The organism is Corallococcus terminator (assembly GCF_049194865.1).
GTDB lineage: Bacteria > Myxococcota > Myxococcia > Myxococcales > Myxococcaceae > Myxococcus > Myxococcus terminator_A.
Window position 1 is genome coordinate 1 of sequence record NZ_JBLZWL010000046.1, and the last position, 55,793, is coordinate 55,793.

42 protein-coding genes are annotated in these 55,793 nt (G+C 69.9%); 25 read left to right on the forward strand and 17 right to left on the reverse strand.

The window, feature by feature from the left end; genetic code table 11:
* Nucleotides 1–613 precede the first annotated feature (613 nt).
* From ACN469_RS16005 to ACN469_RS16015, 3 genes are read left to right on the forward strand one after another with little or no spacing between them, the layout of a single operon-like run.
* A complete protein-coding gene (locus ACN469_RS16005) occupies nucleotides 614–1,813 on the forward strand; it encodes an HlyD family secretion protein (protein ID WP_498768797.1) in 1,200 nt (399 codons plus the stop codon).
* A 4-nt stretch (nucleotides 1,814–1,817) separates the two neighbouring features.
* On the forward strand, nucleotides 1,818–4,517 hold the full coding sequence (locus ACN469_RS16010; protein WP_498768799.1) for an ATP-binding cassette domain-containing protein: 2,700 nt from the start codon (nucleotides 1,818–1,820) through the stop codon (nucleotides 4,515–4,517).
* A 17-nt stretch (nucleotides 4,518–4,534) separates the two neighbouring features.
* Nucleotides 4,535–6,703, forward strand: a complete 2,169-nt coding sequence (locus ACN469_RS16015) for an ATP-binding cassette domain-containing protein (protein ID WP_498768801.1) — start codon at nucleotides 4,535–4,537, stop codon at nucleotides 6,701–6,703.
* Between the two features lie 738 nt (nucleotides 6,704–7,441).
* Here ACN469_RS16015 and ACN469_RS16020 read toward each other — a convergent pair.
* Together ACN469_RS16020 and ACN469_RS16025 are read right to left on the reverse strand one after the other, a co-directional pair.
* Entirely contained in the window at nucleotides 7,442–9,241 is a 1,800-nt protein-coding gene (locus ACN469_RS16020; RefSeq protein WP_498768803.1) for a hypothetical protein, read from the reverse strand.
* A 206-nt stretch (nucleotides 9,242–9,447) separates the two neighbouring features.
* Nucleotides 9,448–10,971 carry a cytochrome-c peroxidase gene (locus ACN469_RS16025; protein ID WP_498768805.1) on the reverse strand — a complete coding sequence of 508 codons (1,524 nt, stop codon included), beginning with the start codon at nucleotides 10,969–10,971 and terminating at the stop codon, nucleotides 9,448–9,450.
* 727 nt (nucleotides 10,972–11,698) lie between these two features.
* Between ACN469_RS16025 and ACN469_RS16030 the strand changes: the two genes are divergently transcribed.
* Together ACN469_RS16030 and ACN469_RS16035 are read left to right on the forward strand one after the other, a co-directional pair.
* Nucleotides 11,699–12,526, forward strand: coding sequence for a hypothetical protein (locus ACN469_RS16030; RefSeq protein WP_498768806.1), 828 nt, complete (start codon nucleotides 11,699–11,701; stop codon nucleotides 12,524–12,526).
* Nucleotides 12,527–12,620: 94 nt separating this feature from the next.
* Nucleotides 12,621–14,018, forward strand: coding sequence for a di-heme oxidoreductase family protein (locus ACN469_RS16035; protein ID WP_498768808.1), 1,398 nt, complete (start codon nucleotides 12,621–12,623; stop codon nucleotides 14,016–14,018).
* 23 nt (nucleotides 14,019–14,041) lie between these two features.
* On the opposite strand, the gene ACN469_RS16040 is transcribed toward ACN469_RS16035, so the two are convergent.
* The gene (locus ACN469_RS16040) at nucleotides 14,042–14,548 is read right to left on the reverse strand and encodes a hypothetical protein (protein WP_498768810.1); all 507 of its coding nucleotides are present in this window, start codon (nucleotides 14,546–14,548) and stop codon (nucleotides 14,042–14,044) included.
* Nucleotides 14,549–14,551: 3 nt separating this feature from the next.
* Nucleotides 14,552–15,172, reverse strand: a complete 621-nt coding sequence (locus ACN469_RS16045; RefSeq protein WP_498768812.1) for a hypothetical protein — start codon at nucleotides 15,170–15,172, stop codon at nucleotides 14,552–14,554.
* A 200-nt stretch (nucleotides 15,173–15,372) separates the two neighbouring features.
* Between ACN469_RS16045 and ACN469_RS16050 the strand changes: the two genes are divergently transcribed.
* Nucleotides 15,373–16,140 carry an RNase H family protein gene (locus ACN469_RS16050; RefSeq protein ID WP_498768813.1) on the forward strand — a complete coding sequence of 256 codons (768 nt, stop codon included), beginning with the start codon at nucleotides 15,373–15,375 and terminating at the stop codon, nucleotides 16,138–16,140.
* On the opposite strand, the gene ACN469_RS16055 is transcribed toward ACN469_RS16050, so the two are convergent.
* Nucleotides 16,125–17,105: a class I SAM-dependent methyltransferase gene (locus tag ACN469_RS16055; protein WP_498768815.1), complete on the reverse strand. Its 981-nt coding sequence runs from the start codon at nucleotides 17,103–17,105 to the stop codon at nucleotides 16,125–16,127. The genes ACN469_RS16050 and ACN469_RS16055 overlap by 16 nt on opposite strands.
* 219 nt (nucleotides 17,106–17,324) lie before the next feature.
* Here ACN469_RS16055 and ACN469_RS16060 point away from each other — a divergent pair, with 219 nt between their 5' ends.
* Nucleotides 17,325–18,194 (forward strand): hypothetical protein, encoded by an 870-nt coding sequence (locus ACN469_RS16060; RefSeq protein WP_498768816.1) that lies wholly within the window; start codon nucleotides 17,325–17,327, stop codon nucleotides 18,192–18,194.
* A gap of 41 nt (nucleotides 18,195–18,235) precedes the next feature.
* Here ACN469_RS16060 and ACN469_RS16065 read toward each other — a convergent pair whose 3' ends face one another.
* The gene (locus ACN469_RS16065; RefSeq protein WP_498768818.1) at nucleotides 18,236–19,132 is read right to left on the reverse strand and encodes a DMT family transporter; all 897 of its coding nucleotides are present in this window, start codon (nucleotides 19,130–19,132) and stop codon (nucleotides 18,236–18,238) included.
* Between the two features lie 126 nt (nucleotides 19,133–19,258).
* On the opposite strand from ACN469_RS16065, the gene ACN469_RS16070 reads away from it, so the two are divergent.
* The 5 genes from ACN469_RS16070 to ACN469_RS16090 all read left to right on the forward strand — a co-directional run bounded on the left by ACN469_RS16070 (nucleotide 19,259) and on the right by ACN469_RS16090 (nucleotide 23,790).
* A complete protein-coding gene (locus ACN469_RS16070; protein WP_498768820.1) occupies nucleotides 19,259–20,182 on the forward strand; it encodes a LysR substrate-binding domain-containing protein in 924 nt (307 codons plus the stop codon).
* Between the two features lie 10 nt (nucleotides 20,183–20,192).
* On the forward strand, nucleotides 20,193–21,725 hold the full coding sequence (gene amaB / locus ACN469_RS16075; RefSeq protein WP_498768822.1) for an L-piperidine-6-carboxylate dehydrogenase: 1,533 nt from the start codon (nucleotides 20,193–20,195) through the stop codon (nucleotides 21,723–21,725).
* Nucleotides 21,726–21,786: 61 nt separating this feature from the next.
* Complete coding sequence (locus ACN469_RS16080; protein ID WP_498768824.1) at nucleotides 21,787–22,401, forward strand: PH domain-containing protein; 615 nt, start codon at nucleotides 21,787–21,789, stop codon at nucleotides 22,399–22,401.
* A 286-nt stretch (nucleotides 22,402–22,687) separates the two neighbouring features.
* The gene (locus ACN469_RS16085) at nucleotides 22,688–22,906 is read left to right on the forward strand and encodes a hypothetical protein (RefSeq protein ID WP_141644684.1); all 219 of its coding nucleotides are present in this window, start codon (nucleotides 22,688–22,690) and stop codon (nucleotides 22,904–22,906) included.
* Nucleotides 22,903–23,790, forward strand: a complete 888-nt coding sequence (locus ACN469_RS16090; protein WP_498768826.1) for a hypothetical protein — start codon at nucleotides 22,903–22,905, stop codon at nucleotides 23,788–23,790. The genes ACN469_RS16085 and ACN469_RS16090 overlap by 4 nt, the downstream gene beginning before the upstream one ends.
* Before the next feature lie 48 nt (nucleotides 23,791–23,838).
* Here the strand turns inward: ACN469_RS16090 and ACN469_RS16095 are convergent, their stop codons facing one another.
* The 4 genes from ACN469_RS16095 to ACN469_RS16110 all read right to left on the reverse strand — a co-directional run bounded on the left by ACN469_RS16095 (nucleotide 23,839) and on the right by ACN469_RS16110 (nucleotide 28,535).
* The gene (locus ACN469_RS16095) at nucleotides 23,839–25,269 is read right to left on the reverse strand and encodes a glycoside hydrolase family 43 protein (RefSeq protein ID WP_498768828.1); all 1,431 of its coding nucleotides are present in this window, start codon (nucleotides 25,267–25,269) and stop codon (nucleotides 23,839–23,841) included.
* A gap of 98 nt (nucleotides 25,270–25,367) precedes the next feature.
* Nucleotides 25,368–25,637, reverse strand: a complete 270-nt coding sequence (locus ACN469_RS16100) for a DUF2277 domain-containing protein (RefSeq protein WP_498768830.1) — start codon at nucleotides 25,635–25,637, stop codon at nucleotides 25,368–25,370.
* A gap of 129 nt (nucleotides 25,638–25,766) precedes the next feature.
* Nucleotides 25,767–27,038 carry an RNA polymerase sigma factor gene (locus ACN469_RS16105; RefSeq protein ID WP_498768832.1) on the reverse strand — a complete coding sequence of 424 codons (1,272 nt, stop codon included), beginning with the start codon at nucleotides 27,036–27,038 and terminating at the stop codon, nucleotides 25,767–25,769.
* 162 nt (nucleotides 27,039–27,200) lie between these two features.
* Nucleotides 27,201–28,535 carry a replication-associated recombination protein A gene (locus tag ACN469_RS16110; RefSeq protein WP_498768834.1) on the reverse strand — a complete coding sequence of 445 codons (1,335 nt, stop codon included), beginning with the start codon at nucleotides 28,533–28,535 and terminating at the stop codon, nucleotides 27,201–27,203.
* Between the two features lie 266 nt (nucleotides 28,536–28,801).
* On the opposite strand from ACN469_RS16110, the gene ACN469_RS16115 reads away from it, so the two are divergent.
* A complete protein-coding gene (locus tag ACN469_RS16115) occupies nucleotides 28,802–29,158 on the forward strand; it encodes a YciI family protein (protein ID WP_498768836.1) in 357 nt (118 codons plus the stop codon).
* A 157-nt stretch (nucleotides 29,159–29,315) separates the two neighbouring features.
* Here ACN469_RS16115 and ACN469_RS16120 read toward each other — a convergent pair whose 3' ends face one another.
* Together ACN469_RS16120 and ACN469_RS16125 are read right to left on the reverse strand one after the other, a co-directional pair.
* Complete coding sequence (locus ACN469_RS16120; RefSeq protein WP_498768838.1) at nucleotides 29,316–30,074, reverse strand: DUF5953 family protein; 759 nt, start codon at nucleotides 30,072–30,074, stop codon at nucleotides 29,316–29,318.
* Nucleotides 30,071–30,784: a DUF6310 domain-containing protein gene (locus tag ACN469_RS16125; protein WP_498768839.1), complete on the reverse strand. Its 714-nt coding sequence runs from the start codon at nucleotides 30,782–30,784 to the stop codon at nucleotides 30,071–30,073. The genes ACN469_RS16120 and ACN469_RS16125 overlap by 4 nt, the downstream gene beginning before the upstream one ends.
* A 142-nt stretch (nucleotides 30,785–30,926) precedes the next feature.
* Here ACN469_RS16125 and poxB point away from each other — a divergent pair, with 142 nt between their 5' ends.
* On the forward strand, nucleotides 30,927–32,654 hold the full coding sequence (gene poxB, locus ACN469_RS16130) for a ubiquinone-dependent pyruvate dehydrogenase (RefSeq protein WP_498768841.1): 1,728 nt from the start codon (nucleotides 30,927–30,929) through the stop codon (nucleotides 32,652–32,654).
* 5 nt (nucleotides 32,655–32,659) lie between these two features.
* Here poxB and ACN469_RS16135 read toward each other — a convergent pair whose 3' ends face one another.
* A complete protein-coding gene (locus tag ACN469_RS16135) occupies nucleotides 32,660–33,121 on the reverse strand; it encodes a 2,4'-dihydroxyacetophenone dioxygenase family protein (RefSeq protein WP_498768843.1) in 462 nt (153 codons plus the stop codon).
* Nucleotides 33,122–33,230: 109 nt separating this feature from the next.
* Here ACN469_RS16135 and pdxR point away from each other — a divergent pair, with 109 nt between their 5' ends.
* Nucleotides 33,231–34,658: a MocR-like pyridoxine biosynthesis transcription factor PdxR gene (gene pdxR / locus ACN469_RS16140; RefSeq protein WP_498768845.1), complete on the forward strand. Its 1,428-nt coding sequence runs from the start codon at nucleotides 33,231–33,233 to the stop codon at nucleotides 34,656–34,658.
* 25 nt (nucleotides 34,659–34,683) lie between these two features.
* On the opposite strand, the gene ACN469_RS16145 is transcribed toward pdxR, so the two are convergent.
* Complete coding sequence (locus ACN469_RS16145) at nucleotides 34,684–35,067, reverse strand: VOC family protein (RefSeq protein ID WP_498768847.1); 384 nt, start codon at nucleotides 35,065–35,067, stop codon at nucleotides 34,684–34,686.
* Between the two features lie 125 nt (nucleotides 35,068–35,192).
* Between ACN469_RS16145 and ACN469_RS16150 the strand changes: the two genes are divergently transcribed.
* From ACN469_RS16150 to ACN469_RS16165, 4 genes are all read left to right on the forward strand, one after another.
* A complete protein-coding gene (locus tag ACN469_RS16150; protein WP_498768849.1) occupies nucleotides 35,193–35,792 on the forward strand; it encodes a DUF998 domain-containing protein in 600 nt (199 codons plus the stop codon).
* A 184-nt stretch (nucleotides 35,793–35,976) separates the two neighbouring features.
* Entirely contained in the window at nucleotides 35,977–37,320 is a 1,344-nt protein-coding gene (locus ACN469_RS16155) for a hydroxymethylglutaryl-CoA reductase, degradative (protein WP_498768851.1), read from the forward strand.
* Entirely contained in the window at nucleotides 37,317–39,599 is a 2,283-nt protein-coding gene (locus ACN469_RS16160) for an MMPL family transporter (RefSeq protein WP_498768853.1), read from the forward strand. Before ACN469_RS16155 ends, ACN469_RS16160 begins: the two co-directional genes overlap by 4 nt.
* Complete coding sequence (locus ACN469_RS16165) at nucleotides 39,596–40,795, forward strand: glycosyltransferase family 2 protein (RefSeq protein WP_498768855.1); 1,200 nt, start codon at nucleotides 39,596–39,598, stop codon at nucleotides 40,793–40,795. The genes ACN469_RS16160 and ACN469_RS16165 overlap by 4 nt, the downstream gene beginning before the upstream one ends.
* On the opposite strand, the gene ACN469_RS16170 is transcribed toward ACN469_RS16165, so the two are convergent.
* Complete coding sequence (locus tag ACN469_RS16170) at nucleotides 40,738–42,144, reverse strand: FAD-dependent monooxygenase (RefSeq protein ID WP_498768857.1); 1,407 nt, start codon at nucleotides 42,142–42,144, stop codon at nucleotides 40,738–40,740. The genes ACN469_RS16165 and ACN469_RS16170 overlap by 58 nt on opposite strands.
* 62 nt (nucleotides 42,145–42,206) lie before the next feature.
* On the opposite strand from ACN469_RS16170, the gene ACN469_RS16175 reads away from it, so the two are divergent.
* On the forward strand, nucleotides 42,207–43,253 hold the full coding sequence (locus ACN469_RS16175) for a phytoene/squalene synthase family protein (protein ID WP_498768859.1): 1,047 nt from the start codon (nucleotides 42,207–42,209) through the stop codon (nucleotides 43,251–43,253).
* The gene (locus ACN469_RS16180; RefSeq protein WP_498768861.1) at nucleotides 43,253–45,163 is read left to right on the forward strand and encodes a 2,3-oxidosqualene cyclase; all 1,911 of its coding nucleotides are present in this window, start codon (nucleotides 43,253–43,255) and stop codon (nucleotides 45,161–45,163) included. The genes ACN469_RS16175 and ACN469_RS16180 overlap by 1 nt, the downstream gene beginning before the upstream one ends.
* 1 nt (nucleotide 45,164) lies before the next feature.
* Here the strand turns inward: ACN469_RS16180 and ACN469_RS16185 are convergent, their stop codons facing one another.
* On the reverse strand, nucleotides 45,165–47,234 hold the full coding sequence (locus tag ACN469_RS16185; RefSeq protein ID WP_498768863.1) for a lipoxygenase family protein: 2,070 nt from the start codon (nucleotides 47,232–47,234) through the stop codon (nucleotides 45,165–45,167).
* Nucleotides 47,235–47,448: 214 nt separating this feature from the next.
* Here ACN469_RS16185 and ACN469_RS16190 point away from each other — a divergent pair, with 214 nt between their 5' ends.
* The 4 genes from ACN469_RS16190 to mxcH all read left to right on the forward strand — a co-directional run bounded on the left by ACN469_RS16190 (nucleotide 47,449) and on the right by mxcH (nucleotide 54,451).
* A complete protein-coding gene (locus ACN469_RS16190) occupies nucleotides 47,449–49,476 on the forward strand; it encodes a lipoxygenase family protein (RefSeq protein ID WP_498768865.1) in 2,028 nt (675 codons plus the stop codon).
* Nucleotides 49,477–49,496: 20 nt separating this feature from the next.
* The gene (locus ACN469_RS16195; protein ID WP_498768867.1) at nucleotides 49,497–50,933 is read left to right on the forward strand and encodes a cytochrome P450; all 1,437 of its coding nucleotides are present in this window, start codon (nucleotides 49,497–49,499) and stop codon (nucleotides 50,931–50,933) included.
* Complete coding sequence (locus tag ACN469_RS16200) at nucleotides 50,930–51,775, forward strand: fatty acid desaturase family protein (RefSeq protein WP_498768869.1); 846 nt, start codon at nucleotides 50,930–50,932, stop codon at nucleotides 51,773–51,775. Before ACN469_RS16195 ends, ACN469_RS16200 begins: the two co-directional genes overlap by 4 nt.
* Nucleotides 51,776–51,943: 168 nt before the next feature.
* Nucleotides 51,944–54,451: a TonB-dependent siderophore myxochelin receptor MxcH gene (gene mxcH / locus ACN469_RS16205; protein WP_498768870.1), complete on the forward strand. Its 2,508-nt coding sequence runs from the start codon at nucleotides 51,944–51,946 to the stop codon at nucleotides 54,449–54,451.
* A 58-nt stretch (nucleotides 54,452–54,509) separates the two neighbouring features.
* On the opposite strand, the gene ACN469_RS16210 is transcribed toward mxcH, so the two are convergent.
* Nucleotides 54,510–55,733, reverse strand: coding sequence for a DUF4374 domain-containing protein (locus ACN469_RS16210; protein WP_498768872.1), 1,224 nt, complete (start codon nucleotides 55,731–55,733; stop codon nucleotides 54,510–54,512).
* Between the last annotated feature and the right edge of the window lie 60 nt (nucleotides 55,734–55,793).

The window sequence follows — 55,793 nt, forward strand, 5'->3', positions numbered from 1 at the left end:
GGGAGCGACCCCATACACACCTGGAGTAGAATCATTAAAAATCGATGAAAATTGGGAGTCAAGCCTTCGACAGAAAAACCCGTCATTCCCTTTAGATCCGCATACTTGTAGATTTCGACTAAATTATCGAAACACGAGAATGACCCAGGGTCCTGAAATCCCCCAGGTCGGGTGTTCTCGTGGAGCCCGGGGCGCGTGTCGCGGCGTGAGACACACGCGGGGCGCCTCACGGTTCCGCCTACGTGGAGACCGCATCACGCCGCGCGTCGCAAGACCTTTAAAACATGTTTTCACGCACAGGATTGCCCGCTCCACGGAATCGGAATCGCCCGGACAACCCTTGACCGGCTGGCGGGGCGCGTGGCCACACCGACGGCTCCAGGTCCGCGTGGGCTGTCCATTCGCGGCGTGGAGAAACTGAATCACTCACCAGGAGCAAGACGTCGCGGCTCGAGTCCCGGGTTCGCGGTGGCCCTCAACGGCGAGGGGGCCTCGGCGTCAGCCCGCCGGGCGATGATGGGGGCCAGGCTCCGGTCGATGCTCCGGAGTCCTTCGGGGAGTCGGTCGGTCAACGGTGATGAGGTAGGCTTCGTCCATGCGAGTTGGTGAAGGAATGTTCCCGCGCACCATGCGCGCGCTGGTGCGGGGACGAGGGCGCTCGGCGCTCTGGTTGTTGCCGGTGGGGTTGTTCGCCGTCTGGGGCGGCTGGTTCGTCCGGGCGCGCATCACGGTCTACGAGCCCAGCGTGCAGGCGCGGCTGGAGGTGCACCGGGAGGTCTACGCCGTCGACGCTCCCGTGGACGGGCGGCTGGTGAAGACGCGGGTGGAGCTGCACCGGCAGGTCCGCGCGGGCGAGGTGCTCTTCGAGCTGGCGCATGAGCAGGAGGCGCGCCTGCTCGCGGAAGCCGAGGCCCTGCTCCAGGGCGTGGGGCCGCAGCTGGTGGCGGCGCGCGCGGAGCTGGACGCCGAGCAGAGCGCGCTGCAGGCCCAGCAGGAGCGCGGCGCGGCGGGCGTGGACGAGGCGCGCGCCCGGCTCGCGGAGGCGGAGGCGCTGGCGCGGCGGGCCCAGGAGGAGAAGACGAGCACCGAGCAGCTCTTCTCGCGGCAGCTGGTGAGCGAGTCGGAGTGGAGCCGGGTGCGCACGGAGCTGGAGCGGGCGCAGGCGGTGGAGCAGGCCACGCGGGCGGGGCTGACGCGCGTGAAGATGGACGGCACCATGCAGACCACCGAGCGGCGCATCCGCGTCGCGGCGCTGCGGCGGCAGATCGCCGAGCTGGAGTCGGGGGAGAACGTGGCGCGCGCCTCCGTGGAGCGGCTGCGCGATGAGCTGGAGCGCCGGGTGGTGAAGGCGCCCGCGGACGGCATCCTCGGGGAGACCAGCTCGGTGCGCGTGGGCACGCAGGTGAGGGCCGGGGACCGCATCGCCACCGTCGTCGCGGGCGGGGACGTGCGCGTCGTCGCGCAGCTGTCCCCCGCCACGGCGCTGGGCCGGGTGCGCGCCGGTCAGCGCGCGCGGATGAAGCTGGAGGGCTTCTCCTGGACGGAGTTCGGCATGGTGCAGGCCACGGTGGTGGCGGTGGCGAGCGAGGCCCGGGACGGGATGGTGCGCGTGGAGCTGTCCGTGGACGAGATGCCGGTGGGAATCCCCCTGGAGCATGGGCTGCCGGGCACGGTGGACGTCGCCGTGGAGGAGGCCACGCCGCTGCGGCTGGTGCTGCGGGCGCTGGGTCGAGGCCTGGAGGCGCCCGCGCGTTCGCGCCCGCTGCCGCCGCGCTCGCCCCGGGAGCTGGAGATGTCGAGGGGTGGGGGCTGAAGCCATGGCGAGCACACGCAAGCTGCTCATCCCCGAGGTCATCCAGACCTCCGCCATGGACTGCGGTCCGGCGGCCCTCAAGGCGCTGTTCGACGGCTTCGGCATGTCGGTCAGCTACGGCCGTCTGCGCGAGGCCTGCCAGACGGACATCGACGGGACGTCCATCGACGTGCTGGAGGAGCTGGCCGGCAAGCTGGGCCTGGACGCGACGCAGGTCGTCCTCCCCCGGGACCAGGTGCTGATGCCGGAGACGAAGGCCCTGCCCGCGCTCGCGGTGGTGCGCCTGGCGGACAGCAACCTGCACTTCATCGTCATCTGGCGGCGGTGGGGCAACCTGGTGCAGATCATGGACCCCGCGCTGGGACGGCGCTGGGTGTCCGTGGACGAGCTGATGGACCGGCTCTACGTCCACGCCCTGCCCGTCCCGGCCGAGGGCTTCCGGGAGTGGGCTGGCACGGACGAGTTCCTCGCGGGCATGCGCCTGCGGCTGGAGGCGCTCTCCGACAAGGCGCTCGCGGAGCGGCTGCTCGCGGAGGCCCTGGCGGACGCGACGTGGAAGGGCGTGGCCTGCCTGGACGCGGCGACGCGGATGGTGCAGACGCTGGTGGAGGGAGGCGGTGTCCAGCGGGGCGAGGCCTCCGCCCGCTTCCTGGAGCAGCTGCTGCGCGAGGTGCGCGTCGCGCTCGAGGAGGGGCGCGCGGAGACGGTCATCCCCAACTCCTACTGGACGGCGCTGGGGCCCGCCGACGCGGAGGAGGTCACCCTGCGCGGCGTGGTGGGAATCCTGGCCCGGGGCAAGAAGACGGAGCGCGCCGAGGACGAGCCGCCCCTGTCCGCGGAGCTCCAGGCGGCCCTGAGCGAGCCCCCCACCCGGCCGCTGCGGGAGCTGGTGGCGCTGATGCGCAAGGACGGCGTGCTGGCGCCCTCCGTGCTCGCGGCCATCGCCCTGACGGCCGCCGTGGGCGGGTTCCTGGAGGCGCTCCTCCTGCGCGGCATCATCGACGCGGGGCGCTACCTCACCACCCAGGAGCAGCGGCTGGCGGGCATCGTGACGCTGCTGATGCTGATGGGGATGCTCTTCTTCCTGGAGCTGCCCCTGTCGCTGGGGACGCTGCGGCTGGGCCGGCGGCTGGAGCTGCGCCTGCGGCTGGCGTTCCTCGACAAGATTCCCCGCCTGGGAGACCGCTACTTCAAGAGCCGGCTGGTCTCCGACATGGCGCAGCGCTGCCACGGCATCCACCAGGTGCGCAGCGTGCCGACCATGGCCGTGGGCGTGCTGCGTGCCACCTCGGAGCTGCTCGTCACCCTGGCCGGCCTGACGTGGCTGGCCCCCGGCAGCGCCCCGCTCATCATCATCGGCGGAGGGCTGGCGCTCGCCGTCCCGCTGATTGCCCAGCGCTCGCTGCTGGAAGCGGACCGGCGGATGCGCGACTTCGACGGCGTGCTGTCGCGCTTCTATCTGGACGCCATGCGCGGGGCGGTGGCCCTGAGGGCCCACCGCGCGGAGCTGACGCTGCGCCGGGCACATGAGGAGCCGCTGCACGAGTTCGTCCGCGCCGCGCGCACGCTGCTCGGCCGGGGCATCCTCACCGACACCATCGCCACCATGGTCGCCACGGGCGGCTCGGTGGCCATCGTCCTGCACGCCGTGTCCCAGGGCATCCAGCCCGGCGCGGTGCTGCTGCTCGTCTACTGGGCGCTCGCCGTGGCCACCCTGGGCAAGCAGCTCGCGGACGCGCTGCGCCAGTACCCCGCCGCGTCGTCGCTCACCGCGCGCCTCATGGAGCCCTTGCTGACGCCCGACGAGGTGGGCGCGGGGCTGGAGACGGCCGCGGACGTGGACGCCCGGGCCGCGACGGGGGGCGTGGGCTTCAAGCTCCAGCAGGTGGAGGTCAAGGCCGCGGGCTTCACGGTGCTGCAGGGAATCGACATGACGGTGAAGCCCGGGGAGCACGTGGCCATCGTCGGCCCCTCGGGCGCCGGCAAGTCGTCGCTGGTGGGCATCCTCCTGGGCTGGCACCGGCCGTCATCGGGGCGGGTGGAGGTGGACGGGGCGCCCCTGGAGGGCCAGGTGCTGGCGCGGCTGCGGCGGCAGACGGCCTGGGTGGAGCCCGAAGTCACGCTGTGGAACAAGTCGCTGGTGGACAACCTGGCGTACGGCGTGGAGACGGCGGATGTGCTGCCCCGCGTGGGACAGGCCCTGCGCTCCGCGGACCTCATCGAGTTCCTCGACAAGCTCCCCCACGGCCTGCAGACGAAGCTGGGCGAGGGCGGCAGCCTGCTGTCCGGAGGCCAGGGGCAGCGGGTGCGCCTGGGCCGGGCGCTTTTGCGTCCCGGGGTGCGGCTGGCCATCTTCGACGAGCCGTTCCGGGGCCTGGAGCGGGACCGTCGCGCGGCGCTGCTGGAGCGCTCCCGCGCGGAGCTGTCCGGCGCCACGCTCTTGTGCATCATGCATGACATCGCGGAGACGCTGACGTTCGACCGGGTGCTCGTCATCAAGGGCGGGCAGCTCGTGGAGGACGACCACCCGAAGCGGCTCGCCCAGCGCGAGGACTCCGTGTACCGCGCGCTGCTCGACGAGGAGGAGCAGATGCGCCGGGACCTGACCAGCCATGGCGGCTGGCGGCGGATGGTGCTGGACCACGGGCTGCTCAACGAAGAGCCCACCGAGGACGCGAAGGCGTCGCGCAAGGGGGCGGCGTGAGCGGCGTGGTGAAGGGGATGACCGAACGGAAGGCCGGGCCGCTGACGGGCGTGGCCTGGCCGATGAAGCGTGGCGCCGACGCGCTGGAGGCCCTGGCGCGCCGGGTGGGCCTGCCGCTGCCTCGCGCCTCGGTGCGGTTGATGGGCGCGGCGCCGGAGGACCCGAACCGGCTGGGCGAGTGGCTGGACGCGGCGGCCCAGGCCCAGGGGCTGGAGCTGGACCTGCACTACACGCGCCACGGCGAGGTGGAGAAGGCCATCCAGGGCGCCTCCCCCGCGCTGCTGGACGTCGTCACCGAAGAGGGCATCCACGTCGTCGCGCTCCTGCGCGTGTCCGCCTCCGGCGAGACGGCGCGCGTGCTCGCGCCCGACGAGACGGTCCGCGAGGTGCCCGTGAGCGAGCTGGCCGCCGCCGTGCAGGCGCTCGTCGAGGGCACGCAGGTGAACACCGTGGACAAGGTGCTCGCGGGGACAGGGCTGCGCGAGCCGCACCGGACGCTCGCCCGCCGCGCGCTGCTGGGCGCGCAGCTGGCCAACACGCACCTGGTCGCCGCGCGCACGTTGCGCCTGCCGCCCGGCGCGCGGCTCCTCCACCACCTGAAGGCGCTGTCGGCCCCGCCCCGGGTGATGCTCCTGCTGGTGCTGGCGGTGCTCATCCAGGTCTGCGTGCTCGCGAGCTGGTGGCTGATTGGCCAGGGCGCCTTCGAGGGGCAGCTGGACCAGGGCTGGCTGTGGGCCTGGGCGCTGATGGGCCTGACGGCGGTGCCGCTGCAAGCCGCGCTGGCGTGGACGCAGGGCACCCTGGCGCTGGACCTGTCCGCGCTGCTGCGCAGGCGGCTGCTGGCCGGAGCGCTCTCGCTGCCGGTGGACGAGGCGCGCCGAGGCGGCATCGGCGAGTACGTGGGGAGGACCTTCGAGAGCGCCGGCATGGAGCAGATGGTGCTGGCCGGCAGCTTCACCAGCATCCTCGCGGTGGTGGACCTGACGCTGGCGGCCAGCGTGACGCTGTCGGGCCCGGCGGGCTGGCTGGGGCTGGTGGCGCTGCTGGCCTTCTGCGCGCTCCTGGGCGTGCTCATCGCCCGGCAGACGGCGCTGTTCCGGGGCTGGACGGAGGCGCGCGTGGTGATGACGCACGCGCTCATCGAGCGGATGCTCGGCCACCGCACCCGTCTGGCGCAGGAGCAGCCGGCGCGCTGGCACGAGGAGGAGGACCAGGAGGTGGCGCGCTACTCGGACGCCTCCGAGGCCTGGGATGCGGGCACCGCGCGCATCGTCACGCTCGCGCGCAGGGGCGTGTTGCCGGTGGCCATCATCGCCACGCTGCCGAACGTGCTGGCCGGGGCCTCCACGGCGAGCATCGCGGTGGGCGTGGGCGCCGCGCTGCTGGGCGGCCGCGCGGTGATGTCCATGGCCATGGGCTCGCTGGCGCTCATCGGCTCGCGCGTGCTGTTCGCCGGCGTGCGCCCCATGCTGGACGCGGCCCGGCTCTCTGGCGCCGTGGGCTCGACGAAGGACGGCGAGGAAGGCGTGCCCCAGGTGGCGCCGATTGCCTCCACCGAGGCCCCGCCGAAGAGCCAGGCCCTGCTCGAGGTGCGCGACGTGTACTTCAAGCACCCGACCTCGCCGCGCGCGGTGCTGGAAGGGGCCTCGCTGTCCATCCGCCCCGGAGAGCGCGTGCTGCTGGAAGGGCCCTCCGGCTCCGGCAAGTCCACGCTCGCCTCCATCCTCACGGGCCTGCGGCGCCAGGGCTCCGGCGTGGTGCTGCTGCGCGGCCTGGACATGTCCACGTGGACGTCGGACGGCTGGGGCGCGCAAATCGCGGGCGCGCCCCAGTTCCACGAGAACCACGTGGTCTCCGGCACGCTGGCCATGAACCTGCTCCTGGGCCGCTCCTGGCCCCACACGCAGGACGACGTGAAGCTGGCGCGGGAGCTGTGCGAGGAGCTGGGCTTGGGCGAGCTGCTGCAGCGGATGCCCGCCGGAATCCTGCAGATGGTGGGCGAGCGCGGCTGGCAGCTCTCACACGGGGAGCAGAGCCGCATCTTCGTCGCGCGCGCCCTGCTTCAGCGCGTCCAGGTCGTCGTGCTCGACGAGGCGTTCGGCGCGTTGGACCCGGTGACGATGCGCAAGGTGATGAACTGCGTCAACGCGCGGGCGCCCACGCTCATCGTCATCGCCCACCCCTGACGGGGGGCTTCGCCCGTGGGGCCCTCGGGTCCCCGGGCGGGCGCTGCCGCCGCGGCGCGCTCCACCGTCGGAAACGACAACGGTCGCCAGCAGGCGGAAGCTCCGCCCACTGACGACCGAAGGACAAGCAATCAACCGTGAATCACAGCTCGGCGTAGTCGATGCTGATGCCACCGGGACCGCAACCGCGAGGACCGCCACGAACCTTGGTCTTGATCTTCATGTGTTTGCTCCGGGTGTGAGTCGTGTTGATGAGTCGGGGAGGAACTACTCCAGCACTTCGTAGCTGACACCACCGGGGCCACATCCGCGAGGACCACCACGAACCTTGGTCTTGATCTTCATGTGCTTGCTCCTGGTGAGGTGTTTGGATTTTTCAGCTACGAGACTGCTCAGACGGCGATGACGCCGCCGCCGCAGCCACGGGGACCGCCACGAACCTTGGTCTTGATCTGCATGTGCTTGCTCCTGGTCAGAGGTTCCGACTTCAGACTACGGGCACGACTCAGACGGCCTTGACGACGGCGCCACCGCAACCACGGGGACCGCCACGAACCTTGGTCTTGATCTGCATGTGCTCGCTCCTGGTTTTCGGGACAGCGACACCTAACGCGACAGTCACGACAACCGACGCATCGGCGCTCACCGATATAAGTCGGTGAAACAAGTCAGTCAAGCTACCCGGACCTGAAACATGAATGAATGTTCCCAGGTCCGGGAGTGAAACGTTGCGTCATTTCAGGCGGCGGCGGCGCGGGGCGTTACAGACGTGATTTTGACGGCCGCCACATTGCTTTCGAGGCCCACCCCCAGCTCCTCGCGAAAGACATCCAACAGGTAGGGCAGCACGCCAATCGTGGCGAAGCGCAACCGGTGGTGGATGGAGAGGTCCATGTTGGTGAAGTGCCGGTCCGGGTGCTGTCGCTGGAGCAGCGCATTCACCTCGCGCTGGACGTTCTCCAACGTGCCCACCGCGGAGCGCTCGATGGTGAGGTAGTCGGCCAGCGCGTCCGCCACGGCGTCGATGAGCTCGGGGCGCGAGCCCTCCGGCACCGGCGCGCGCTCGCGGAACAGCGTGCGCAGCGCCTCCGCCGTCTGGGCGTGCATCGCGTCCTTCGGCGGGGAGAAGACGTCGCTGATGTTCTGGAGCGCGTCCTCGGTGAAGCCACGCAGGCCGCGCTGGGCGCGGTCATACATCTCCACATAGCGGGCCTTGGCCCACTCACGCTGCACCAGCGTGTTCTGCCGGGTAGGAAGGATGACCTTCCAGTCCTTCTCGATGCGCTGCCGCAGCCGTCCCCAGCCGCTGTCCTCGGGCCCTTCGGCCTGCAACACCGCGTCACGGATGCGCTCGTAGGTGGCGCACATGTGGGCCCACAGGGTGAACTGGAGCGAGTAGAGCTGCAGGCCGCGCAGGCCGTAGTCGATGGCGGTGGGAATCTCCGCCAGCCACGACGGCTCCGGCAGCGGCTCGCCCGCCATGGGCTTGCCATCCAGCATCGTCTCGAAGAACTCGTCGACCATGTGCGGCGGGCCCGCGCAGACGCCACGCGTGGACAGGAAGTGGTTGTCGCGCTCCGTCAGGTGCAGCAGCGACGCCGGGCTGATGGGCGTCTCGTACGGCATGGGCTGCTCGGGCAGGAACATCAGGTAGATGCTCACCATGCGCACGCCGTCGGTGACGCGGAACACCGAGGACAGCACCGGGTCCAACGTCCCGTTGGGGATGGGGTCCTTGGCGCGCAGCAGCATCGACGACGGCAGCGCCAGCACCGCGCAGCTGAACGCGTGCAAATCACCGATGCGCCACTGGCCGTCCGGCAGCAGCGGATAGCGCTTCAGGAACGCGTCGCGCAGGATGAGCATCGCCTGGAGCGTGGGCTTCCAGTGCTTGGACATGGACTTCAGCGCCGTCACGTTCATCAGCGCGTCGTCCTTGAAGCGGCTGCCCGGGTACGGGCACATGCGCCACTCCGTCTCCATCCGCATGCGCATGGAGTCCGGGAAGACGTTGTTCTCGCCGATGTGCCGCCCCTCGGCATCCAGCGCCGCGTGCGCCGCGCGGTGCACGGGCAGCATCGCCTCCAGGAAGGCGAACTCCATGGGCCGGCCCACCAGCTGCTGCAGCACCCCTTCCGTGTCGGGGTTCCACCACATGGGCTCCGTGGGCGCGGGCCTCCGGGCCTCCGACGCCATCACCATCTTGTGGTAGTCCGTCTCGGGCGACAGCTTCGGCGCCTCGCGCGTCAGGATGTTCTCCGCGAGCAGCTGCTCGAGCAGCTCCTTGATGCGCTCCCAGGGATACGGCTCGCCGTTGCTCCAGCGCGTGGCCATCGCCGCCATGAACTGGTCCTGCTTGAGCAGGTTCTCACCGAAGGAGTGCAGGTCCGCCTCCTCGATGGAGATCTCCTTGAGCCCGTAATAGATGCGCAGCTCGTTCGTGCCCTCGGGCGTCTGGACGTACTCACTCATGAAGCGGCGCCGCATGGGCAGGTACAGCGTCTCATGCGGATCGATGGGCACGGCTTCCTCACTCATGCGACAACTCCTGGGAGAAACCTGTTGTTCAGACCTGACACCAAGGTCAGGAACTCTTCCACGGGGCCCCCAGAGCATCAAGCGAGCCCCGGGAGCCGAGACTTCCGTCCATTCTCGCGCGAGCCCTGACATCCCGCGCAAAGGGAAAAGCCACCCGGGGGCTTGATGTGCCCCACGGGTGGCTCTGATTCAGCACGAGCGTGCGACTAGCGGCAGACGCCCCGGCCGCCGCGGCCCGTGGCGGGCAGCGTCTCGCGGTTGGGGAACGGCAGCTCCGGGTGGTCGAACGGCGCGCGGTACGTGTAGACGCGGCAGTCGGTGAGCGCGTTGGAGAGGAAGTCCACCAGCGCGGAGCGGTCGCTCGCGCTGAAGACGCGCTCCTTGATGTCGAGCGACTTCTCCGGGTTGTTGAAGTCACCACCGCGCGCGTAGAAGTCCACCACGTCGTCGAGCGTGGGGTAGCCGCCGTTGTGGAAGTACGGCGCCGTCAGGCCCACGTTGCGCAGGGTGGGCGTCTTGAACGCGCCCATGTCGAACGGGGAGAGGCTGATGGAGTTGGGCACGCCGCCGAAGATGCCCAGGTCGCCGCGCGCCAGGTCGTCGTCGGTGGGGCGCACGCCGATGTTGTGGAAGCCCGTGTCGCCACCGTCCCGGTTGAGCGGGCCGGCGATTTCGTACCAGCTCATGGTCGCGTCGGACAGCATGGCGCCGGTGTGGCAGTTGACGCACTCGCCCTTGCCCACGAACACGTTGAGGCCCTTGAGCTGCTTGTTCGTCAGCGCACCCAGGTTGCCCTGCAGGAAGCTGTCGAAGGGCGTCTGGTCCGGGATGAGCGTGGCCTGGTAGGCCTGGAGCGCCTCGCCCCAGATGAGCGAGAAGACGTTGACGGAGATGTTGGCCAGCGCGTCACCGAAGGCGTCGCGGATGAGCCGGTCATACGTGCACGGCGCGCCGTTGCAGAGGAGACCCGGGCCGTTGGGGTTGGCCAGCTGCCCCAGCACGCTGTCCGTGGTGGAGACGCGCTGGTGCTGCATCGGCTGGCGCACGGCCAGCTTGGCGCCCAGGCTCTCGGGGCCGAGCAGCTGGCGACCGGAGCACGACTGCTCGGAGAAGTTCGTCACGGGGCCGGTGGCCTGGGACGCGAGCGACGCGTTCTCCATGCGCACCAGGAAGCCCTGGGTGTTGTTGTCGGTGAAGCCCCAGATGTTCACACCGTTGAAGAAGTGGTTGGCCTCGCCGCCCCAGAACTGGTTGCGGTAGAAGCCGGAACCCAGGACGGACGGGCTGTGGCGCGGGCCCACCAGCCGGTGCTCGTTGAACGGAGCCGCGGGCAGCACCAGACAGGAGTCCGCCGCGACGGTGGGGTCCGGGTCCAACTCCAGGAACAACGCGCGCAGCGGGCCCTGCGAGCCGATGCGGTCGTCGCTCGTAATCTTGGCCAGGGCGAACGTCTCACCGGGGCCGGAGATGCTGTCGAAGACGTTGTCGAAGCCCGGGTGCACGGTGTTGACGCGGCGGTCGTCCGCGCCGCCCGCGAAGTGACAGCTCGCGCACGCCGTCTGGCCGTCGCCGCTCGTCTGGATATCCCAGAAGAAGACCTTGCCCAGACGGATGGCCGCGGCCTTGTTGATGATGCGGCTGCCCACCACCTGCGGCACCGGCTCATACGACAGCGGTCGCAAGGAGGACGCCGCCACGCGGTCCAGCAGCGCCTGCGCGTCGACACCCACCTCTTCCGTCTCCGCGGGAGTGGGCTTGAGAGGCTCGGCCTGTCCCGCTGGCTCACATGCCGAGAGGGATACCGCGAGAACAGACGAGAAAAGGCCGCGATTGAGCAGACGGACACCGCGGGACAACGACGAACGAGCCATGGGAATGCCCCCTTCTCAGAGCGTCAGGACCTGTATGAGGTTGGCGGAATCACCAGTGTCTCCAGTCTGACAGACAGTTTTATACCGGTTCCGCATTATTCCTGTCCAGGCGGCCTCGACCCAGGGGGCACCTTCCAGTCTCAGCGTAAAAGCGGCGTTCTTCCTCCTTCGCTCGTAGAACTGACCTGACAGGGAGGGCGCACTAAGCCAGATGGCGCAACCTGTCCAAATTCGCGGTTTTCGCCATCTTGACAATGATTCTTGGAATCGAAATCAGCCAATACCCAGACAGCTTCGAGCACATACAACACGCACTGAACGTGTCAATGTCACGCTCGGTCAACCCGCTGTAGCATGAAGCGATACATTCAACTCCGGGCTGTGACGGCACACGCTACAGAGGGGGAGCTCGCGGGGACTCAAATCCTGGCTGATACAGAGGAGGTGAAACATGCGGGCGGGCTTTGGCCTGCGGGGTGCAAGGGGATGGCTCGCCGCCGGAAGGAAAGCATTCGGGCTGGGCCGGCACCGGATGCAGTGGTCTTCGGCGGAGCAGATCCTCCCCATTCAAGAGGTAGGTAAATCCATGCGGTTGAAGATGATGGGCCGTTTTTTCGCGGCGGCGCTTCTGAGCGTGATGTCGGGTTGTCAGGGCGAGGAGCCCACGACGACGGACGGTGACGTGGCCACTCAGGAGGCCGGTGCTGAGACGAAGTGCACGCAGCGCTTCGATGGCATCAACAGCTGCGCGCTGGGCAATGCGCAGCTGTCGGCGACGGAGAAGGGCCTGGCGGTGACGGGCCTGCGCAGCGCGAAGACGGACGGCGTCGCCAGCAGCTTCGCCCGGGCGGCGAGCTGGTCGCAGGCGTCGGAGATCAAGTTCGGCAGCACCTCGGGCGTGCTGCAGCTGGACGCGCGCTCGGGCGACCAGGTGGTCAGCACCCTGCGCGTGACGCCGGGTCGTGAGGCGAACAGCGCGTTCATCACCCCGACGTTCAGCGGCGCGCCGGGCGGCTCCAACTACCGGATGAACGTGTACCGCGAGGGCGTGCTCCAGGGCTCGTCCACCAACACGGCCAACCGGATGATCGTCTTCAACAACTGGCGGGACTTCATCCGCTGGCTGGTGGCGTACGCGGACTTCTTCGAGCTGGACATCATCTGGAACAAGACCGGCGAGAAGCCCACCGCTCCGGAAAACGTGGGCGCGTGCGGCTGGCGCCTGCGCACCGACGGCTCCACCTTCTCGGTGACGCTGGATGACGGCAAGGTCCTCACCGGTGACTCCGTGGAGTTCATCGAGCAGATCGAGGACGGCCACTACCCGTACAACGGCTTCACGGGCATCGACGTGAAGGCGACCGCGCAGGGCATCAACATCCTGAGCGAGTCCACCAAGGCGGCGGCGAAGTAGCCGTCCCGCCCGTGCCTCGCGCACGGGCACCCCACCGGGCGGGAGTCGTGCTTTCCCGCCCGGTGTTGTTTCCCGCCTCCCTGGAGACACCTCGATGAGCCGGCGGCTGTACCTGTTGGGCATCCCCCTTGGAGCCCTGCTGCTCACCGCGGTGTGGGCGCAGACGGGGCGTCGTCCCCTGCCCCCGCCCCTGGTGCTGGGACAGCTCGACCTCGCCCTGGAGCCGGACGAGGAGCTGCCCGGTGGCGCCGCCACGGTGACGGACACGGGGCGCAATGCCTTCGGCCGCTCGCCGCCGAACATGGACCGCTCGCGGTGGCCGGAGTTCCACCTGGGCAAGCGCGTCTTCGACCGCGACTGGAGTGACCCTGGCCATGGCCCCGGACTGGGCCCGCTCTTCAGCTCCAACTCCTGCATGGGCTGCCACGTGAAGGACGGGCGCGGGCGCCCTCCCCTCGCGCCCACCGAGCCCCTGGTGTCGATGGCCTTCCAGCTCGGCTCCCGCGCGGGTCCCGGACCGCATCCGGTGTATGGCGAGCAGCTCGACCTCCACCAGCTCGGCCAGCCCCAAGGCGAGGGAACCGTCGAGGTGAGCCACGAGGAGCTGAGCGGCACGTTCTCCACCGGAGAGACCTACGAGCTCTTGCGCCCCCGCTACCGCTTCAAGGACCTGACGCGCGGTCCGCTGGAGGACGGCACGCCCTTCTCCCCCCGCGTGGCTCCAGCCAACTTCGGACTGGGGCTGTTGGAGGCCATCCCCGAGCAGGCCCTGCTGGCGCTGACGGACCCCGAGGACCGGGACGGCGACGGCATCTCCGGGCGCTCCAACCAGGTGGAGGACGTGAAGGAGCGTCGCTCCCGGATGGGCCGCTTCGGGTGGAAGGCCAACCAGCCCACGCTGCTCCAGCAGGTGACGCACGCGCTGGTGGCGGACATGGGGCTGACGAACGAGGTGTATCCCCACGCCCAGGAGCCCGAGGGCGCCCCGGTGGCCGCCGCCGCGCCCGACGTGAAGGACTATGATTTGGAGCGGCTCGTCTTCTACACGCGGCTGTTGGCCGTGCCGAAGCGACGGGACTGGGACTCGCCCGGTGTGCTGCGTGGCAAGGCGGTGTTCCGCGCCATCGGCTGCGGCTCCTGCCACGTGGACCGCCCCTTCGAGACAGAGGAGGTCCCCGGCTTCCCGGAGCTGTCGCGCCAGCGCATCTTCCCGTACTCGGACCTGCTGCTGCACGACATGGGCGAGGGCCTGGCGGACGGACGCCCTGACGGGCTGGCCACCGGCCAGGAGTGGCGCACCCCGCCCCTGTGGGGCATCGGCCTGACGCAAACGGTGAGCGGCCACACGCGCTTCCTGCACGACGGCCGCGCCCGGAACCTGGAGGAGGCCGTGTTGTGGCACGGCGGAGAGGCCGCGCCCGCGCAGGAGCGCTACACGCGGCTGCTCCTGGAGGACCGCGAGGCCCTGCTGGCGTTCCTCGGCTCGCTCTGATGCGCGGTTGAGGCCCGGGACGCTCAGCGCGTCTGATTCACGCGCCGCAGCCCCAGCCACAGGGAGACCGACAGGGCGGGCAGCGCGAGCAGGTCCGTGACATCCATCGTGTGAGCCACCGGCGCCACGCCCGGAATCACCCGCCCCGACAGCCCCGCCCACGCCGCGCGCACCGGCCACTGCAACGTGCCGAGCCCCCAGCGCCAGCAGTCCCCGGCGGGCTCGAACACCTTGATGGCGGTGAAGACCAGCGCCGTCAGCACCAGGCACGTGGTCAGCACCGCGCGAGACGGCTGGAAGGCCCGGGCACCGCGCGCGACGGACTGCTCCCAGAGCCCCTGGAGCAGGAGCGGGAACATGGCCAGCCCCGCGACGTCCGACAGCTTCCCCGTCCACCACGACGGCCAGCGGGCCTTCAACACGTGGTCATTGAGCACCAGCACCAGCACCGCTCCGAACACGAGCGGATGCAGCAGCGTGTCGCCCGGCACGGGCCGCGCCGGAGCGGAGGTGGAGACGGAGGCGCGCACGCCTCAGCGAGTCCCCACGAGGACCTCGAGCCCATCCGGCGCCGAGTCCTCCGAGTCGTCGATGCTCACCTCGGCCACCATGCGCCACTCCACGTCCACGGTGCCCCGGATGTCCTTCTCGGCCGCGCCCTGGAGCGTCAGCTCGAGCGTCGCGTCCCATTCACACGCCTGCTCCAACTGGCAGACGTCCCCATCCGACAGGGCCTCGAAGCTCACCGCACCCGCCTCTCCAGCGGTCAGCGGCGCGGAGGAGGCCACGTTGAAGGCGCGCGGACCGAAAACGAGCTTCGCCTCGATGACGGGCTGCTCCGTGGCGCCCGCCTCGTCCGGCGTCCACTTCGCGACGAGCGGCGCGCGCATCGTCACCCAGACCGTCTGCGTGGAGCCCCTCGGGACATGCACCTTCACCGGGAGGACCGCGCGGGCGGTGGGGGACGCATCCGACAGTTGAAGCGTGCCCGGCGGGGACTCGACGACAACGGGGGACGGGCCCGACATGGACGTGGCCACCGAGGCGACGCTCGCCACCAGCAGGGCGAAGCGCGCGGCCCACGCACGCGCACGCGAGGGGTGCGGCCAGGAGGAGCGCGGAGGACGTGGGGAGGCAGGATGCTCGGTCTGCATGGCGATGGCGGGCTTTCCCTCGGACACCCCGACCCATGGGCCCGAGCGGGGAGGGCCGAGAGCAAGCCACGTACCAGGGTGATGTACCAGAGCGGGAGTCCTTGGCTGGGCGTGGAATCACGACTTTCGTGTCAGCCCGAGGACGCCGGCGGCGCGAGTCCTCCTGGCAGGGCGAAGCCGGGGCCGCCTAGGGTGGCGGCATGAAGAGCCACGCCACGTTCGTCTTCGCCGACGGAGCCTGCTCCGGCAACCCGGGCCCGGGAGGCTGGGGCACCCTCATCGCCACGCCCGACGGGCAGGTGACGGAGCTGGGCGGCCACGAGCCGGAGACGACCAACAACCGGATGGAGCTGACGGCCGTGGGCAAGGCGCTGCGCCACCTGGAGGCGACGCCGGGGCCGCTGCACATCCACACGGACTCCACCTACGTGATTCAGGGCGCCACCCGCTGGGCGTTCGGCTGGAGCAAGCGAGGGTGGAAGACGGCCGACGGCAAGGAGGTGGCCAACACAATCTACTGGAAGCGGCTGATGGCGCTGCTGGCCCAGCGCAAGCAGACCCACTCGGGCGAGGCCGCCGCCGTGGAGTGGCACTACGTCCGCGGGCACGTGGGCGTGCCGGGCAACGAGCGGGTGGACGCCATCGCCGTCTCCTTCTCTCGCGGCAAGGGCATGCGGCTCTACACCGGCTCGCTCGTCGGCTACGACGTGGACGTGTACGACGTGCCCGAGGACACGTCCCTGCCGCCGGAGAAGCCCCGGGAGGAGCAGGGCAAGAAGGCCAAGGCGCACTCGTACCTGAGCCAGGTGGGCCGCAGCGTGAAGCGCCACTCGACGTGGGCCGCGTGCGAGCGACGGGTGAAGGGCGTGTCCGATGCCCGCTTCAAGAAGACGAAGAGCGAAGAGGACGAGGCGCAGGTGCTGGCGGACTGGGGCGTCAAGCCCGAGGACGTTCAGGCCGAGGACTGACCCGGGCCGCGCACCGCCGTGAGCAGCAAGTCGTACTTGCCGCCGACGAACGTGCGGAAGCCGTGCTGGTGCAGGTAGCGGCGATAGAACGAGAGGTCCTTCACCAACAGGGAGAGGTCGGGCTCGCGCAGGTTGCGCACGCGGGCGCCGTAGACGACCTCCCCGTCGCGGAAGCGGGAGTTGGGGAAGCCGAGCACCAGCGTCGCCTCGGGCTCCAGGTGCTCCTGCACCAGCGTGCGCAGGAGCGCGTGGTCATCCACGCCAGGGCTCTGCAGCGTGCCCACGGAGACCACCAGGTGGAAGCGGCCCAGTCCCTCTGGAAGCGCGTTGAGGTCGGCGACGAGGAAGGAGTGACGCGCGTCGGGGAAGCGGGCCCGCGCTTCAGAGAGCGCGCTGGCGCTGTGGTCCACGCCGACGAAGGTGACCTCCGGCGCGCCCTCCACCCAGGCGAAGGCCGCGAGTTCGTCTCCGCGATTGACGCCCAGGTCCAGCACCCGTGCGCCCTCGGGCAGGCGGACCCGGCCCAGCGCCTCCAGCCAGGGCAACAGGAAGCCCGCGTCCTCCAGCTTGCGCACGCGCGCGAAGGCGGAGTCCGCGCCGTAGCGCTCCTGGGGTGACGCCGCCTCGGAGTCGGAAGACGCGCCGCCCGCGTGCCAGGGCGCCTCGGCGCCCAGGGGCTCGAAGGTGAGCGAGACATGGGTGTCGTCAACGCCGCGTGGCGTGAGCAGGCGACACGCCAGGCCCTCCGCCAGGTCACACCAACTCCTCAGCGGACGGTGCACCAGTCCCTGTCCCGGCCCCACGCGCTCCCCCGGGTAACAGCCCCGGCCCAGGTCCGGGTCCGGCACTTCGATTCGCACCCTGCCCTCTCCCACGAGCGTCGCCTTCAGGTGGCGCAGGATGAGGACGAGCGGCTCGTCATGGAAGCGGCGCGGAGGGACGGGGACTTCGGTGGGGCGGGCCATCGCGCCGCGAGACTACCCCCCTTCGCGGGAAGCGCCAGGACCCGCGCAATGACAGAGCGACTCCCATCCCCGCCGCAATCCCATACACCGGCCCCTGTCGAACTCGGGGTCCGTGAAACACGGCGCGGCGTGTCCACTGTCTGACTTCTCCACATGACGCACGCGCTCGACGAAGCGCGCATTGACGACGGTGCGGTCTTTCCACTATTCCAGATTTACATGCGAAAACTGATTTTCACGAGTCTCGGCCTCCTCCTGTGGACGACCACCGCCTGCGGAGGCGCCAGCGAGGGCGCTGAGGACGCGCTGTCGACGCGGGAGCAGGCGGCCTTCGCCGGGGTGAATGGCGGCTACTGCCTGGTGAGCGGCTACAACTGCAAGCTGCAGGTGAACGGGGGCAACCGCGTTCCCACCAACGACCCGGCGGACGACAACTGGGGCCTCTCGACGGGGGTCGCCATCCGGGATGGCAACGGCACCGTGGTGGGGACGAACACGCGCACCAGCGCCGCCTTCAACTACGGTCAGACGCGCACGTTCGCCGGGGAGCTGCACGCCTTCGCGGTGTCGACGTCCAACTCGAGCGCGGGGTGGCTGCCCATCTCCAGCATCCTGGGCCGCACGTCCTTCGAGCAGAAGGTCGGCCACGTCTCGGCCCTGGGCGCGGCGCTGGACAAGCTGGGCTGCTACGCCGTGCGCAACTCACATGACCCGGTGCTGGAGCTCAAGAAGGTCGTCTATGACAGCGACGCGACGCACGAGCGCGCTGGAGACTACCTGCCGCTGGTGCGCGCCAACGGCGTGCGCTCGGTCAATCTGGCCTTCAACGTCCCGGGCATGGCGCTGGGCGGACCGGCGGTGGACCACTTCCCCGCGGGCACGAAGTTCCAGCGCCTGGACGTGCCCACGGAGCATGGCGTCCCCTCCATCGACATCCCCCTCTGGGTCCAGGACAGCGCGGGCCGCTACCGCCAGCAGTCAGGGGAGATGAAGTTCCTGTATGGCTATGTCATCGCGGCCACCACCGGAACCAAGCGCAACGGATGGATGGCCTACGACGCGCTCCAGGTCAGCTCCGGCTGTCCTTGAGCCACTCCGAGCCGAGCCGAGCCGGCCGGCGGCGGCCTTCGTCAAGAAGGCTTCCGCTGGCTCAGCGCGACGCTGCCCAGGATGAGCGCCCCCGCGGCGGCCATGGGGAGCGTCACCGGCTCGTCCAGCAGCAGCCACGCCCAGGCCACGCCGAACAGCGGCAGCAGGTACGTCACGGTGACGGCGCGAGGCGCGCCGAGGCGCTGGATGAGCCGGTAGTACAGCGCATACCCCGCCCCGGTGCAGAGCACGCCGAGCGTCACCGCCGACAGCCAGGACACGCCTCGGATGGGCTGGGAAGGCCAGGTGGCTACGGCGAACGGCAACGTCAGCAGCGCCGCGAAGCCCAGCGTGGCCGCGGCGACAGCGCCCGCCGGCAGGCCCGTGAGGTGCCGCCGCACCAGGTTCGCCGAGACGCCGTACAGGAAGGCCGCGGACACGCCCGCCGCCACCGCGAGGCCGGGGCTGGCTCCAGCAATCTTGCCGCTGGCCAGCACCACCACGCCCGCGAAGCCGATGACGAGCGCCACCGCCCGCCGCCCGCCGATGCGCTCGCCGTAGAAGAGGAAGGCCACCAGCGCGGTGAAGAGCACCGTCATGCTGTTGGCGATGGCGCTGATGCCCGCGGGCGCGCGCTGGGCGGCCCAGGCGAAGAGCGCGAAGGGCGCCGCCGCGTTGAGCGCGCCCACCAGCGCCAGCTTCGGCCAGAGCGAGGGGCGGAAGGCCGCTCGGTGGCGCAGCAGGAACGGCATCAGCACGAGCGACCCCAGCACCAGCCGCACCGAGACGAGCGGCAGGGCCCCGAAGTCCGGCGCGGCGATGCGCATGAACATGAAGGAGGAGCCCCAGATGGCCCCCAGCAACCCCAGCTCCAGCGGGGTGAGCCAGGCGCCGGACAGGGCGGGAACGACGGGACGGACAAGAGCAGGAGAGTTCATGGGACGGTCCACCAGGGTGACGCAAGGCACGAATCTGACGCCGGTCTGCCCTCTTTCTGCTCCCCGCTCCCTCCTGCCACAACCTCATGGTTTTGAGGGCAGCCACAAGTGTGATTTGAGGCTCGCATGCCCCTACCCTCGGCCTGGCTCCCGGCCCTGGCGGCCTTCGAGGCGGCCGCGCGCCACCAGAACTTCGCCCATGCCGCGGAGGAACTGCACCTGACGGCCAGCGCGGTCAGCCACCATGTGCGCAAGCTGGAGGGCCTGCTCGGCGTCACCCTCTTCGACCGGCACGCGCGCGGCGTGTCCCTGACCATCGAGGGACGCCAGCTCGCCGACGCCGCGGGGAGCGCGCTGGCGGACATCGACGACGTGGTGCGGGACTTGGGAGACACCCGGGAGGAGCGCCACCGCGTGCGCCTCACCACCATGCACTCGCTGGCCCACACCTGGCTGCTGCCGCGCCTGCCGGACTTCACCTCGACCCACCCGCACGTGCGCATCCGCGTCGACACGGAGATGGCGCTGACGCGCTTCGACGAGGGAGGGCCTGATCTGGGCATCCGCTATGGCCTGGGCCACTGGCCGGGGATGACCGCCCATCACCTGATGCCGGACGCCATGTTCCCGGTGGCCGCCCCGGACCTGCCCGGCGTCGAGCAGGTGTCGACTCCGGCGGACATCCAGAAGCTGCCGCTCGTGGGGGACCTGGCGCGGCAGTCGTGGCAGGACTGGTTCCGCGCCGCGGGAGTGCACGGCGCGCGGCTCGACGTCCGCCACTCGTTCAGCGACACCACCAACGCGCTGCTCGCCTCCGCGCGCGGACTGGGCGCGGCGCTCGCGCGCGACAAGGTCTCCGAGCCCTTCCTCGCCAACGGCAGCCTCGTCCGGCTGCCGGGTCCCCCGCTGCCCACGCGCTACTCCTACTTCGTCGTCTACCCGTCCCACCGGCGGCTCCGGGCGGCGGCGCGGACCTTCGTCGACTGGGTGCTCACGCAGCCGGAGCGCCCACCCGCGCCACGGGTCGCCAGGAAGCCACCGACGTTGTAGGAAGTCGGCCATGCTCCACCCCACCCTCGACGCGCTCGGCCTGACCGAGCACAACCCTGGCAGCTATCTCGGTCACGGCGAGTGGGCCGGCTCCGCCTCCGAGCCCGCCCTGGAGGTCTTCAATCCCTCCAATGGCCAGCGCCTGGCGACCGTGTCGTCCGCGAGCGCGGAGGACCAGGAGAAGCTGATGCACGCCGCCGCCCAGGCCTTCGTGGCGTGGCGCGCGCTGCCCGCTCCCCGACGGGGCGAGGCCATCCGCCTGTGTGGCGAGGCCTTGCGCAAGCACAAGGACGCGCTCGGCTCGCTCGTCGCGCTGGAGATGGGCAAGGTGAAGGCCGAGGGCGACGGCGAGGTGCAGGAGATGATCGACATCGCCGACTTCGCCGTGGGCCAGTCGCGCATGCTCTATGGCCTGACGATGCACTCCGAGCGCCCGGGGCACCGGATGTACGAGCAATGGCATCCACTGGGCCTGGTGGGCATCATCAGCGCCTTCAACTTCCCCGTGGCCGTCTGGTCCTGGAACGCCTTCATCGCCGCGGTGTGCGGTGACGTGTCCATCTGGAAGCCCTCGCCCAAGACGCCGCTGACGGCCATCGCCTCCACGCGCATCTGCAACGCCGCGCTGAAGGCCGGCGGCTTCCCGGAGGTCTTCTTCCTGCTCAACGCGGCGGGCACCGCGCGCGCCGAGCGACTGGTGGAGGACCCGCGCGTGGCGCTGGTGAGCTTCACCGGCTCGTCCGCCGTCGGGCGTCAGGTGGGCGTGCGCGTGGCCCAGCGACTGGGGCGGAGCCTGCTGGAATTGGGCGGCAACAACGCCATCATCGTGGACGCCACCGCTGACCTGAAGCTGGCGATTCCCGCCATCGTCTTCGGCGCGGTGGGCACCGCGGGCCAGCGCTGCACGACGACGCGCCGGCTCTTCGTCCACGAGTCCCTCTTCGACGACGTGCTGGGGAGACTCGCCGCCGCGTATGCCCAGGTGGAGACGCGCATCGGCGACCCGCTGGAGCCGGGCACCTTGATGGGCCCGCTCATCGACCGGGCCGCCGTGCAGCGCTTCGAGGCGACAGTGGCGCAGGCGCGCGCGGCGGGGGCCCGCATCGTCAGCGGAGGCAAGGCGCTGGAGCGCCCCGGCCACTTCGTGCAGCCCACGCTCATCACCGGAGTGAAGCCCACGGATGCGTGGGTCCAGACGGAGACCTTCGCGCCCATCCTCTACGTCATGTCGTACCGGACGCTGGACGAGGCCATCACCTTCCAGAACGGCGTGCCCCAGGGCCTGTCGTCGTCCGTGTTCACCCGGGACCTCCAGAGCGCGGAGAGGTTCCTGTCCGCCTCCGGCTCCGACTGCGGCATCGCCAACGTCAACATCGGGACCTCCGGCGCGGAGATTGGCGGCGCCTTCGGGGGCGAAAAGGACACCGGCGGCGGCCGCGAGTCCGGCTCCGACGCGTGGAAGGCATACATGCGGCGGCAGACCAACACGCTGAACTACTCCGACGCGCTGCCCCTGGCGCAGGGCATTCGCTTCGACCTGTGACGGGGCTGTCCCCTATGCTCGCCGCCCAACTCGCCGCACACCTCACCCAGGGAGATTCGACATGTTCGGGAAGCTCGCCGCAGACGCGCTCGGCCTCAGTGACATCGGTTCCGTCATCGCCGCCACGGATTACGACAAGGTGGACTCCGACGACTATGTGATGCACGAGGACCAGGAGAAGATCTTCTTCATCATCAAGTCCAAGTCCGACGAGTACTGTTTCACCAACAAGGCGCTCGTCCACCTCGACGGCACCAGCGCCGCGAGCAAGAAGCGCATGCTGCGCCGCTTCACGTACAGCTCCAACCCCATCTCCAACGTCATGCTGGAGACCGCGGGTACCATCGACATGGACGTCGAAATCAAGTTCCGCCTGGGCGCGCGCGACTTCTCCATCGACGTGCACAAGAAGCACCTGGAGCAGGTGAAGGACCTCTACAAGGCCCTGTTCCGCATCTCCGAGCTGATGCACGAGAACGAGCTGGCGCTCAGCCACGCGAAGACGAGCCTGGAGGTCGCCTCCACCACGCTCGGCCGCGGACAGGCCGGCCCCGCGCCCATCGTCGAGTCCTTCAAGGAACTCAACCAGGCCGCCTTCGCCTGGCTCGCCGGCGCGCAGCAGAAGTACTGGGTGAAGGACTTCGGCTTCGTCTTCGAGCGCTACATCAAGGCCTGAGCCGTCCGTCCGTCCGTCCGTCCGTCCCACATTGGCCGCCGGATGCCTGCTTGGACATCCGGCGGCCGGGCGCAGCACGCGGCGTCCTCACCCGCTACACCTGTTGTCACTCTCAAGACAGGTGCTCTCTGTAATCCAGGTACAACAGGACTCAATCGACGAGAGGCTCGGACGGGCCTCTCGAATGTCTCCGGGATTCGCTCTACCCTGGAAGTCCTCACCAGGAGCGTTCGCGATTCTCACCTCGTCCTCCCAGACCGCCCCCGCTGGCTGGCACGACATTCTCGTGCGGCACCTCGAACCCCTGCTCGGAGGCTTCACCGCCAAGATGGCCATCCACACGGCGGCGCTGCGCGCCCTGAAGCGACCGCCGGAGCAGGTCACCCTCCAGGAACTCCCGCAGCTGCTCGAAGGCCTCAAGCCGATGCTCAACACGTTCATTGGCGCGCTGCACGCCAAGGTCATCCTCGCGGAGATCGCCACCTCGCTGGAGAAGGCGCGATGAGCCCCGCTACCGCCTCCGGGCGTTCCGCCTCCGTCGCGCCGTGGTTCGGCGCCGTCATCGCGCTTCAGCTGGCCCACCTCATCGCCGTCGCGACGGCGGCGCCCGAGCGGCTGGGGCTGGTGCATGACGTCGCGGGCTGGGTGAGCGGTCTGCTCGCCGTCGCCGGCACGTTCGCCGCGGCGAGCGCGTTCGTCTCCGGCGACTACCTGCGCAAGGTGTGGGGCGGGCTCGCGGCGGGGGCCGCCCTGTCCCTGGTCAGCGCGGCGCTGCGCAGCTACTGGCTGCACACGGTGCCGGACGTCCCCTTCACGGCCTCGCCGCTCTTGCCCTACCGCATGGTCGCCGTGGTGCTGGCCAACAACGCCACCATCTACGCGCTCATCCTCCTGGCGATGACCTACCGGCAGTCCGGCCTCCAGCCTCCGTCCAGCCCTCGCACGAAGGCGCTGTGGGCGGTGACGACCCTCGCGGCGCTGGCGGTGGGCATCCCCTCGCTCCTCACGGAGGTGCGCAACTTCGTCTCCGGCGCCATCTCCGCGCCCTCGGCGGTCATCAGCACGGTGTCGACGCTGGCGGACATGACGACCATCTTCCTGGTCGCCCCCATCCTGAGCGTGGCGTACATGCTGCGCGGCGGGAAGCTGGCCTGGGTGTGGTGGGCCATGGGCCTGTCCGGAGCCACGTGGCTGCTCTACGACGCGCGCGTGTGGCTGGCCCCGCTGCTGCCCGGTGATGGGGCGTACGCCGCGGAGCTGCTGCGCACGCTGCGGACGTCAGGGCTCGTGCTGCTCGGCCTCGCGGGCTGGCTGCAGCGCTCCGCCCTGGGGCCCCAGAAGGCCGAAGCCCCCGAGGCCGCGCTCAACACCTCCGCCGGAATGTCCTGACGCCCGAAGGGGGCACGGTGCACCGTGCCCCCTCAGGCAGTCCCGAGGTTACGGCCGGGGACGCGAGCCCGCCGAGGGAGCCTCTGGCACCGCGGGCCAGCCGTTGGGCCAGGTGATGGCGTCCACGAGCATGACCCGCGCGGTGTGAGCGCTGTTCCACGCGTGATAGACCATGACCGTTTCGCCGCCCGGTCCGTTCACCACGGAGTTGTGGCCCGGCCCCACCCAGCCGCCTCCCGTCACGAGGATGGGCGCGCCCGCCTTGGTGTATGGCCCCAACGGGCTGGTGGCCCGGGCGACGCCCACGGCGTAGGTGCTGTTGTAGTACGCGTTACCACTGTAAAAGAGATAGTAATAACCGCCGCGCGCGACGACCCAGGGCGCCTCCACCACGCCGCCTTCCCAGGCGAGGTTGTTGGTCATGAGCGTGCGCCGCGTGCCCACCAGGGACAGGCCGTCCGCGGAGAGCGCCTGACCGTAGAGGGGCGTGGGCTGGCCCACCGCGTTCCCATCCGCCTTCCACACCAGGTACCCCGTCCCGGCGGTGTCCTTGAAGAACGTGGCGTCAATCATGCCCATGCCCGTGTCGTGGATGAGGGGCCTGCCCAAATCCGTGAAGGGGCCCAGCGCGCTGTTGGACGTGGCGGCGCCGATGGACAGCTTCCCGTCCGTGTGGCGCGCCGTGTAGTAGGCGATGAAGCGGCTGCCCACGCGGTGGATTTCCGGTGCCCAGAAGTCACCGGTCGCCCACGACGGCCGAGTCCCCGAGGGGAAGATGGAGCCCGCGCCCGTCCACGTCACCAGGTCGGTGGAGACGCGCAGTGGGAAGGCGCTCGCCGCGCCGCCGGACGTGCACGCGGCCACGTAGCGGGTGCCGTCGTGGATGACACCCGGGTCCGCGCAGTCCGCGGCGACGACGGGGTTCTGGTACAGGCCGCCGCAGCCCGTGTAGCGGAAGGACATGCCGCACGCGTTCGCGCCGGAGAAGTAGGGCCCCCAGCCATTCGACAGCACGGCATGGGAGTTGGGAGACGCGTTCACACAGGCCCTGTCCCAGAAGACGCGCCCGCCGACGTCGTCGTACTGCGCGGGGTGGTTCGCCGGGTGCAGCCAGGCGGCGGCGTAGGTGACCCGCGTGGCGCAGGCCCCCGCGCCGGGACAGTCGGTGTCGAGCGCCATCACACAGGCGTTGTTGCCCGTGAAGTAGGGCTTCCAGCCGTTGGAGAGCACGGCGTAGGAGTTGGTGCCCTCGTTGACGCAGACGCCATCCCACGTCACCAGGTCCGCGGCGATGTCATAGCCGGGGTGGCCCGCGGAATGAATCCACCGGTCTCCGTAGGTGATTCGAGTGCTGCAGGCGAGCGCCCCGGTGGCGCTCTCGGGTGCGCTGACCTCGGGCGCCTCCGGACTCTCACTTCCACAACCCACTGCGAGCAGCGAGGCGACAGCAACCACGGACCACCACGAGGACCGCTTCATCGGACGACCTCAGGACGCAAGGGCCAGCCTCGGCTCCATGCGCCGTGTGCACTGCGTGGGAAAAGTCGGGCAGGGCTCGCGCGGGGCGGAGCGGGACTTCAGCCGGCGTCGGCCTTCTTGTAGCGCAGCTTCTTCAGGGCCTCGAACCGCACCCTGTCTCGCGGGGGCGTCGTCGCCACCAGCCCCTCCAGCATCTGCTTCGAGCTGCGGAAGATGTCCTCGACGGCGACCTCGAACGCGTCGGCGTTCTGCTTCGACGGCTTGCGCGTCCCGGCGATCTTCCGGACGAACTGCAAGGCCGCCGCGCGAATGTCGTCATCCGTGGCGGGAGGCGAGAAGTTGAACAGGGGCTTGATGTTCCGGCACATGCGCGCAGGGTAGTCCAACTCCCCCGGCGGCCACCCTCGGAGCGACGCCGCCCGGGACGACCGGCCGCTTGCGCACGCTTCGGCTCCAGGTGACGCGGAAGATTTCCGCGAGAGTACGCGTCCGCGCGCTCACGCCTCCTTGCGAGCGCAGGCGGCGGCGCGTTCGAGGAGCAGGGCCTGTTCGCGCACGTTGCGCGTGAGTGTGGCCGCCCGCTCGAACTCCTTCCGGGCTTCATCGAAGCGGCCCAGCTTGCGCAGCAGGTCTCCGCGCACGCTGGGCAGCAGGTGGTAGTGGGCGAGCGAGGGTTCCGAGGTCAGCGTGTCCACCACCGCCAGTCCGGCGGCGGGGCCATATGCCATCGACAGCGCCACCGCGCGGTTCAGCTCCACGACGGGCGACGGGGTGAGCCGCCCGAGCACCGAATACAGCGACGCGATGCGCGCCCAGTCCGTGTCCTCCGGCTGGCGCGCTCGGGCATGACACGCGGCGAGCGCGGCCTGGAGCGCATAGGGCCCCTGGGCCCCGCCCAGCTTCTCCGCGCGCTCCAGCGCCGCGAGCCCGCGACGGATGAGGAGCTGGTCCCAGAGCGCGCGGTTCTGCTCGAGCAGCAGCACAGGCTGCCCCTTGGGTCCCACGCGGGCACGCGCGCGCGACGCCTGGATTTCCATCAGCGCGACGAGCCCGTGGACCTCCGGCTCCTGCGACGCCAGCTCCGCGAGGATGCGCCCCAGCCGCAGCGCGTCCGCGCACAGCTCCGGCCGCATCCAGTCGTCTCCCGCCGTCGCGGAGTAGCCCTCGTTGAAGATGAGGTAGATGACCTCCAGCACCGACGACAGGCGGACCGCGAGCTGCTCGCCCCGGGGCAACTCGAAGGGGACTTTTTCCTCGGAGAGCGTGCGCTTCGCCCGGACGATGCGCTGGGCGACGGTGGTGGACGGCACCAGGAAGGCGCGCGCGATCTCCTCCGTCGTCAGGCCCCCGAGCAGCCGTAAGGTGAGCGCGACGCGGGCCTCCGTGGAGAGGATGGGGTGGCAGGCGATGAACATCAGGCGCAGCAGGTCATCGCCCACGTCGTTGTCGAGCGCCGCGTCCAGGTCCGGCGTGCCGTACGCCTGGTCCGACTCCAGCTCGTGGCCCAGCTCCTCGTGCTTGCGCTCGACGCGCTTGCCCCGGCGCAGCTCGTCGATGGCGCGCCGCTTGGCGGTGGCCATCAACCACGCACCCGGGTTGTCCGGGATGCCCGCCGTCGGCCAGCGCTCCAGCGCGGCGACCAGCGCGTCCTGCGCGAGCTCCTCGGCGAGTCCGACGTCACGCACCATGCGCGCCAGACCCGCGATGAGCCGAGCGGACTCAATCCTCCAGACCGCTTCGATGGCGCGATGTTTGTCGGAGACCGTCACGCGGCGGACTAGAACATCCTCGTCCAGCGATGCAAGGACGGCCCGCGCCCGCACGAAGAGAACGCTCGTGGGGCCGACAGGTGCTCAACGGCCACAGTGTGCCGTGGGTTGCGAGGGGTGCCCACACGGGCTGGCCTCCCGTTGACTTCCGCAACCCCGCGACTACTCGCCCCGGCTGGCCTTGTCCTCGCGCCACCAGTGGCTCATGCGCTCGTGGATCTCCGCCTCGTAGCCTTCCTTGCTCGGGCGGTAGAAGACGGAGCGCTCCAGTGGCGGGGGCAGGTACGTCTGCCCCGGCGCATAGTGGTCCTTGAAGTCCCACGGCGGGGTGTAACCCTTGCCGTGCCCCAGCTCCTTCATCAGGTCCGTGGGCGCGTTGCGCAGCGGCAGCGGCGGCGCCACGTTGGGGTGCTCCTCCAGCGCGGCGAGCGCGGCGTTCATCGCGGCATAGGCGCGGTTGCTCTTTCGCGCCGTGGCCAGCGTGACGACGGCATGCGCGACGAACAGCCGGCCCTCGGGCATGCCCGTGGAGTGGAAGCCCTCCTCGCACGCGCGGACGATGGTGATGGCCTCCGGCATCGCCATGCCCACGTCCTCCACGGCGATGACCTTGAGCCGGCGCCACAGCGACACGACATCCCCCGTCTGCAGCAGCTTCGCCGCCCAGAAGATGGCGCCCTGCGCGTTGGAGCCCCGGCAGGACTTCTGGAGCGCGCTCAGCAAGTCGTAGTGCTGGTCTCCGTCCTTATCGTGCCGCGACAGCCCGGTGCCCACCGCCTCGCGCGCCGTATCCACGGTGATTTCGCCGCCGTCCGCTGTCAGCCCCGCGGCCATCTCCAGCGCGCCCAGCGCCTTGCGCACATCCCCTGCCCCGCCCCTCGCCAACAGCGCGAGCGCGTCCTCTCCCACGGTCAGCTTGCGATTGCCCAGCCCGCGCTTCTCGTCGGTGAGCGCCCGCTGAACCGCGCCCTGGATGTCCGCGAGCGTCAGCTCCTGGAGCTGGAAGACGCGACACCGGCTGACGAGCGCGGGGCGAACCTCGAAGCTGACGTTCTCCGTCGTCGCGCCCAAGAGGACGAACAGGCCGCTCTCCACGTGCGGCAGCGCCTGCTCCTGGACGTTCTTCGCCCAGCGGTGGATTTCGTCCACGAAGAGCACCGTGCGGCGCGAGTACTGGTTGCGCGCGCGCTCGGCCTCGGCCACGACTTCGCGAATGCGGGGGATGCCGTCCGACACGGCCGACAGGATGACCAGCTCCGCGTCGACGCTGGAGGCCAGCATGCGCGCCAGCGTCGTCTTGCCCACGCCGGGCGGTCCCCAGAAGAGCGAGGAGACAATCTGCTTGCGCTCCATCAACCGCCGCAGCGGTCCTCCGGGGCCCAGCAGGTGGGACTGGCCGATGAACTCATCGGGAGTCCGTGGCCGCATCCGCTCCGCGAGGGGAGCGAAGCGATTCACATCGACGGAGGCGGAGAAGAGGTCGGGGCCAGCACTCATCGCACTGGAAGCTCCCCTCTCCGACGCGCGCGGTCAACCACGGAGGCACACCCTCGGTGTCGCGCGGTCCTCTCTCACCCATGGTGCGGCGGCGGTCCACACCCGTCGGATACCGGACAGGGATAAGCGGGCCGGTCCACCCGAATGAAAAACGCACCGTGCGACTGGCGGCGAAGCGATGGAGAGCGAGCAACACGCACGCGGTGGCTCGACGGGATGTCACGGGGCTGGCGTAGAGTCGCGGCTCTCAAAAAGGAGGGAGCGCGATGTCATTCATGCTGCTGATGATGGAGGCCCCGGGGAAGCGCCAGGCCCGGCCAGTCGAAGAGGGCCAGGCCGCCTACGCTCGGATGATGGCCTTCCAGGAGAAGCTCCGGGTCAATGGCGTGCTCGTCACCGGCGAGGCGCTCAAGTCCGACGACAACGCGGTACGCATCGAGAACTACGGCGGCAAGCGCACGGTGAGCGACGGTCCGTTCACCGAGTCGAAGGAGATCATCGGCGGCTTCTTCCTCCTCAACTGCAAGACGCGCGATGAGGCCCTGGAATATGCCCACGCGTGTCCCGCCAGCGAGTGGGGCATCGTCGAGCTGCGCGAAATCGCGAGCAGCTGTTACGAGTGAGCCGTACCGTCGGCCCACGCTGTTCCCCGGTGTGCCGCCCCGCTCCACGCTGGAGGGGCACACTGGGGCACCTGGTGGCCCGGCGCTGACTCGCGGAGCTACCGTTGCCAGTCAGGCCTCGTCGTCGAGGAGGAGCGCGTCTCCAACTCCATCCCACTCAGCCCGGGGGGACGCGCCCGCCAATCTCCGGGAAGCGCTCATACGCGCGCAAGAGCGCCTCGAGGTGCGCGGGATTGTCGAGATCGAGCGGAGTCTCCGTGAGCCGAACGACCCACCCGCCCGTCGCAGTGCGCCGCGCCCGAGAGAGCAAGTCCGCATCGCGGGCAGGGTCCGGGAACCCGAGGGTCTGTGCAGCGGCTTCCGACCAGTAGTTCAGCCACCCGAGGTGATGGGGAATCGCTGGCGAGGAAATGTGCTGGGGAAGGTTGAGCGCCGGTAGCCCCCGAGGCGGGACATGCGGCTGCTCCATCGAGTGGCGAATTTGTTTCGCCATCTCCGGTGCCACGCCGTCCGGCAACACGCGCCCCCAGAACGCACGTGCGCCTTCAGCCACGCCCTCCAGCACATCCGCCGCCGCCGTGATGCTGGCCGCATCCAGCGGCAGCTCCGCGTGGACTTCAAATTGTGACTGGCCGCCCGCGCTGAGTCCCGCGGGTCTTCCCCACCCTGTAACCGTCACGGGGTACCTCTCGTCACCGTTACACAGCAGAGGGAATTTCCCGCGCGCGCTCGCTTCGGCGAGCCACCCATCGCGCTGCGGCAATGCCACGGGCCGCCCCGCCTTTGATAGCTCCCACTCCAAGCGCACACCGGGGAGCGCCCGTTCGAGTCCGTGGACGACCGCGAGCGTGCGACCGTCATTGCCCACGAGCGCAGGCGCATAGACGATGAGGATCAGGGTTCGCGGCTTGGTCATCGCTTGCACCCCGTGACAACAATGTTGAAGGTGAAATCCCGTTCGAGCAGCGCGTCTTTGTGCTCTTGGGTGCTCACCCCAACGACGAAGCCATATCCACATGCCGTCGCGATGTCTCGCTCTTCCTGCAACAACGGCACTTGCTCCAGGATCGTCATCCGCCGGATGAAAGAGTTGTACGTGTCAAATTGATGGGTCTTGATTTCCCACAGCACACGCATGCCGACTTGCAGCGCATCAAAGCGCTTGCCGCCAACGAGCACGTCATTGCCGGGGTAGCGATTCGGCGGAAACCTGTCAGCGCACTTGTTATGCGGGGCATCCTCGCCCGCGTGCGGCACCGGAATGGGCTCGCACTCAGCACGGCGTCGCTCCGCCGGCACCGGGGCAGGCGGGTCCCTCCTGTTCGAGCTGGACGTCTCCGGTGTGGGGTTCGCCTCCGGTTCCGCTGAGGCTCGAGGAGCGTCTCCAGCCCAAAGGCCCGGCTCCCGGGTGGGCGGCAACACGCGCCTGTGCGGACTCCGCGGCAAGGGCTTGGGGCGAACCTGCCCTGGCTGCCCGGGGGTGGGGAGGCCCGTGCCGGGCACAGCGGGTGGGCGCACAGGTGCCCAAGCGTACGTCGCAGGCGCCTCTGGAGAGGTGGCGCACCCGGCTACGACGACCGCAACGACAACGACTTGGAGGAGTGCGCGGCAAGTTCGGAAGTTCATTCCAGGTGCTTTCAGCGAATCGGGGGCGGGGCGGGTCAAGGCAGGAACGATGACACCCACCGCACCAGGGCGGCCAGGGGAGCGCCTGCCTCCTCGCTGACTCGGGTTGTCTGGAAGCCAGGCGCCGCCCAGTTTCATCCACATGAGTCACTCCAGTGTGGCGGATGCGCTCGTCCAGACGCTCATCGACGCGGGTGCCGAGCGCATCTACGGCGTTGTCGGCGACAGCCTCAATCCCATCACCGACGCCGTGCGCCGCAGCCAGGGCAAGCTGCGCTGGGTCCACGTCCGACACGAAGAGGCCGGCGCCTTCGCCGCCTCCGCCGAAGCGCAGCTCAGCGGCAAGCTCGCGGTCTGCGCGGGGAGCTGCGGCCCCGGCCACCTGCACCTCATCAACGGGCTCTATGACGCCCACCGCAGCTACGCCCCCGTGATGGCGCTCGTCTCACACATCCCCAGCGACCAGATTGGCACCTCCTACTTCCAGGAGACACACCCGGAGCTGCTCTTCCGCGAGTGCAGCCACTTCTGCGAGATGGTCTCCAACCCCAAGCAGACCCCTCGCCTCTTCCGCCTCGCCGCGCAGACGGCCCTGGCAAAGGGTGGCGTGTCCGCCGTGGTGATTCCCGGGGACATCGCCGCGCTCGAGGCCGGTGACGACGTCCCCTCCACCTTCGCCACCGTGCCCCCCGTGGTGCGCCCGGCCGACGCGGAGTTGGACAAGCTCGCCGAGCTGCTCAACTCAGCCTCGCGCGTGACGGTGTTCTGCGGCAGCGGCTGCAAGGGCGCCCACGCGGAGGTGCTCGCGCTGGCCAAGGCACTCCAGTCCCCCGTGGGACACGCGTACCGGGGCAAGGAGTGGGTGGCGTACGACAACCCCTACGACGTGGGCATGACGGGCCTGTTGGGCTATGGCGCCGCGTACGAAGCCATGCACTCGTGCGACGTCCTGCTCCTGCTGGGCACGGACTTCCCCTACGACGCGTTCATGCCGGTGAAGCCCCAGATTGCCCAGGTGGACGTGCGGCCCGAGCACCTGGGACGCCGCTCGCGCCTGGACCTGGGCCTCTGCGGCGATGTCCGGGACACGCTGCGCGCCCTCTTGCCCCGGCTGGAGCAGAAGGAGGACCGCCGACATCTGGAGAACGCCCTGGAGGAGCTGGCCAAGGCGCGCCGCAAGCTGGACGCCCACGTGCTCAACGTCGGCTCGCACCGTCCGATGCATCCGGAGTTCGTCGCCGCCATGCTCGACGAGGTGGCCGCCGACAACGCCGTCTTCACCGTGGACACGGGCATGTGCAACGTGTGGTCCGCCCGCTACCTGCGCGCGACGGCCGAGCGACGCATCATCGGCTCCTTCACGCACGGCTCCATGGCCAACGCGCTGCCACAGGCCATTGGCGCGCAGCTCCTGTACCCGGACCGACAGGTCATCTCCATGTCCGGAGACGGCGGCTTCTCCATGCTGATGGGCGACTTCCTCACCCTGGCGCAGTACGACCTGCCCGTGAAGGTCGTCATCTTCAACAACAGCTCGCTGGGCATGGTGAAGCTGGAGATGCAGGTGTCGGGCTATCCGGACACGGAGACGGACCTGGTGAATCCGAACTTCGCGAAGCTGGCGGAGGCCATGGGCGTCATGGGTCAGCGCGTGGAGGCCCCCGGGGACGTGCGCGGCGCCTTCGAGCGCGCGCTCTCACACCCGGGGCCCGCCCTGGTCGACGTCGTCACGGACCCGCACGCGCTCTCCATGCCGCCCCGAGTCACCGCCAAACAAGTGGCGGGCTTCGCCCTGGCGATGACCAAGCTCGTCTTCTCCGGCGAGGGCGGCGAGGTGCTGGACACGGTGGAGGCCCAGCTCCGCCACTGACGTCCTCACTCGAGGGTGGCCAGGAACTCCGCGCCGTTCTCCTCGCACCAGCGCCGGTAGGTCTCCAGCCGGGCCGCGGAGCCGACGCTCTGGGTGACGCGGCCCTCTGCGTCCAGGTACTCCACGGCGCCGCGCACGTTGATGAGAATCACCACCGGCTCATCGCCAAGGACCCTCCAGCTGTCCGTGTTGCCCGCGGGCTCGTAGACGTAGCCGCCGGGTCCCACCACGTCTCCCGTGTCGAGCAGCTCGCGCTTCCCTGAGAGGTTGAAGGCGTGCACCTCACCCGTGTGTCGATGCCGGGGAATGACGGTGCCGGGCTCCAGCCGGAAGAGGTACATCCAGCCCGCGTCATCCTTGAAGAAGCGCAGCGGCTTGAAGGAGAGACCAGGGGGGCCCATCGGCACCCAGGGCATGCGCGCGGGGTCGACAGGGAGAGAAGCAAGCGGCGGCGTGGCGTAGCTCATGGGGCTCCAGGGCGCGGTTGAGAAGTGCCGCCAGGGTGCTCCAGCCATGGCCCTCCGACAGGTCCAGGTTTGACGAATCTCGTTGGGCCAATCTATGGAGGGGTCCGGCATGGACCTCCACGTCGACCTCAAGGACCGCAGGGACCTGGCGGGGCAGATCTACCGAGGCCTGCGAGCACAGATTCTCGACGGTCGCCTGCGCGATGAAGAGCGGGTGCCACCCACGCGCGAGCTGGCCCGGCGGCTGGGCGTTTCGCGCAACACGGTGAGCGTCGCCTACGAGTGGCTGGGCGCGGAGGGCCTGCTCGCGGGACGCACCCGGGCCGGCAGCTTCGTCCAGGCGCCGCCTCGCGAGCACGCCCCCCGAGGCAGGGCCTCCGTCGGAGTGAAGCTGCGCCCCCGGGCCCTCTGGAGCGAGCTGCCCACCCCTCGCCCGTCCGAGCCCCCTGCGCCCCATGACTTCCGCGTCGGCATCCCCGACGCCGCGCTGTTTCCGTTCGAGACCTGGAGCCGACTGATGGCGCGGCAGCTGCGCGCCTCCGCGATGACCGCGGCCTACGCGGACCCCTCCGGCCACCCCGAGCTGAGGGAGGCCGTGGCGCGCCACATCGGTGTGTCCCGAGGCGTGCGCGCCGACGCCACGGACGTGCTCATCACCCACGGTGCCCAGCAGGCGCTCGACCTCATCGGACGCGTCCTGCTGGAGCCTGGGGATTGCGTCGCCGTCGAGGAGCCGGGCTACCCGCCCGCCCGCCTCCTGTTCCAGTCCCTGGGGGCACGCGTCGTGCCCGTGCCCGTCGACGAGGAAGGGCTCGACGTGAGCGCGCTGCCGGACCACGCACGCCTCGTCTACGTCACGCCGTCCCACCAGTTTCCGCTCGGCATCGTGATGTCACCGGCGCGGAGGCGCGCGCTGCTCGACTGGGCCCGCCAGCGCGACGCGGTGGTCATCGAGGATGACTACGACAGTGAGTTCCGCTTCGGCGGGCGACCACTGGAGACACTCCATTCCCTGGACCGCTCCGGGCGCGTGCTCTACGTCGGCTCGTTCTCCAAGGTGCTGCTCCCCTCGCTGCGCCTGGGCTTCCTCGTCGCTCCGCCGTCACTCCAGCGGGAGCTGGGCCTGGCGAAGCAGGTGTCGGACTCGCACAGCCAGCTCCCCGCCCAGGCGGTCCTCGCGCGCTTCATCGACACGGGCCTGCTGGCCCGTCACCTGCGCAAGACGCGACGCGAGTACGAACACCGGCATGCGCGACTCACCGAAGGGCTCACGCGTCACTTCGGCGCCGGGCTGCGTCTCTTGCCCTCCGTCGCGGGCCTGCACCTGAGCGCAACCTTCGCGCGCGGCGGCGCCCGGCTGGAGAAGACGCTCACCGGGCAGGCGCGGGCCGCGGGCGTTGGCGTGGAGGCGCTCTCGCCCTACTTCGCCGGCACGCCGACGCGCCATGGCTGGGTGCTGGGCTACGGCGCGCTCTCGGCGGACCGCATCGACGAGGGGCTCCGCCGCCTGCGCGCCAGTGTCGCCGGAGCACTCTGAGCCGCGAGGCCCACCGCGACGGGGCTCAGTCCCAGACGGTGGGTGGCGGCCCCTGGTCCGGATTCTTCATCTTCACGATGCAGAAGCGCTGGCCCGTGGGCGCCTCCATCACCCACCAACGCTTCACCCAGCCGATGCGTTTCGCGCCCAGGGCTTCCAAGCGCACGGCCTCCGCCTCCTGGTCGTCCGCCTCGATGTCCATGTGGATGCGCGAGGGGTGGGAGACCTTCTGCACATCGAGGGTCAGCCCCGCGTGAGTGCTCTGGAGGGGCACGTACTCGGCGGCGCCCTCGACTTCGAGCTCGCCCAAGCGGAGCCCCAGCGCCTGGCTCCAGAAAGTGGCGGCGGACCGCAGGTCCCCCGTCTCACAATCGATGCAGAAGCCCGCGAGTCGGCTGCGATGCGACATGACGTCCTCCTCATGACGAAAGCCCCTGCAATCTGACGATGCCCCGCGCGTTGGTCTACCCCCCACGGGCCGGGCTCCGCTCGAATCCTCTTTCACCGGCCACCCAGAACCCTTGAAATAGCTTCATGGTCTCCTGGGTCTTCTACTCCGCGCTGCTCGCCACGACGCTCGCCACCGTGCCGCCGTGGTGGTTCGCGCGACGCCGGCCCGGCTACAGCCACGTGCGCCACACCATCAGCGAGCTGGGCGCCTCGGGGGCCCCCGAGGCGAAGCGGGTGGCGTGGCTCGCCTTCGCGCCCGCGGGGCTCGCCGTCATGGGCTTCGCCGCCGTGCTGAACTCACTGCTCACGCCTGACGGAGGCGTCATCACCGGGCTGGTGCTGCTGTCGCTCCTGGGCGTGAGCTACGTGGGCGCGGCGGTGTTCCCCTGCGACGAGGGCGCGCCGTTCTGGGGCACGTGGAAGAACCAGATGCACAACCTGGTCGCCGGAGTGGGCTACTTCGGCGCGGGCGGCGGCCTCATCGACCTGCAGCGCGTGTTCGAGGACGACCCCTCGCTGGCCGAACTCTCCACGCTGACGGGCGCGGTGGGCAAGCTCGTCCTGCTCGGCATGGTCGTGCTGTCCTTCGAGTCACCGGTGCGCGGGCTCGTCCAGCGAACGGTGGAGGCGCTCGTGTTCGGCTGGATGCTGCTGCTGGGTCCCTGGATGATGCTCGGCTACTGAGCAGGACGCTCGCACCCGAGGGAGGGGCGAGCACACGACGCGATGTTCCGGGTGTCCACGGACGCGGTCCACGCCGTCCGCTCCTGGACCTCACCCGGGCCTAAAGCCCCAGGGCCCCTGCCCAACTCCGTCGGTCGTCACCAGTTCCCATGGTGATTGACGGGCAGAGCCATGGGGGGCGTCTATGTCGGAAGTAGGGGACGAGGGATTGCCGCAAGTCCAATCGGGCACACAGTCCTCTCGCATACCAGGCTTCCACCGCCGCAGCGTGGACGAGCGCTGGTTGGAGCTGGCACTGCGCGGAGATGTCTCGGCGGACGAGCTGCGGGTGCTCACGCCGATGGGCGCGCCGACCTTCGACGTCGTCAATCAGATGATCGAAAACGCGGTGGGCGTGTTCGCCCTGCCGCTGGGACTGGGGTTGAACCTCACCGTCAACGGGCGCGACCACCTGGTGCCCATGGCCGTGGAGGAGCCGTCCGTCGTGGCCGCGGTGTCCTTCGCCGCGAAGATGGTGCGCGAGGCCGGGGGGTTCACCGCGGACGCGGACGCCTCGATGATGATTGGCCAGGTGCACCTCACCCGCTATGGCAAGCCAGAGGTCGCCCGCTCACGACTGCTGGCGGCAAGGGCGCAGCTGCTCGCGCTCGCCAACAGCTTCCACCCCGCGCTCGAGCAGCGGGGCGGCGGAGCGCGCGACGTGCAGGTGCGCATCCTTCCCGCGCCGGAAGGGCCCCAGGGTGAGCCCATCTTCGTCGTCCACCTGCTGGTGGACACACGAGAAGCCATGGGCGCCAACCTCATCAACACCATGGCGGAAGGCGTCGCGCCGCTCATCGAGCAGCTCACCGGGGGACGCGTCTTCGCGCGCATCCTGTCCAACCTCGCCGACCAGCGACTGGCCCGGGCGTCGTGCCGCATTCCCGTGGAGGCGCTGGCGGACTTCGGCCTGCCCGGTGAGGACATCGCCGAGGGCATCCTCCAGACGAGCCGCTTCGCGGAGGCGGACCCCTACCGCGCGGCCACGCACAACAAGGGCGTGATGAACGGAATCGACGCGGTGGCCATCGCCACGGGCCAGGACTGGCGGGCCATCGAGGCGGGCGCGCATGCGTACGCGTGCCGAGGGGGCCGCTACGGGCCGCTGTCCCGCTGGACGCTGGAGCAGGGGCATCTGGTGGGCCGCATCGAGCTGCCGCTCGCGCTGGGCATGGTGGGCGGCCCCATCAAGGTGCATCCCAGCGCGCAGCTCGGGCTCAAGCTCCTGCGCGTCGACAATGTGCGGGAGCTGGCCATGGTCTTCGCGGCGGTGGGGCTGGCGCAGAACTTCGCGGCGGTGCGCGCGCTGGGCTCGGTGGGAATCCAGAAGGGACACATGGCGCTGCATGCCCGGTGTGTCGCGGTGACGGCGGGAGCGCGCGGCGTGGACGTGGAGAAGGTGGCGCTGCTGCTGGTGGAGCGCGGCAGCGTCAAGGAGGATACGGCGCGCGAAATCCTCGCATCCTTCCAGGAAGTCCCCGCGCCATGAGCGACGCGACGGCGTCACCCTCCCTGTTTGCCCGGCTCGCCCGGGGCGTGCATCGGCACCGGAGCGTGGTGCTGGGGGGCGCCGCCGTGTTCCTGGCCCTGGCCATCTGGGTGCTGCTCCAGGGGGGACACCTCACCACCGGCACCATCGACGGCATCGAAGCCGCGCGCGCGGAGGCGCTGGCCCGACCCGCCGCCGCGGGCTCGACGGACCAGACGCTGGCGGTCATCTTCCACCACGACACCTGGACGACGGACGAGCCGCGCTTCACGCAGGCCGTAACGGACGTGCTCGCGCGTGTGCGGCGCCTGCCGGAGGTCGAGTCCGTGGTGTCTCCGGTGGGCGCCCCCCCTGCGTTCCGCGCGCGCTTCGTGGCGCGCACGGGCCACGACCTGCTGGCCCTGGTGCGACTCAAGGGCGGAGAGCGCGAGGCCACCGCCGCGTTTCCCGCCGTGAGCGCCGCCTTGGAGGACCCGCGCCTCGACACGACGCTGACGGGCAAGGTGGCCTTCCTCGCCGCGCTCAACCAACTGCTGGAGCACGACCTGCTGCGCGCGGAGCTCATCTCCTTCCCGCTGGCGCTGCTGGTGCTGCTGTGGGTGTTCCGCACGGTGGTGGCCGCCATGCTGCCGCTGGTGGTGGGCGGGCTCGCCGTGCTGTGCGGCGTGGCGGGGGTGCTGCTGCTCTCGCGCGTCACCAACATGGCGCAGTACACGCTCAACGTCGTCTCGCTCATCGGGCTGGGCGTGGCCATCGACTACTCGCTCTTCATCGTGAGCCGCTTCCGGAGCGAGCTGGCCGAAGGCCTGTCGACGGAGCAGGCCCTGACGCGCACCCTGGACACCGCGGGGCGCGCGGTGGCGTTCTCCGGGCTGGCCGTCACGGTGGGCCTGGCGGGGCTGCTCTTCTTTCGCGGCTCGTACCTGAGCGCCATGGGCCTGGGCGGCGCGCTCGTCGTGGCCTTCGCGGTGCTCTTCGCCCTCACCGTCCTGCCCGCGCTGCTCTCCTGGCTGGGGCCGAGGGTGGACAAGGGACGGCTGCCCTTCGGGCGCTCCACGGGGCGCAGCGGCCTGTGGCACGCGCTGGCCACGTGGGTGATGAAGCATCCCTGGCTCGTGCTGCTGCCCACGCTCACGCTCCTGCTGGCCATGGGGCTGCCGTTCCGGCGCCTGGAGCTGGCCGCCACGGACATCACCGCGCTGCCTCCCGACACGGAGGCCCGACGGGGCGCGGAGACGCTGGCCCGCTTGTTCCCGCGCGAGGCCGCCACGCGCGTGCTGGTGGCGGTGGAGTTTCCCTCGGGTGACCCCTTCACTCCGCAGCGGGCCTCCGCGCTCTACGACGCGAGCCGGAGGATGGCGGCGCTGCCCGGAGTGGTGGGGGTGGAGAGCGCGGTGGACCTGGGGCCCGGCATGGACAAGGCCACGTATCAGCAACTGGCCGCCGCGCCGCCCGCGATGCTGCCCCCGGAGCTGCGCGTCGCTCGGGATGCGTACCTCACGGGCAACGTGGCGGTGCTTCAAGTGCTGACGTCCTCTCCGCCCAGCAGCAAGGAGGCACGAGAGCTGGTTCGTGAGCTGCGCGAGGAGCGCTCGGTGGGAGACGGGAAGCTGCTCGTGGGAGGGCAGACGGCCACGGACGTGGACGCGACGGCGTTCCTGCGGCGCTACACGCCGGCCGCCGTGGGCTTCGTGATGGGGATGACGTGCATCGTCCTCTTCGTGCTCCTGCGCTCGGTCGTGCTGCCCCTGAAGGCCCTGCTGATGAACCTGCTCTCACTGGCGGGCTCGTTCGGGGCCCTCGTCTGGATCTTCCAGGAGGGGCACCTGCACCAGCTGCTGCGCTTCGAGCCAGGCCCCATCGAGCCGTCGCTTCCCATCCTGTTGTTCTGCGCCTTGTTCGGCCTGTCCATGGACTACGAGGTGCTGCTGCTCAGCCGCATCCGCGAGGAGTGGCTGCGCACGGGTGACAACACGCACGCGGTGGCCGAAGGGCTGGAGCAGACGGGAGGGCTCATCACCAGCGCGGCGGCCATCATGGTCGCCGTCTTCGCGGCGTTCGCGCTGGCGTCGGTGGTGGTGGTGAAGGCGATGGGACTGGGCATGGCCATCGCGGTGGCGCTGGATGCCACGCTGGTCCGGGTGCTCATCGTCCCCGCGATGATGCGCCTGATGGGGGACCTGAACTGGTGGGGGCCCGGACACCATGGGCACCCGCCGGCTCGGCCGGCTCGGCCGGCTCGGCCGGCTCGGGACGAAGGGACGGAGGTGAGGCCATGAACACGCGAGACGTGGCGTGGGTGGCGGCGGGAGCGGCGGCGCTGGGCGTGCTGGTCCATGGACACCGAGGACTGATGGCGGGACTGAGACGGCGCCCGGCCCCGGCCACGAGGCGGTTCGAGCCGCCCTCGGTGTCCATCATCCGCCCCATCCGGGGCCTGGATGTGGAGGCGCGAGAGAACGTCCGCGCGCTGCTCGACCTGGACTATCCCGGTGAGTGGGAGGTGCTCTTCGTCTTCGACAGCGAGGAGGACCCCGCGTTCGCCATCACCCGGGAGGAGCTTGGCGCCTGCCCGACGCGCGCGAAGCGGGTGGAGCTGCTCGTGGCGGGAGAGCCTCCGCGCGGCCTGACGGGAAAGCTCAATGCCATGCAGCTGGGCGTGGCGCGCGCCCGAGGCACGCTGCTGGCCTTCAGCGACTCCGACACGCGGCCCGCGCCCGGGGTGCTCACCGCGCTGGTGAGCGCGCTGATGGAGGATGCGCGGACGGGCGCGACCTTCGCCCCCATCTACGCGGCGGCGGAGACACCTCTCGCGGGAGACGTGGGCTACGGGCTCCTGGTGAATGCCTGGTACGGCTCCTCGGTGGCGCGCGCGGCAGGGACTGACGGCGCCCTGCCCTTCATCATGGGGCAGTTGATGGTGTTCCGCCGGGAGGCGCTCACGGACATCGGCGGCGTGGGCTGCGCCGCCGGGCAGTTCGTGGACGACATGTACCTGGGGCGCCGGCTGCACGAGGAGGGGTGGAAGAACCGCGTCATCCACACGCCCTTGCGCATCGTCACGGGACAATTGGAGCTGCGCGCCTTCCTGCGCATCTTCCGGCGCTGGGTGCTCTTCTCCGAAGCGGGCCTCCCCTGGAGCTTCGCGAGGCCCAACTGGGTGCGCGGAGTGATGGGCTGGCTCGCGTGGGGAGGTCTGGCGGCGGCCGTCACCCGACGCGCCTGGGGACACGCGGCCCTGGCCTCGCTGCCCATCGGCTTCTCCGTGTGGAGCCAGCTCCGGCTCCAGCGGGAATGCAACGGGCCGCGAGTCTCCCCCCGACACTACTGGGTGCCCGCGGTGCTTCCGCTGCTGGGCGCGGGCGTGGCGCTGTCGGCGCGGCTGTCGCGCGAGGTGGACTGGCGCGGCCGGAGCTATCAGCTGGACGCGAAGGCGCGCCTGGGTGACGCTCCGCCGGAGCAGGCGAGTGTGTAGACGGGACGACGGACGCGGCGATGCCACCAGTTCCCCATCTGCTCCACCGTGCTCGCCCTGGCACTCCTCAGGGGCGGCACGACCGAGCGCAGCAACGGCACGGCGGCCCGGAGGCGCACTCCGTTCCGACGCGACGGGCGAATGAACATCAGGGCATGGCCGACGACACACAAGTACTCGCGCGCCATCATCCGCATGCGCGACTCCTCGGAGGCGAGCAGGGCCATGGAGGCGCGGGCGCCTCGCGGGCTGTGCTCCCAGTAGTGCAGCAATCCCCGACGCAGCGCCCGCATGCCCTCGTTCTGTCCGGCGCAGCCCTCGTAGAGCGCGGCGGCGAGCGCGGCACGGGTGCGCTGGGCCGGTCGCCGTGCGCTCGCGTAGAGTTCCAGCGCGCGAGGGATGTCCTCCGGGTGGCGGCGCAGCGCGTCCTGGAGCGCGCGTGCGTCGTGAAAGCACGAGGCCATGCCACTTCCGGTGAGCGGGTGACAGCACGACGCGGCGTCGCCCACCAGCACCGCGCTTCCCAGCCGCACTGTCGCCGAGAGCCGGTCGTCATTGGACGCCATGCGCGGCGCCAGAGGCTGCTCCAGCGCCCGACGGACCTCGCTCCGCAACGCGGGGGGCAGCGTGCGCAGCAACTCCGGCCGTTCCTTCAGCGTCTCGGCGGTGCTGCCCAGGGGGAGGTCCACCATCACCCGCGCCACACCGGGCTGGATGGCGTAGGCCAGCGCGTACAGGGGGCCGCCCACGAATTGGTGGCCATGGTCCGGGTACGGCAGGCAGGCGCTGTCCACGGTGAGGCCCAGCATGGTGGAGATGCGCATGGAGTGCTCGGCGATGCCCAGCATCCGCCGCACGGGCGACGCACGCCCGTCCGCGGCCACCAGCAGTCGGGCCCGCACCGTGTGGTCGACACCGTCGTGGGAGAAGCGCAGGCGGACTCCGCTCGCGTCGTTGTGCTCCACGGCCGTCACGCGCGCGCGGGACAGGAAGGTGACGCCCGGTCGCCGGGCCACGGCCTCCAACAGCGGAACGGTCAGCGCGGCGTGCTCGAGCGACAAGCCCGTGGCACCGCCGCCATAGGGAAGGACCACGTCGCGCGCGGGTACGGAGAAGAGGACCGCGAAACCTCGCACGGGCCGCGCCGTCCAGGCGTCCACGACGTCGCCAAAGCCAAGCTCGCGCAAGACACGCACTCCCGTGGGGTGAAGCAGCTCCCCGGAGAGTTGCTTGTGGCGGTCCACGCCCGCGTCCACCAGCAGGACGGACAGCCCCAGCTCGGAGAGCGCCGCCGCCACCGCGCATCCCGCGGGGCCCCCCCCCGCAATCACCACATCGACGTCGCGCACGCAGGCCACCCCCATGACGCAACAACTAGTCATGGACACGACATGACGCAGTGGAGGAAGCCATGGTTGCTCTCGAAGAGTCGTTCTGCCGAACGGTGCTACCCCAGGTCTCCCGGACGTTCGCCCTGAACATCCCCCTCTTGCCGGAGCCCCTGGACCTCGCCGTCACGGTGGCCTACCTGCTCTGCCGCATCGCGGACACGCTGGAGGACGAAACCCGTCCGAAGTTCCAGAAGGAACTGTTCGAGGAGCTGGCGAGCCTCGTGGAGCTCAAGCCGGGCTGGGAGGCGCGCGCCCAGTCCTTCGCCCGCCGGACGGGAGCCGAGCTGCGCGAATCCGCTCCCCAGGCGGAAGCAGAGCTCATCGCGGGGACGCCCACGGTGCTGAAGACCCTGGCCTCGCTCCCCTCCTGGGTCCATCCCCACGTCGAGCGGTGCGTGCGCATCATGAGCGACGGAATGGTCCAGATTCAGCGGCGGTACGGAGACACCGGTCTTGTCCTGGGACTGCCCGACCTCCGGACGACCTTCGAGTATTGCTACTACGTGGCGGGGGTCGTGGGCGAGATGCTGACGGGGCTCTTCGTCGCCTGCTCGCCGCGCATCACTCCGGCGCGGCAGGCCGTGCTCGAACCGAGGGCCACCGCCTTCGCCAGGGTCTTGCAGCTCACCAACATCCTGAGGGACGTGCGCCAGGACCTGGACAACGGCAGGTGCTGGCTGCCGCTGGACCGGATGGCCGCCCATGGACTGGGGCCCGCCACGCTGGCGCTGCCGAGCCACCGCGCGCGCGCCATGGCGTTGCACGCGGAGCTGGTGGCCGTGGCGCGCCGCGAGCAGGACGCCGCCTTCGAATACTCACTGGCGTGTCCACCCGAGGAGCCCGGCCTCAGGCTGTTCTGCCTGTATCCCTTCCTCCTGTCGGTGCTGACGCTCAACGTGGTGGACGGAAACCCCGCGGTGTTCGACCCCAAGCCCGTGAAGCTCGGCCGGGATGCGGTGCTGAAGGTGATGCTGCTCGCGCAGGAGCGGGTGGCCTCTGATGCGGCGCTGCGCGCGCTCTACGAGGAATGCTCGCGAGGGCCCCAGGGAGTGGAGGCGGTGAGGTGATGCGACAGGCCCGCGAGGTGCTTGCCCGGACCCAGGAGACGGATGGCTCCTGGAAGGGTGACTACAGCGGGCCCCTCTTCTTGAGTCCGGTGTATGTGGCCGGGCTGTATGTGCTTGGACGGGCTCCGGACACACGCACCCGGGAGGGGCTGCTCGCCCACGCTCGCGCCCATCAGAACGAGGACGGCGGCTGGGGGCTGGACGTGGAGTCTCCGAGCCTCGTCTTCACGACGGTGCTCAACTACGTGGCGCTGCGGCTGCTCGGCGTCGAAGCCGAGGACCCGGGCCTCCTCCGCGCGCGGGCCTGGTTCCTGCCTCGGGGCGGTCCGCTGGGCAGCGGCTCCTGGGGCAAGGCCATCCTCGCCCTGCTCGGACTCTACGAATACGACGGGCTCGCTCCCACGCCCCCGGAGCTGTGGCTGTTGCCGCGCGCGCTGCCGTTCCATCCATCGCGCCTGTGGTGCCACTGCCGCATGGTGTACCTGCCCATGGGCTGGCTCTATGGGCGCCGGGCGCGCGCGCAAGAGACGCCCTTGCTGACCGAGCTGCGGCGCGAGCTGTATCCCCTGCCCTACACGGACGTGGACTGGAAGGCGTCACGCAACCGGGTCGCCGCGACCGACGTCTACACCCCGCGCGGTGCGTGGCTGCGCGCGGTGAATCGCGTGCTCGGGCTCTACGAGCGACTGCACTCCAAGAGGCTCCGCGCTCGCGCGCTGGAGGAGTCGCTGGCGCAGATTCGTGGCGAGGACGAGGCCACGCACTTCATCTGCATCGGGCCCATCAACAAGGTGCTCAACGCCGTGGTCTGGCATCTCGCCCGGCCCGACGGCCCCGAGGTGCGCGCCCATCTGGAGCGCCTGCCTGACTATCTCCAGCACTCCACGGGGGGCGTGACGGTCAACGGCTACAACTCCTCACAGCTCTGGGACACCGCGTTCGCGGTCCAGGCGCTGGTGGCCTCGGGCCAGGAGGAGGCAAGGGCCACGCTCGCACGCGCGGCCCGCTTCCTGGAGTCGGAGCAGGTGATGGAGGACTCTCCGCGCCCCGAGCGCTATTTCCGTCATCCAAGCCGGGGGGGCTGGCCCTTCAGCACGCGCGCCCACGGCTGGCCCATCAGCGACTGCACGGCGGAGGCGGTGAAGGCGTGTCTGCTATTGGAGCCGCTGGGGCTCAACCGCGTGCCGCGCGAGCGACTGGCCCAGGCCGTGGAGTTCATCCTCTCGCTCCAGAATCGCGACGGGGGCTGGGCCACCTACGAGCCGACGCGAGGCCCTCGCTGGTTGGAGCGGTTCAATCCCTCGGACGTATTCGCCGGCATCATGGTGGACGCCAGTTTCGTGGAGTGCACGTCCGCGTGCATCCAGGCACTGGTCGCATGGCGAAGGGCCCAGCCCGATGCCCCGGTGAACCCGGCCATCGCGCGCGGCCTGGAGTTCCTGCGCCGCGTACAGCGGCCGGACGGAGGCTGGGAGGGCTCGTGGGGCGTGTGCTTCAGCTATGGCACGTGGTTCGGGGTGACGGGCCTCGTCGCAGGTGGCGCTCGGCCTGGAGACCCCGCGCTGCGCCAGGCGGTCCGCTTCCTCGAGGAACACCAGCGCGCGGACGGATCCTGGAGCGAGACCATCCAGAGCTGTCGTGAGCGGCGCTGGGTGGACGGGCCCACGGGACATGCGGTGACGACGTCATGGGCGCTGCTGTCACTGGTGGCCGCCGGAGAGGGCGACTCGGAGGCCATGCGCCGGGGCGCGGCCTGGCTGCGCGCGCGACAGGGAGCCGATGGCCGGTGGCCACGGGAGCCGCTCGCGGGCGTCTTCAGTCGCACCTGCGCCATCCACTACGACACCTATCTGCGCATCTTCCCGCTGTGGGCGCTGTCCCTCGCGGGGCGGGAGGAGCACCGAGGATGAGCTAGATGTTGATGCGCGAGCTGACCGTGCGGATGTCCAGGCCCAGCGCGGAGAACTCGGCGGCGTGCGCGCGCAGCAGCTCCACGAACCGGGGGTGCACGTCATCCTCCTCGTTCGCCAGGAGGAAGCCGTAGTTCGTCTTGGACAGCATCCACGAAATCCACAGCATCTCCGTGGCCTCCTCCGGAGAGGGCGCGACGTCCAGGTCCGCCTCCGTCGACAGCGCCCCACCCTTCCCCCAGCGCAATCCCAGACACGCGTACAGCACCTCGCCCGCGTCGTCCCACTGGAGGTTGTTGGCCCACGCGTGACGGAAGGTCGCGAAGTAGATGACATACCGACACAGCCGCTTGAGCGACTCCAGCTCCCCAGCCTGGGGGACATCCGTCCACGTCACGGCGCTGACGGCCTTGGACGTGGGCTCCCGCGTCTTCGCGTCCAGGTCCATGCGCTCGGAGCGCACGAACCACGGCGCGGCCTTCCCCGGCACCGTCCCCCGGAGATAGCGACACACGAAGGCCGGCGCGGAGTGCGCCACCAGGTCGTCCGAGAAGCGCCGCACCTCGCGCCACTCGGCCTCCACCGCCGCGCCGTGCTCCGCGAAGAACGCGTCCACGTGTTCGCCCAAGAGCTTCCAGAACAGCCCCGCCGCGCGCGCGTAGCGGTGTCCCTCGCAGACGGGCGGCGCGGGCTCGAAGCCCTTCCAGTCGTAGCTGCCCAGCAGGTGCGACAGGCGCGACTCCACGGCCCGCTCCGTCAGCGCGCTCGCGCGGGTGATGTAGCCCGTGGACCCGACGAGAAAACCGTCGGCGGAGCGGTTGATGAGCACCACCTCGCGCAGGTGCGGCATCAGCAACCAACGCAACGGACTGCGTCGCAGGTTGCGATGCGCGGCGATGGAGTACTGCTCGATGTTGAAGTGACACTGCCCCAGGTGATTGCCCAGCTCGGTGTCCAGCGTCGCGCTCACCCGCGCCATCCGCTTGGCCGCCTCCCAACCGGCGCCATCCTCGGGCGTGAAGCTCCGCCGCGTCACCGGTGAACCAGGGGCCGTCGCCCCGGGCTCCCGCAGGCCCAGGATGATGCGCACCGGCAGCAGCTTCTCCTCCACCAGCCGCAGCCGCACGTCCACATCCGGCAGACAGTGGATGCCGTCCTGCTCGTACGCGTTCCACGGGAAGTAGAGCCGGAACGCCTTCGCCTCGCCGGGCGCCTCCGGATCTTTATCGAGGACGCTGGAGAACATGCCGTTGAGCAGCCGCTCTCCGAAGAAGGCATCCGTGCGCGTGGAGCCCGGCGACTCGCGCTCCATCCGCACCGTCAACGCCTCCGGATAGTCCGCCTGAATCCTGTCCAGCGCCGGGGCCTGCCCCAGCTTCCCCTTGAGAAGGTGCCCGCGCTTGACGAGCTCGATGGGCGCCACCGCCTTCAACATCGCCAGCGCGCGGCCCGGCGCATAGGCCGTGGGCGCAGTCCCCTCCTCCGTCACCAGCAGACGCGCCAGCGGCGTCGTCGGGTCATATTCCCAGTACGGCAGCCGCAGCGTCCCGAAGTCGTGGTGGAACCCCCCATGGTCATCCGGCCCCTGCTCGGCGCCGATGCGCCGCCACGTCTCCACCACCTGCCCATCCGGACGGAACGTGTGCTGCGGCTCGAAGAAGCGGACCTCCAAGTCGGGCAGGTCTCCCACCCCCGCGTCGGCGGGGTCGTAGCGGACCGAAAACCCACCCTCCGGGTCCGTGAAACCCTCACCCAGAAAGTCATCCGGCGCGCCGAAGTCCCGGTCCCACAGCTCCACCTTGATGTGATGCAAGGGTATGGGGCCGCCCGGACCATCCAGCTCGAAAACCAGACGCCCCACCGCCACCGCGGGCAACGTGGAGGTGTCCCGCACGGTGCGACCGGCACGGACCCGAGGTGCGAGCTGACGACTCAGGGCCAGCCGATCCTCGAGCTTCAGCCCCGCGTACCACCGCGCCAGCTCCTCCGCGTCCAGCACTTCATTCCTGTCACTCTCGCGTCCTTTGAACCCGAGAGCGCCCGCCCACCGACGCAGCACCGCGAACATCATCCCCGTCCCCTGCCCCTGGCCTCGGGCCTGTCAGTGCCACCGTCTGTCATCAGCCCAACCTCCACGGGTGTCCCTCACTCATGACAGGGCCACTGGAACCTTCGCCAAATCCGTGCGCTGAGCGACTCCTGCCTCCGTCCGCGGGGAGGGTACCATGGCTTGCAGCACTCGCTTTCCCCGTCCTACGGTCTGCCCCCGTTCCGCAGAGGGTTCCATGACTGTCGAGTACAAGCTCAAGATTCGCACGAGCGCGAAGGTCGGCGCGGGCACGAACGCAGACATCTCCGTCACCCTGGTGGGCACCCAAGGGGAGAGCGGACCGCACGCGCTGGACAAGCGCTTCCACAATGACTTCGAGGCGGGCGCGGAGGATGTCTACTCCGTGAAGGCCACGGACCTGGGCGACCTGGTGCTGCTGCGCTTCACCAACGCGGGGGGCGTCGCGGGGGACTGGCTGCTGGACCAGGTCCACGTCACGGCGGAGGGACGGCAATGGCGCTTCCCCTTCTTCCGGTGGGTGCAGGGCGGCGCCACGGTGGACGTGCTCGAGGGCTCCGCGAAGCTGGCACGGCAGGCGAGCAGCGCGCGTGAGTCGATGGCGCGGCGCGAGCTGCTCAAGCACCGTCAGCAGATGTATCCCTGGCGTGCCGCCTCGGCCACCGAGGGACTGCCCGGCGCGCTCGACTTGAGCGAGACACGGCCGCTACCCAAGGACGAGCTGTACCGGGGACTGACGGAGGGCAGCTACGAGGTCGTCATCGCCAAGACGCTGGCGTCCATCAAGCTGCACCTGCCCATGCTGTCCAACGCGTGGAACGGGCTGGTGGACATCTTCGACTTCTTCAAGGGCCTGGAGGTCCCCCAGCTCTCCCAGCGGTGGAAGGACGACTACGAGTTCGCGCGGCAGGCCGTGCAGGGCATCAACCCGCTGCACATCACGCTCATCCCCAGCGTGCCCCAGGGCATGTCGCTGACGGATGACGACGTGCGCGGCCTCTTGTCGCCCGGCACCACGCTGGCGCTCGCGCTCGACAGCAAGCGCATCTTCCTGCTCGACTTCGAAATCCTCGACGGCATCCCGATGTACCGGAAGCTCGACGAGAAGGGCGTCGAGGAGCGGCGCTGGGCCCCGGCGTCCCGCTGCCTGTTGTACCTGGACGACTCCCGCCAGCTCCGCCCCATCGCCATCCAGCTGGGCCACGACGCCCAGAAGGACCCGGTCTTCACGCCGAACGACGGCGAGTACGACTGGCTGGCGGCGAAAATCTACGTCCGGTGCAGCGAGGGCAACACGCACCAGATGGTGGGCCACGCGCTGCGCACCCACTTCGTGGCGGAGCCCTTCGTCATGGCGACGATGCGCAACCTGCCGGACCCACACCCCGTCTACAAGCTGCTGCGCCGACACTTCCGGTACACGCTCGCCATCAACGAGGGAGCACGCAAGGGCCTGCTCGCCGAGGGTGGGGTGTTCGATGACTTCATCGCCACCGGCGGGCCGGACAAGGGGCACCTCCAGCTGGGCAAGAAGGGGTACCAGCGCTGGAAGCTCTCCGACAACAAGCCCCGTCTGGACTTCGAGCGCCGGGGCGTGCTGTCCCCCGACGTCCTGCCCTACTACCCGTACCGCGACGACGCCCTCCCCTTGTGGGATGCTTTCGAGGAGTACGTCGGAGGAGTGCTCCGGCACTTCTATCGGACCGACGCGGACCTCGAGGGCGACACCGAGATGCAGAGCTGGTGGAAGGACCTCACCGAGCACGGACTGCCCGTCGACAAGCTGCCCTGCCAGGAGCTGCGCCGCGTGGACGACCTGGTCGACATGCTCGCCACCGTCATCTTCACGGTCAGCGTCCAGCACGCGGCGGTCAACTACCTGCAATACGAGCACTACGCCTTCGTACCCAACGCGCCCCTGTGCATGCGCCAGGAGCCGCCCCGTCAAAAGGGCGTCCTGGGCCCGAGCGACATCACCGCCATGATTCCCAGCAAGTCCCAGACGCTCTGGCAGGTCGCCATCGGCCGAGCGCTCTCCAGCTTCGGGGAGGACGAGGAGTACCTGCTGCACGAGTTCGGCTGGCGCGAGGAGTACTTCCAGGAGCCCGAGCTGTTGGCCATCCGCGAGCGCTTCCAGCAGCGCCTGAGAGACCAGTTGGTGGCGGTGAAGGCGCGCAACGCGCATTCCGACGTGCCGTACACCGTCCTGCAGCCCGACAAGATTCCCTGCGGCATCACCGTCTGAGCAGCACCGGAGGCTTCCCCGTGCCAAACCTGCTCTCTCGCGGCCTGTTCAACCTGTTCTTCGGCGGCCGGCGAAAGCCCCTCGCCAGCCTGCCGGGACCACCGCCAGGCATCCTGGGCAACATCGGGGACTTCCTGGGCGTGCAACCCTGGGACGTCTGCGCCCGCTACGCGCGCACCTACGGCCCCGTCACCGTCACCTGGCTGGGGCCCTCTCCCGCGCTGGTGCTCAACGACCCCGACGTCATCCAAGAGGTGCTGGAGACGCGCCGGCTGGAGTTCGAGAAGGGCAACATCGGCGAGCAGATCCGCCACTCCGCCACGGACGACACGCCGTTCACCGCGCAGCAGGGCGAGGACTGGAAGCGCAAGCACGGGATGGACCCGCTGGCGCAGCCCTGGGTCGCCGCGTGGCGCAAGGCCCAGGTGCCGCCGATGCAGGCGGCCATCGCCGAGTCAGTGGAGGCGGTGCTCCACACGCCGTCGCTCGACCTGACGCCGATGCTGCGCAAGCTGACGTTCGACGCGTTCTGCGTGGCCACGGTGGGCGAGAAGCTCCCCTCGTCCGTGTACGACGACTTCATGCTGCTGGCCGCCGCCGCGGATGCGCGCATCCAGGCGAAGCTCCCCCTGAAGTTCGTCTCGGTGCCCAAGGGCTTCGCGGCGGCGAAGGAGCGCTTCTACGGGCTGTTCGCGGACAAGATCCGCGCGGCGCGCCAGGCCCCGGCCGCGCACCGGGTCGACTTGATGTCGTGGACGCTGCGCGAGATGCCGGAGCTGGATGACCAGGTCCACGCGAACCTGCTCGGCTCGTTCTTCTTCGGCGGCGTCTTCTCCGCCAGCACCACCCTCGTCGGCGCCGTCCACCAGCTCCAGAAGTACCCCACCGCCGAGGAGCGCCTGGCGCTGGAGTCCGCGTCGCTGGCGAAGGAGCCGCTGACGCACGAGCGGCTGCTCGGGGCGCCTTGGGGCGAGGCCGTCGCCTTCGAGTCCCTGCGAATCCTCCCGGCCGTCCGCGTCCTCATGCGCCGCTCGCCGGCCACCGAGACGCCGCTGGCGGGCGTCATGCTGCCGCCGGAGACCACGCTGATGATCTCCAACCAGCACCTGCACCGGGACGCGACGCACTGGACGAGCCCTGAGACATTCGACCCGGAGCGCTGGCTCAATGGCGGCGCGGCCAGCAACCCGCTCGGCAGCGGCCACTTCTTCCCGTTCGGCCGGGGGCCTCGGGCCTGCGTGGCCGGAGACTTCGCCATGGTGTTCCTGCGCACGGCGCTGGCGACCCTCGGCGCCCGGGTGCGCGTCCACGTCGATTCGACGGAGCCCTTCGAGGAGGGCTTCTTCTTCGGCGTGGTGCTTCCGAAGGGCGTCACTGGAAAGCTTGTCCCGCGCGAGCGGCAAACCCTCTACCCTCCCCTGGGAGCCTCTCCCCCCTCCGCCGTGGAAACCGCATGACCTTGTTCCGACATCCCAGAGACCGCATCCCCGTCCTGCTGTTCGCCACGGTGTTCGCCCTGGACCTGACGGTCTACTTCACGGCGAGAAGCTGGTGGCTCCCCATCCTCTGGCTCGCCCTCTGGGTGATTCCCAAGGGGTGGATCAGCGCCTGGAACCACCACCACCAGCACGTGCCCATGTTCCGGCACGCGCTGCCCAACCGCTTGCTGGAGGTCGTCTTCGGCTTCCAGACGGGTGTGACGTCCCAGGCGTGGTTCCTCCACCATGTGGTCGGCCACCACCGCAACTACCTGGACCAGCAGAAGGACGAGGCCCGCTGGAAGCGCGATGACGGGTCCACCATGGGAGAGGTCGAGTTCTCCGTCATCAACACGCTGCAGGCCTACCCCCGGGCCTACGCCGTGGGCCGCTCACACCCGAAGGCCCAGCGCCTCTTCCTGGCCATGTGCGCGCTCCAGGTGGCGCTGCTCGGCATCCTGTTCTGGCACAACTGGTACAACGCCCTCTTCGTGTTCCTGCTCCCCATGGTGGCGTCGCTCTACGTCACCGTCTGGGCCACCTACTTCCACCACGTGGGGCTGGAAGCGACGGAGCACTCGGAGGCCTCGTACAACATCGTTCACCGGGGCTACAACCTGATGACCGGCAACCTGGGCTTCCACACCGCCCACCACGCGAAGCATGGCGTGCACTGGTCCCAGCTCCCGGAGCTGCACGCGCAGCTGGCCAAGGACATCCCCAACACCCTGTACCGCCAGCCGGGCATCCCCTTCGTCTGGTCCAACCCGGAAGCGAAGATTGAGCCGGGCGAGTCGGAGCTGGGCGCCATCGTCCAGTGAGCGGGCCTCCTCTCTCCGCGAGCCCAAGGCCCGGGCTCGCGGGCGAGGGAGCAGCCCCCCTGCCCCGGTGGCGGGCCACGCGCCTTGACCACCTCGTCGCAATCCCCGATATCCCCCCGGGCGCGCGATTGATATTGCGTCGCAAAACCAAGTAGTCCGGGATTGCGGATGTTCTCACCGGTCACCTCCCTCGCGCTGCTCCTCTCGGTGGCCTCCCCGGCCCCGTCCACGCCGACTCCCTCCGAGGAGCTCGTTCCCGTCGCCACGGCGGAGGCTCCACCGAGTGACGAGGTCCAGGTGCCTCGGCGCCTCGACAGCGTCGTGGTCCCCTATCCCGAGGCCGAGCAGGCGGCCGGCCGCGAAGGTGAAGTCGTCCTCCGGCTCACGCTCGACGAGCAGGGCACCGTGACGGACTCGGAGGTCGTCCGCTCCGCGGGCGCGGCCTTCGACGAAGCGGTGCGGACCGCGAGCTTCTCCTTCGAGTTCGAGCCCGCGCGCGTCCGGGGCGAGGCCGTGGCGTGCCAGATTGAGCTGGCCCACACCTTCAAGCTCGACGCGCCTCCCGTGGTCCCCGAGGAGCCCGTCGCGGAGCCCACCGCGGCAGCGGAGCCCACGCCCCCTGTCCCCAAGGAGAAGCAGCTGGAGACCACCGTCTCCGCGCGCACGGAGGCGGAGGAGCGGCGCCAGTCCGCCGAGGCCGTGAAGGTCGTCAGCATCCAGCGCGCTCGCTCCCGCTCCGGAGACCTGGGCCAGGTGCTCGCCTCGCAGGAAGGCGTGGAGGTGCGGCGCACGGGCGGGCTCGGCAGCACCGCCCTGTTCGCGCTCAACGGCCTCACCGACGACCAGATTCGCTTCTTCCTGGACGGCGTGCCGCTGGACCTCTCGGGCTATCCCTTCGGCATCGCCAACGTGCCGGTCAACCTGGTCGACTCCATCCAGCTCTACCGGGGTGTGGTGCCGGTGCGCTACGGCGCGGACGCGCTCGGTGGCGCCGTCAACCTCGTCTCCTCTCCCCTGGAAGTGGGCACGCATGGCGCCGTGTCCCTCCAGGGCGGAGCCTTCGGCACCTTCCGCCTCACGCTGGGCGGCGGCTACAAGCCCGCGGAGGAGGGCTTCTACGCGCGGGCCCACTTCTTCGCCGACACCACGAACAACAACTACTCCGTCGACGTCGAGGCCGCGGACGACCGGGGCTCCATCCGTCCCGTCACCGTCAAGCGCTTCCACGACGGCTACGACGCGCTCGGCGGCGGTGTCGAGGCGGGCTACACCGGCCTGTCCTGGGCGGACCGCCTCGTCGTGCGTGCCTTCGGTGCCCGACACGACAAGGAGCTGCAACACAACCTGGTGATGTCGGGCACGCCCTATGGCGAAGCGCGCTACGACTCCGACACGGTGGGCGCGCAGCTGCTCTATGCGAAGACGCTCTCGCCGAGCGCCCGCCTGGAGGTGCTGGCCGGCTACGCGTGGCAGGCCACGAAGCTGGTGGACGTGGCCGAGTGGGTCTACGACTGGTTCGGCAACCGCGTGAATCCACGCGAGGTGCCGGGCGAGCTGGGTGAGAGCCCCATCGACCAGACCGTCTGGCAGAGCTCCGTCTACGGCCGCGTCAACGTGGGCTGGGACGTGGCGAAGCACCAGACGCTGCGGCTCGCCTTCGCGCCGACGTTGATGGTGCGGACCGGTGAGGAGCGGCGCAGGGCCAGCCCCAGCGACCCGGACCGGCTCTCCGCGGAGCGCTCCCAGCTCACCTTCGTCACCGGCCTCGAGTACGAGGTGGACCTGCTCGACGACGCGCTGGAGGTCATCCTCTTCGGCAAGGACTACGTCTACCTGGGCAAGGCCGAGCAGCCGCTGGAGACGGGAGGCTGGCGGAACAAGGACCGCGAGCTGCATCGGCTCGGAGGTGGCGCGGCGCTGCGGCTCCGGCTGGGCTCGCCGCTCTACCTCAAGGCCAGCTACGAGCGCGCCACGCGCCTGCCGCGCCCCGACGAGGTCTTCGGCAACGGCGTGCTCGTCCAGGAGAACCTCGACCTGGAGCCGGAGCACAGCCACAACCTGAACCTGGGCCTCGCCTCCGTGCCGCTGCGCACGAAGCTGGGCAGCTTCCGCGGCGAGCTGAACGGCTTCGCCCGCTTCGCGGACAACCTCATCCTGCTCACGGGAAGAGACCGCGAGTGGAGCTACCAGAACGTGTACGCGGCCCGGATTCTGGGCGTCGAGGCCTCGGCCGGGTGGAGCTCACCGGGTGGACTCTTCAGCCTGGACGCCAACGCCACGGTGCAGAACCCACGCAACGTCTCCGGTGAGGGAACCTTCGGGGCCTTCGAGGGGCGCCGCCTGCCGAACCGTCCATGGCTCTTCGCCAACGCCACGGCGCGGGTGTCCCTGCGAGGACTGGCGCTGGCGGAGGACGAGCTGTCCCCGTTCTGGAGCACGCGCTACGTGAATGGCTTCTTCCGCAACTGGGAGGGCCTGGGCACGGTGGAGTCGAAGGACAAGATCGACACCCAGTTCGTGCAGGCGGCGGGAATCGGCTACCGCGTCCGGCGAGGCAAGCTCACCGCGGGGCTCACCGCCGAGCTGGAGAACGTCACCGACGCGCGCGTCTTCGACTTCTTCGGCGTCGAGCGACCCGGGCGCGCGGGCTGGCTCAAGGGCACGCTCGAGTACTGACTGACACAGGACGACGCGCCCGGCCGCGACGAAGGCCAGGCGCGTCAGGCACGACGGCTCAGCGCACCTTCACGAACTGGTACGCCCAGCCCTGCGTCTCGAAGCGCTTCACCGCCGGGCCGCTGACGCCCAGCTCCCAGATGGCCGTCTTGCTGTAGTCGGCCGTGGGCAGCAGCAGGAAGGTCCGCCCGTCGAGCGTGAAGGCGTAGTAGCCGCCCGCGATGAAACCGAGCCCCTCGACGGGCGCCGCCGTGCCCGCATCCAGATTGACCTGCCACAGCTTCCAGTGCAGGCCGCCGGTGATGTCCGTGGCCTTGGTGTTCTCGTCGATGGTGAGGTTCTCATCGTGGAACACGGCGACGACGCCGGTGCCGTTGCCCAGGTAGCGGAACGCCGCCGTCTGACGGCCGCCCACCAGCGAGGACAGCGAGCGGGTGAAGGCGGTGTCGATGTCCCGCGAGCCGGCCTTGATGCGCACCACGCAGGTGTCGGGCGCGCTCTCCTTGAGGACGGGCGCCGCGGAGCTGAACACCCAGTTGGAGAAGTAGATGTTGCCGGCCTCGTCCTGCGTCGCCACGTCCAGCCCGGGGCACGGCGCGTCCAGCAGCTTCACCAGGCTGTCATCCGTCTTCGAGTAGATGGCGATCTGCGAGGTGGGCAGGAAGTCGAAGTAGGTGCCATCCGTCCAGTAGAACGCCTGGAACACATCGTCACCGCGCACCACGCGGGCGCGGTCATAGCCTGTCTTCACCACCAGGTCCTGGCGCTCGCGGACCAGGCCCGGCACCTCGGCGGGGCCCGAGATTTCCATCGTCGAGGGATTCCAGATGATGCGCTTGGACTCCTCCAGCGACATGTACGCAGTGGTCGAGTCCACGAACTGGTTGAAGTAGAGCGGCGAGGTGGCGAGGCCGTAGTTGGCGAAGCTGATGCGCCCCGCATCCTCCAGCGAGCCGTCGTCCTTCACCGTGTAGCGCGACACCTCGGGCTTCTCGCCCGCGCCGACGAAGAGCATCCCGTCGACGGCGCCAATCGTCGCGAAGCCGGAGTGCTCGCGGGCCTTCGACAAATCCAGCCCGGTGATGTCCAGGGAGTTGAAGACGCTCACGTACGTGGCGCTTCCGGCCTGTGAGAAGACCGACGTGGCCAGGCTGTACACGGGGTCCTTGGTATCGGACGGGCCCGGCGTCTTCTCGTCGTCGTCTCCGCATCCCACCAGGGTGGTGGTGAGCAGGAGCGTGGTGGCGGCGGATGCCGTGGCGAGACGGCGGAGGGTGCGCATGATGGACTCCGTTGAGGGGGATGAAGCGTGGAGGGTCAGGTCGGTACGGAGGCGGGAGCG

Excerpts from the sequence above, each read along its gene's own strand:
- ACN469_RS16055 (WP_498768815.1), bottom strand. The coding sequence starts at position 17,105 with ATGGCCCGCCCCACCGAAGTCCCCGTCCCTCCGCGCCGCTTCCATGAC.
- ACN469_RS16020 (WP_498768803.1), bottom strand. The coding sequence starts at position 9,241 with ATGAGTGAGGAAGCCGTGCCCATCGATCCGCATGAGACGCTGTACCTG.
- ACN469_RS16155 (WP_498768851.1), top strand. The coding sequence starts at position 35,977 with ATGTCGGAAGTAGGGGACGAGGGATTGCCGCAAGTCCAATCGGGCACA.
- ACN469_RS16045 (WP_498768812.1), bottom strand. The coding sequence starts at position 15,172 with ATGCAGACCGAGCATCCTGCCTCCCCACGTCCTCCGCGCTCCTCCTGG.
- ACN469_RS16095 (WP_498768828.1), bottom strand. The coding sequence starts at position 25,269 with ATGAAGCGGTCCTCGTGGTGGTCCGTGGTTGCTGTCGCCTCGCTGCTC.
- poxB (WP_498768841.1), top strand. The coding sequence starts at position 30,927 with ATGAGTCACTCCAGTGTGGCGGATGCGCTCGTCCAGACGCTCATCGAC.
- ACN469_RS16150 (WP_498768849.1), top strand. The coding sequence starts at position 35,193 with ATGGTCTCCTGGGTCTTCTACTCCGCGCTGCTCGCCACGACGCTCGCC.
- mxcH (WP_498768870.1), top strand. The coding sequence starts at position 51,944 with ATGTTCTCACCGGTCACCTCCCTCGCGCTGCTCCTCTCGGTGGCCTCC.
- ACN469_RS16175 (WP_498768859.1), top strand. The coding sequence starts at position 42,207 with ATGGTTGCTCTCGAAGAGTCGTTCTGCCGAACGGTGCTACCCCAGGTC.
- ACN469_RS16135 (WP_498768843.1), bottom strand. The coding sequence starts at position 33,121 with ATGAGCTACGCCACGCCGCCGCTTGCTTCTCTCCCTGTCGACCCCGCG.
- ACN469_RS16115 (WP_498768836.1), top strand. The coding sequence starts at position 28,802 with ATGTCATTCATGCTGCTGATGATGGAGGCCCCGGGGAAGCGCCAGGCC.
- ACN469_RS16070 (WP_498768820.1), top strand. The coding sequence starts at position 19,259 with ATGCCCCTACCCTCGGCCTGGCTCCCGGCCCTGGCGGCCTTCGAGGCG.
- ACN469_RS16090 (WP_498768826.1), top strand. The coding sequence starts at position 22,903 with ATGAGCCCCGCTACCGCCTCCGGGCGTTCCGCCTCCGTCGCGCCGTGG.
- ACN469_RS16200 (WP_498768869.1), top strand. The coding sequence starts at position 50,930 with ATGACCTTGTTCCGACATCCCAGAGACCGCATCCCCGTCCTGCTGTTC.
- ACN469_RS16185 (WP_498768863.1), bottom strand. The coding sequence starts at position 47,234 with ATGATGTTCGCGGTGCTGCGTCGGTGGGCGGGCGCTCTCGGGTTCAAA.
- ACN469_RS16015 (WP_498768801.1), top strand. The coding sequence starts at position 4,535 with ATGACCGAACGGAAGGCCGGGCCGCTGACGGGCGTGGCCTGGCCGATG.
- ACN469_RS16160 (WP_498768853.1), top strand. The coding sequence starts at position 37,317 with ATGAGCGACGCGACGGCGTCACCCTCCCTGTTTGCCCGGCTCGCCCGG.
- amaB (WP_498768822.1), top strand. The coding sequence starts at position 20,193 with ATGCTCCACCCCACCCTCGACGCGCTCGGCCTGACCGAGCACAACCCT.
- ACN469_RS16050 (WP_498768813.1), top strand. The coding sequence starts at position 15,373 with ATGAAGAGCCACGCCACGTTCGTCTTCGCCGACGGAGCCTGCTCCGGC.
- pdxR (WP_498768845.1), top strand. The coding sequence starts at position 33,231 with ATGGACCTCCACGTCGACCTCAAGGACCGCAGGGACCTGGCGGGGCAG.
- ACN469_RS16210 (WP_498768872.1), bottom strand. The coding sequence starts at position 55,733 with ATGCGCACCCTCCGCCGTCTCGCCACGGCATCCGCCGCCACCACGCTC.
- ACN469_RS16100 (WP_498768830.1), bottom strand. The coding sequence starts at position 25,637 with ATGTGCCGGAACATCAAGCCCCTGTTCAACTTCTCGCCTCCCGCCACG.
- ACN469_RS16120 (WP_498768838.1), bottom strand. The coding sequence starts at position 30,074 with ATGACCAAGCCGCGAACCCTGATCCTCATCGTCTATGCGCCTGCGCTC.
- ACN469_RS16065 (WP_498768818.1), bottom strand. The coding sequence starts at position 19,132 with ATGAACTCTCCTGCTCTTGTCCGTCCCGTCGTTCCCGCCCTGTCCGGC.
- ACN469_RS16005 (WP_498768797.1), top strand. The coding sequence starts at position 614 with ATGTTCCCGCGCACCATGCGCGCGCTGGTGCGGGGACGAGGGCGCTCG.
- ACN469_RS16190 (WP_498768865.1), top strand. The coding sequence starts at position 47,449 with ATGACTGTCGAGTACAAGCTCAAGATTCGCACGAGCGCGAAGGTCGGC.
- ACN469_RS16080 (WP_498768824.1), top strand. The coding sequence starts at position 21,787 with ATGTTCGGGAAGCTCGCCGCAGACGCGCTCGGCCTCAGTGACATCGGT.
- ACN469_RS16180 (WP_498768861.1), top strand. The coding sequence starts at position 43,253 with ATGCGACAGGCCCGCGAGGTGCTTGCCCGGACCCAGGAGACGGATGGC.
- ACN469_RS16060 (WP_498768816.1), top strand. The coding sequence starts at position 17,325 with ATGCGAAAACTGATTTTCACGAGTCTCGGCCTCCTCCTGTGGACGACC.
- ACN469_RS16145 (WP_498768847.1), bottom strand. The coding sequence starts at position 35,067 with ATGTCGCATCGCAGCCGACTCGCGGGCTTCTGCATCGATTGTGAGACG.
- ACN469_RS16165 (WP_498768855.1), top strand. The coding sequence starts at position 39,596 with ATGAACACGCGAGACGTGGCGTGGGTGGCGGCGGGAGCGGCGGCGCTG.
- ACN469_RS16035 (WP_498768808.1), top strand. The coding sequence starts at position 12,621 with ATGAGCCGGCGGCTGTACCTGTTGGGCATCCCCCTTGGAGCCCTGCTG.
- ACN469_RS16125 (WP_498768839.1), bottom strand. The coding sequence starts at position 30,784 with ATGAACTTCCGAACTTGCCGCGCACTCCTCCAAGTCGTTGTCGTTGCG.
- ACN469_RS16030 (WP_498768806.1), top strand. The coding sequence starts at position 11,699 with ATGCGGTTGAAGATGATGGGCCGTTTTTTCGCGGCGGCGCTTCTGAGC.
- ACN469_RS16010 (WP_498768799.1), top strand. The coding sequence starts at position 1,818 with ATGGCGAGCACACGCAAGCTGCTCATCCCCGAGGTCATCCAGACCTCC.
- ACN469_RS16110 (WP_498768834.1), bottom strand. The coding sequence starts at position 28,535 with ATGAGTGCTGGCCCCGACCTCTTCTCCGCCTCCGTCGATGTGAATCGC.